Source organism: Acinetobacter sp. FDAARGOS_558 (genome assembly GCF_003937785.1).
Lineage (GTDB): Bacteria > Pseudomonadota > Gammaproteobacteria > Pseudomonadales > Moraxellaceae > Acinetobacter > Acinetobacter baumannii.
In genome coordinates this window covers 1,903,163-1,960,833 of sequence record NZ_RKJH01000001.1, presented here as the reverse complement: position 1 = coordinate 1,960,833, position 57,671 = coordinate 1,903,163, and the positions used below count along the sequence as shown (strand labels likewise).

At 38.8% G+C, this 57,671-nt stretch carries 56 protein-coding genes (2 of these 56 running past the window's edge); 33 read left to right on the top strand and 23 right to left on the bottom strand.

Going from position 1 to position 57,671, the window contains the following annotated elements; genetic code table 11:
* From yccS to EGT34_RS09455, 4 genes are all read right to left on the bottom strand, one after another.
* Positions 1-453: the start of a YccS family putative transporter gene (gene yccS, locus EGT34_RS09470; protein WP_001061810.1), read on the bottom strand. The gene continues 1,698 nt to the left of window position 1, outside the view; the window shows 453 of its 2,151 coding nt (coding positions 1-453); the start codon lies at positions 451-453; its stop codon lies off the left edge, out of view.
* Positions 454-647: 194 nt separating this feature from the next.
* Positions 648-1,223: a superoxide dismutase family protein gene (sodC, locus tag EGT34_RS09465; RefSeq protein ID WP_001143885.1), complete on the bottom strand. Its 576-nt coding sequence runs from the start codon at positions 1,221-1,223 to the stop codon at positions 648-650.
* 115 nt (positions 1,224-1,338) lie between these two features.
* Complete coding sequence (locus EGT34_RS09460) at positions 1,339-2,457, bottom strand: AI-2E family transporter (RefSeq protein ID WP_000553809.1); 1,119 nt, start codon at positions 2,455-2,457, stop codon at positions 1,339-1,341.
* 122 nt (positions 2,458-2,579) lie between these two features.
* A complete protein-coding gene (locus EGT34_RS09455; protein WP_000849145.1) occupies positions 2,580-3,224 on the bottom strand; it encodes a ParA family protein in 645 nt (214 codons plus the stop codon).
* A 158-nt stretch (positions 3,225-3,382) separates the two neighbouring features.
* On the opposite strand from EGT34_RS09455, the gene EGT34_RS09450 reads away from it, so the two are divergent.
* Together EGT34_RS09450 and EGT34_RS09445 are read left to right on the top strand one after the other, a co-directional pair.
* Complete coding sequence (locus EGT34_RS09450; RefSeq protein WP_000118035.1) at positions 3,383-3,850, top strand: Holliday junction resolvase-like protein; 468 nt, start codon at positions 3,383-3,385, stop codon at positions 3,848-3,850.
* A gap of 139 nt (positions 3,851-3,989) precedes the next feature.
* Positions 3,990-4,553, top strand: coding sequence for a hypothetical protein (locus EGT34_RS09445; protein WP_000744750.1), 564 nt, complete (start codon positions 3,990-3,992; stop codon positions 4,551-4,553).
* A gap of 49 nt (positions 4,554-4,602) precedes the next feature.
* Here the strand turns inward: EGT34_RS09445 and EGT34_RS09440 are convergent, their stop codons facing one another.
* Positions 4,603-5,136 carry a hypothetical protein gene (locus EGT34_RS09440; RefSeq protein ID WP_000915011.1) on the bottom strand — a complete coding sequence of 178 codons (534 nt, stop codon included), beginning with the start codon at positions 5,134-5,136 and terminating at the stop codon, positions 4,603-4,605.
* Between the two features lie 15 nt (positions 5,137-5,151).
* Positions 5,152-5,946, bottom strand: coding sequence for a class I SAM-dependent methyltransferase (locus tag EGT34_RS09435; RefSeq protein ID WP_000194461.1), 795 nt, complete (start codon positions 5,944-5,946; stop codon positions 5,152-5,154).
* Positions 5,947-6,073: 127 nt separating this feature from the next.
* On the opposite strand from EGT34_RS09435, the gene EGT34_RS09430 reads away from it, so the two are divergent.
* The 8 genes from EGT34_RS09430 to astE all read left to right on the top strand — a co-directional run bounded on the left by EGT34_RS09430 (position 6,074) and on the right by astE (position 17,731).
* Positions 6,074-7,351 (top strand): hypothetical protein, encoded by a 1,278-nt coding sequence (locus EGT34_RS09430; RefSeq protein ID WP_000360738.1) that lies wholly within the window; start codon positions 6,074-6,076, stop codon positions 7,349-7,351.
* 413 nt (positions 7,352-7,764) lie between these two features.
* Entirely contained in the window at positions 7,765-9,198 is a 1,434-nt protein-coding gene (locus tag EGT34_RS09425; RefSeq protein WP_001191140.1) for an amino acid permease, read from the top strand.
* Between the two features lie 1,035 nt (positions 9,199-10,233).
* Entirely contained in the window at positions 10,234-11,505 is a 1,272-nt protein-coding gene (locus EGT34_RS09420) for a Glu/Leu/Phe/Val family dehydrogenase (protein ID WP_001281781.1), read from the top strand.
* A 144-nt stretch (positions 11,506-11,649) separates the two neighbouring features.
* The gene (locus EGT34_RS09415) at positions 11,650-12,864 is read left to right on the top strand and encodes an aspartate aminotransferase family protein (RefSeq protein WP_000437499.1); all 1,215 of its coding nucleotides are present in this window, start codon (positions 11,650-11,652) and stop codon (positions 12,862-12,864) included.
* A gap of 18 nt (positions 12,865-12,882) precedes the next feature.
* Positions 12,883-13,914: an arginine N-succinyltransferase gene (gene astA / locus EGT34_RS09410; protein WP_000973732.1), complete on the top strand. Its 1,032-nt coding sequence runs from the start codon at positions 12,883-12,885 to the stop codon at positions 13,912-13,914.
* Entirely contained in the window at positions 13,914-15,383 is a 1,470-nt protein-coding gene (gene astD, locus EGT34_RS09405) for a succinylglutamate-semialdehyde dehydrogenase (RefSeq protein ID WP_000071655.1), read from the top strand. The genes astA and astD overlap by 1 nt, the downstream gene beginning before the upstream one ends.
* 17 nt (positions 15,384-15,400) lie before the next feature.
* Positions 15,401-16,744 carry an N-succinylarginine dihydrolase gene (gene astB / locus EGT34_RS09400; protein WP_000679453.1) on the top strand — a complete coding sequence of 448 codons (1,344 nt, stop codon included), beginning with the start codon at positions 15,401-15,403 and terminating at the stop codon, positions 16,742-16,744.
* 12 nt (positions 16,745-16,756) lie between these two features.
* Positions 16,757-17,731, top strand: a complete 975-nt coding sequence (gene astE / locus EGT34_RS09395; protein WP_001150818.1) for a succinylglutamate desuccinylase — start codon at positions 16,757-16,759, stop codon at positions 17,729-17,731.
* Positions 17,732-17,794: 63 nt separating this feature from the next.
* Here the strand turns inward: astE and EGT34_RS09390 are convergent, their stop codons facing one another.
* Positions 17,795-18,556 (bottom strand): hypothetical protein, encoded by a 762-nt coding sequence (locus EGT34_RS09390; RefSeq protein ID WP_000783289.1) that lies wholly within the window; start codon positions 18,554-18,556, stop codon positions 17,795-17,797.
* A gap of 593 nt (positions 18,557-19,149) precedes the next feature.
* Here EGT34_RS09390 and EGT34_RS09385 point away from each other — a divergent pair.
* Positions 19,150-19,458 (top strand): hypothetical protein, encoded by a 309-nt coding sequence (locus EGT34_RS09385; RefSeq protein WP_073392686.1) that lies wholly within the window; start codon positions 19,150-19,152, stop codon positions 19,456-19,458.
* 35 nt (positions 19,459-19,493) lie between these two features.
* Complete coding sequence (locus EGT34_RS09380) at positions 19,494-20,849, top strand: S8 family serine peptidase (protein ID WP_001190935.1); 1,356 nt, start codon at positions 19,494-19,496, stop codon at positions 20,847-20,849.
* A 99-nt stretch (positions 20,850-20,948) separates the two neighbouring features.
* Here the strand turns inward: EGT34_RS09380 and EGT34_RS09375 are convergent, their stop codons facing one another.
* The 3 genes from EGT34_RS09375 to EGT34_RS09365 all read right to left on the bottom strand — a co-directional run bounded on the left by EGT34_RS09375 (position 20,949) and on the right by EGT34_RS09365 (position 22,909).
* Positions 20,949-21,380, bottom strand: a complete 432-nt coding sequence (locus tag EGT34_RS09375; protein ID WP_001088069.1) for a hypothetical protein — start codon at positions 21,378-21,380, stop codon at positions 20,949-20,951.
* 94 nt (positions 21,381-21,474) lie between these two features.
* Positions 21,475-21,894 carry a hypothetical protein gene (locus EGT34_RS09370; protein WP_024437242.1) on the bottom strand — a complete coding sequence of 140 codons (420 nt, stop codon included), beginning with the start codon at positions 21,892-21,894 and terminating at the stop codon, positions 21,475-21,477.
* A gap of 148 nt (positions 21,895-22,042) precedes the next feature.
* Positions 22,043-22,909 (bottom strand): LysR family transcriptional regulator, encoded by an 867-nt coding sequence (locus EGT34_RS09365; protein ID WP_000355649.1) that lies wholly within the window; start codon positions 22,907-22,909, stop codon positions 22,043-22,045.
* Positions 22,910-23,017: 108 nt separating this feature from the next.
* Here EGT34_RS09365 and EGT34_RS09360 point away from each other — a divergent pair, with 108 nt between their 5' ends.
* Together EGT34_RS09360 and EGT34_RS09355 are read left to right on the top strand one after the other, a co-directional pair.
* Positions 23,018-23,920 carry a DMT family transporter gene (locus tag EGT34_RS09360; RefSeq protein WP_001018277.1) on the top strand — a complete coding sequence of 301 codons (903 nt, stop codon included), beginning with the start codon at positions 23,018-23,020 and terminating at the stop codon, positions 23,918-23,920.
* A 35-nt stretch (positions 23,921-23,955) separates the two neighbouring features.
* Complete coding sequence (locus EGT34_RS09355) at positions 23,956-24,240, top strand: YciI family protein (RefSeq protein ID WP_000637637.1); 285 nt, start codon at positions 23,956-23,958, stop codon at positions 24,238-24,240.
* A gap of 51 nt (positions 24,241-24,291) precedes the next feature.
* On the opposite strand, the gene EGT34_RS09350 is transcribed toward EGT34_RS09355, so the two are convergent.
* The 5 genes from EGT34_RS09350 to EGT34_RS09330 form a co-directional block, all read right to left on the bottom strand.
* On the bottom strand, positions 24,292-24,993 hold the full coding sequence (locus EGT34_RS09350) for a DUF3226 domain-containing protein (protein ID WP_001015801.1): 702 nt from the start codon (positions 24,991-24,993) through the stop codon (positions 24,292-24,294).
* A 5-nt stretch (positions 24,994-24,998) separates the two neighbouring features.
* Positions 24,999-26,108, bottom strand: a complete 1,110-nt coding sequence (locus EGT34_RS09345; protein WP_000598970.1) for an AAA family ATPase — start codon at positions 26,106-26,108, stop codon at positions 24,999-25,001.
* A gap of 58 nt (positions 26,109-26,166) precedes the next feature.
* Positions 26,167-28,236, bottom strand: coding sequence for a glycine--tRNA ligase subunit beta (gene glyS / locus EGT34_RS09340; protein ID WP_000033893.1), 2,070 nt, complete (start codon positions 28,234-28,236; stop codon positions 26,167-26,169).
* On the bottom strand, positions 28,236-29,213 hold the full coding sequence (glyQ, locus tag EGT34_RS09335) for a glycine--tRNA ligase subunit alpha (RefSeq protein ID WP_000085212.1): 978 nt from the start codon (positions 29,211-29,213) through the stop codon (positions 28,236-28,238). The genes glyS and glyQ overlap by 1 nt, the downstream gene beginning before the upstream one ends.
* 94 nt (positions 29,214-29,307) lie before the next feature.
* The gene (locus tag EGT34_RS09330) at positions 29,308-29,730 is read right to left on the bottom strand and encodes a hypothetical protein (protein ID WP_002010652.1); all 423 of its coding nucleotides are present in this window, start codon (positions 29,728-29,730) and stop codon (positions 29,308-29,310) included.
* A 29-nt stretch (positions 29,731-29,759) separates the two neighbouring features.
* On the opposite strand from EGT34_RS09330, the gene EGT34_RS09325 reads away from it, so the two are divergent.
* The 4 genes from EGT34_RS09325 to EGT34_RS09310 all read left to right on the top strand — a co-directional run bounded on the left by EGT34_RS09325 (position 29,760) and on the right by EGT34_RS09310 (position 33,581).
* The gene (locus tag EGT34_RS09325) at positions 29,760-30,176 is read left to right on the top strand and encodes a lysozyme inhibitor LprI family protein (RefSeq protein WP_000910994.1); all 417 of its coding nucleotides are present in this window, start codon (positions 29,760-29,762) and stop codon (positions 30,174-30,176) included.
* A 109-nt stretch (positions 30,177-30,285) separates the two neighbouring features.
* Positions 30,286-31,548 carry a putative DNA modification/repair radical SAM protein gene (locus tag EGT34_RS09320; protein WP_001283765.1) on the top strand — a complete coding sequence of 421 codons (1,263 nt, stop codon included), beginning with the start codon at positions 30,286-30,288 and terminating at the stop codon, positions 31,546-31,548.
* A gap of 2 nt (positions 31,549-31,550) precedes the next feature.
* Entirely contained in the window at positions 31,551-32,348 is a 798-nt protein-coding gene (locus EGT34_RS09315; RefSeq protein ID WP_000481313.1) for a TIGR03915 family putative DNA repair protein, read from the top strand.
* Between the two features lie 132 nt (positions 32,349-32,480).
* Positions 32,481-33,581 carry an HPP family protein gene (locus EGT34_RS09310; protein ID WP_000111462.1) on the top strand — a complete coding sequence of 367 codons (1,101 nt, stop codon included), beginning with the start codon at positions 32,481-32,483 and terminating at the stop codon, positions 33,579-33,581.
* 69 nt (positions 33,582-33,650) lie between these two features.
* Here EGT34_RS09310 and EGT34_RS09305 read toward each other — a convergent pair whose 3' ends face one another.
* A complete protein-coding gene (locus tag EGT34_RS09305) occupies positions 33,651-33,905 on the bottom strand; it encodes a PspC domain-containing protein (protein WP_000013717.1) in 255 nt (84 codons plus the stop codon).
* Between the two features lie 254 nt (positions 33,906-34,159).
* Here EGT34_RS09305 and EGT34_RS09300 point away from each other — a divergent pair, with 254 nt between their 5' ends.
* On the top strand, positions 34,160-34,807 hold the full coding sequence (locus EGT34_RS09300; protein ID WP_000054113.1) for a hypothetical protein: 648 nt from the start codon (positions 34,160-34,162) through the stop codon (positions 34,805-34,807).
* Positions 34,808-34,878: 71 nt separating this feature from the next.
* Here the strand turns inward: EGT34_RS09300 and EGT34_RS09295 are convergent, their stop codons facing one another.
* Positions 34,879-36,702: an acyl-CoA dehydrogenase C-terminal domain-containing protein gene (locus EGT34_RS09295; protein ID WP_001112080.1), complete on the bottom strand. Its 1,824-nt coding sequence runs from the start codon at positions 36,700-36,702 to the stop codon at positions 34,879-34,881.
* Positions 36,703-36,959: 257 nt separating this feature from the next.
* On the opposite strand from EGT34_RS09295, the gene EGT34_RS09290 reads away from it, so the two are divergent.
* Complete coding sequence (locus tag EGT34_RS09290; RefSeq protein WP_000550343.1) at positions 36,960-39,263, top strand: hypothetical protein; 2,304 nt, start codon at positions 36,960-36,962, stop codon at positions 39,261-39,263.
* A 45-nt stretch (positions 39,264-39,308) separates the two neighbouring features.
* Here EGT34_RS09290 and aroE read toward each other — a convergent pair whose 3' ends face one another.
* The 3 genes from aroE to ribA all read right to left on the bottom strand — a co-directional run bounded on the left by aroE (position 39,309) and on the right by ribA (position 41,951).
* Positions 39,309-40,097 carry a shikimate dehydrogenase gene (gene aroE / locus EGT34_RS09285; RefSeq protein ID WP_000166009.1) on the bottom strand — a complete coding sequence of 263 codons (789 nt, stop codon included), beginning with the start codon at positions 40,095-40,097 and terminating at the stop codon, positions 39,309-39,311.
* Between the two features lie 173 nt (positions 40,098-40,270).
* Entirely contained in the window at positions 40,271-41,221 is a 951-nt protein-coding gene (gene hemF, locus EGT34_RS09280) for an oxygen-dependent coproporphyrinogen oxidase (RefSeq protein ID WP_001164616.1), read from the bottom strand.
* A gap of 127 nt (positions 41,222-41,348) precedes the next feature.
* On the bottom strand, positions 41,349-41,951 hold the full coding sequence (gene ribA, locus EGT34_RS09275; protein WP_001121174.1) for a GTP cyclohydrolase II: 603 nt from the start codon (positions 41,949-41,951) through the stop codon (positions 41,349-41,351).
* Between the two features lie 303 nt (positions 41,952-42,254).
* Here ribA and dxs point away from each other — a divergent pair, with 303 nt between their 5' ends.
* From dxs to EGT34_RS09230, 9 genes are all read left to right on the top strand, one after another.
* On the top strand, positions 42,255-44,159 hold the full coding sequence (gene dxs, locus EGT34_RS09270; protein WP_000967373.1) for a 1-deoxy-D-xylulose-5-phosphate synthase: 1,905 nt from the start codon (positions 42,255-42,257) through the stop codon (positions 44,157-44,159).
* Positions 44,160-44,281: 122 nt separating this feature from the next.
* Complete coding sequence (locus EGT34_RS09265) at positions 44,282-45,112, top strand: inositol monophosphatase family protein (protein ID WP_000433617.1); 831 nt, start codon at positions 44,282-44,284, stop codon at positions 45,110-45,112.
* Positions 45,113-45,522: 410 nt separating this feature from the next.
* Positions 45,523-47,370 (top strand): DEAD/DEAH box helicase, encoded by a 1,848-nt coding sequence (locus EGT34_RS09260; RefSeq protein WP_000047395.1) that lies wholly within the window; start codon positions 45,523-45,525, stop codon positions 47,368-47,370.
* Positions 47,371-47,461: 91 nt separating this feature from the next.
* A complete protein-coding gene (locus tag EGT34_RS09255; protein WP_000471151.1) occupies positions 47,462-47,647 on the top strand; it encodes a hypothetical protein in 186 nt (61 codons plus the stop codon).
* A gap of 126 nt (positions 47,648-47,773) precedes the next feature.
* Positions 47,774-48,592: an ABC transporter ATP-binding protein gene (locus tag EGT34_RS09250; protein WP_002019647.1), complete on the top strand. Its 819-nt coding sequence runs from the start codon at positions 47,774-47,776 to the stop codon at positions 48,590-48,592.
* Complete coding sequence (gene mlaE, locus EGT34_RS09245; protein ID WP_001091949.1) at positions 48,589-49,365, top strand: lipid asymmetry maintenance ABC transporter permease subunit MlaE; 777 nt, start codon at positions 48,589-48,591, stop codon at positions 49,363-49,365. Before EGT34_RS09250 ends, mlaE begins: the two co-directional genes overlap by 4 nt.
* Positions 49,365-50,045, top strand: coding sequence for an outer membrane lipid asymmetry maintenance protein MlaD (locus EGT34_RS09240; RefSeq protein ID WP_000842362.1), 681 nt, complete (start codon positions 49,365-49,367; stop codon positions 50,043-50,045). The genes mlaE and EGT34_RS09240 overlap by 1 nt, the downstream gene beginning before the upstream one ends.
* Before the next feature lie 26 nt (positions 50,046-50,071).
* On the top strand, positions 50,072-50,713 hold the full coding sequence (locus EGT34_RS09235; RefSeq protein ID WP_001093907.1) for an MlaC/ttg2D family ABC transporter substrate-binding protein: 642 nt from the start codon (positions 50,072-50,074) through the stop codon (positions 50,711-50,713).
* An 11-nt stretch (positions 50,714-50,724) separates the two neighbouring features.
* A complete protein-coding gene (locus EGT34_RS09230) occupies positions 50,725-51,012 on the top strand; it encodes an STAS domain-containing protein (RefSeq protein WP_000250997.1) in 288 nt (95 codons plus the stop codon).
* A gap of 69 nt (positions 51,013-51,081) precedes the next feature.
* Here the strand turns inward: EGT34_RS09230 and EGT34_RS09225 are convergent, their stop codons facing one another.
* Positions 51,082-52,095, bottom strand: a complete 1,014-nt coding sequence (locus EGT34_RS09225) for a CorA family divalent cation transporter (protein WP_000888321.1) — start codon at positions 52,093-52,095, stop codon at positions 51,082-51,084.
* 157 nt (positions 52,096-52,252) lie between these two features.
* Here EGT34_RS09225 and EGT34_RS09220 point away from each other — a divergent pair, with 157 nt between their 5' ends.
* Both EGT34_RS09220 and EGT34_RS09215 read left to right on the top strand, forming a co-directional pair.
* Entirely contained in the window at positions 52,253-52,834 is a 582-nt protein-coding gene (locus EGT34_RS09220) for a TIGR00730 family Rossman fold protein (protein WP_001084311.1), read from the top strand.
* A 14-nt stretch (positions 52,835-52,848) separates the two neighbouring features.
* On the top strand, positions 52,849-53,250 hold the full coding sequence (locus tag EGT34_RS09215; protein WP_000849705.1) for an NUDIX hydrolase: 402 nt from the start codon (positions 52,849-52,851) through the stop codon (positions 53,248-53,250).
* Positions 53,251-53,252: 2 nt separating this feature from the next.
* On the opposite strand, the gene EGT34_RS09210 is transcribed toward EGT34_RS09215, so the two are convergent.
* Both EGT34_RS09210 and recG read right to left on the bottom strand, forming a co-directional pair.
* Positions 53,253-53,888 (bottom strand): ComF family protein, encoded by a 636-nt coding sequence (locus EGT34_RS09210; RefSeq protein ID WP_000472270.1) that lies wholly within the window; start codon positions 53,886-53,888, stop codon positions 53,253-53,255.
* Positions 53,881-55,926 carry an ATP-dependent DNA helicase RecG gene (recG, locus tag EGT34_RS09205; RefSeq protein WP_000204959.1) on the bottom strand — a complete coding sequence of 682 codons (2,046 nt, stop codon included), beginning with the start codon at positions 55,924-55,926 and terminating at the stop codon, positions 53,881-53,883. Before recG ends, EGT34_RS09210 begins: the two co-directional genes overlap by 8 nt.
* 20 nt (positions 55,927-55,946) lie before the next feature.
* Between recG and EGT34_RS09200 the strand changes: the two genes are divergently transcribed.
* Together EGT34_RS09200 and adeT2 are read left to right on the top strand one after the other, a co-directional pair.
* Positions 55,947-56,762: an NAD-dependent epimerase/dehydratase family protein gene (locus EGT34_RS09200; RefSeq protein WP_000547770.1), complete on the top strand. Its 816-nt coding sequence runs from the start codon at positions 55,947-55,949 to the stop codon at positions 56,760-56,762.
* Between the two features lie 79 nt (positions 56,763-56,841).
* Positions 56,842-57,671, top strand: the 5' portion of a protein-coding gene (adeT2, locus tag EGT34_RS09195; protein WP_000712910.1) for a putative multidrug efflux protein AdeT2. The gene runs 157 nt beyond the window's last position; only the first 830 of its 987 coding nucleotides appear in the window; it begins with the start codon at positions 56,842-56,844; its stop codon lies beyond the right edge, outside the window.

Genomic DNA, 57,671 nt, shown 5'->3' with positions numbered 1-57,671 from the left:
CCACAACGCACCATAGACAAAATAAGTAGGCTGTTGGTACCAGTGTGCATATTCTCCTAAACCAAACATACTATAAATTGAGAGTAAAATCGTACCAAAAGAAATGGTAGCGTAGCGTTGCCCTAAAGCGCCCAATAAAATGAAACAGGCACTAGAAATTGAAAGATATAAAATAAATAAAAATTTATAAGGTGCTAAAAAACCAAGAATAGTGCTAACAGTGAAAAAGAGTAGGCAGACATAGAGCAAGTTGCGTAAACGAAGACTTAAGCGATCATCAAAATCAGTAAGGGCAGCGGCAATTGCACCTAAAGTCACAGGAACAATCAGCTCATTATGTCCTAACCAAAGTAAACCTAAAGTTGTGCCTGTGAGTACAATTAAAATTTGCAGGCAATAAATTAAAATTGAATTCGCTTTAAAACGATTGAATAGTTGAGTCAGATTATTCACGGCTTTTTTCTAAATGAGAGGGGGTACGTGACAATTGGTATTTAAATTTTTATTACTTGAAAAATATTATGCGTTTTGTCTAAAAAAGTCAGTTTATTTTTTAAGATTTTATAATAATTAATTAGTCTAAGTTGCTTAATAAAATAGCAAAATTGTGGATATCTTTTTAGATACCCACAATTTGAAAATAGCACTTATTTGATTACACCACATGCGATTCGCGCTCCGCCACCACCTAGAGGCAGAGGAGAATCTGAATAGTTATCACCACCAGCATGGATCATGATAGCGCGACCTTGAATGTCAGCAAGTTTTAAACGTGGTGCAATAACAGCAGTTGTAGCTACACCAGTATTGTCAACGACTAATGCTGGTAAATCGCCTAAATGCCCGGTAGTTGGCGTACCATGATGTGGGGCTTGGTTAGGGTTATAGTGGCTACCAGCAGCTAAAGCAGCGCCTGGTTTTCCATCTTTAACAGCAGGGGCACAAGATGGATTTTCATGGATGTGGAAACCGCGAGTACCACTTGGTAAATCTGCTAAAGCAGGGGTAATGATTAAGCCCTTATCACTATCTTGAAAGCTAATCGTACCAATTTTTTTACCTATACCATTGGCTGTCACTTCATTAACATCCACCACTTTTTTAGTATGCATTGTGGTAAGTGCATGGGCTGTATCAGATACAGTCTTACTTACCGTGCTACAACCAACCGTTAATAAAGCTGTCAGTGCACATACTGCACCAATTTTATTAAATACTGGCATTATAGATATCCTTATAACTATAAATCTGATTTTTTTATTCAAGCAAAGGTGCGTGAACCCTACAAGTTAATTTAAATAGTCACTTTGTATCTTGAAATATTTTTAAATCATTAGCTTAGTTTTTAGATGGTGGTAAATCATCATCTGAATCATAAATCATGGTCGTTTTTGGCATGGGTTCAGGGTCAATTGTCTCGTGAAGCCATTCACGCCAAATTGCTAATAAAACAGCTAAAATAACAGGGCCAATAAATAGACCAACTAAACCAAAACTTGCAATTCCACCCAATACACCGAACATAATCAATAAAAACGGAATTTGAGTCGCACCAGAGATTACAAGTGGACGGATCACGTTGTCTGAACTACTTACAATCAGCACACCCCATAAGATGACGCCAATAGCTTCCATGGTTTGACCTTGAGAGAACAACCATAGTCCAACGCCTAAGTAGGAAACAGGAGTACCAAACGGAATTAGGGCTAATAAGAACGTTGCAATGGTGAGAACCATTGGGTTAGGTACACCAGCGACGAAATAACTTAATCCAGCAAGTACAGCTTGAGCAATTGCAGTTAAACCCACGCCATACACAACGGCACGTGTGGTTTCTGAAATTGTGTCGAGATAATGATGAATACGTGGTCCAATCACCATTTCTAGGGCTTTACTCACTTGGGTTAAGATCGTGTGGCCATCACGATAAAAGAAGAAAAGACTTAAAATCGCAAAACAAAGTTTGACGATATTTTTACTAATTTCATTTAATAACACACGCCCATAACTTAAATGGCTTTGTACCCAAGCTGCAATATTTTGAATAGTACTATTAGGGTCCGTGTTAATTTCGTTGAGTGTGCGAGATATTTCTTTACCAATAAACGGAAGATTACGAATAAAATCGGGAACGCTTAAATGACCTGAAAAGACTTGACGCTGTAAATCAAAATAAAGGTTACGACCTTCATGTTGTAGAATAAAAATAGCACATGTAAATGGCACGCCAACAATTAAAATGACTAAGCTAATCATAACTGTAGCATTTAAATTATTTCGGTTTTCACCAAAAAAATGCTGAATTCTTAAATAAATCGGCCAAGTCATGTAGGCAATAATGGCAGCCCAAAGTACAGGTACAATAAAGTACTTCAGGATGTTAAATCCTAAAAAGATCAGGATAAAAAACAGCCCAAACAATAAAACGCGCTGTAAAGTAGGAGCGTATGGATGCACGAACAAAATTCTCTAATTTTTAAAATAGAATAAGGTCATATTAACTGAAAAATGACCTGAGACAAATTTTAGGCAGGCGTGCTCATTTCTGCATCTTGCCCACCTAAAATAAAGAGATGGTTTTAGAACCACTCAGATTTATCTTCAATCAGTTTATTTAAAAGAGGCTGCCACTGGCTTTGAATTGCAATAAAGTTCTTTTGTGGTTTATCAAATACACTTAAACCTTGCATTGCTAAACTGCCATAAGCACTACGCTCGGCAATCCATGCAATAGGTTCATGTTCGATTTTTTCAAAAAATTGCTGAATATCTTTTGAACTGGCGCTGTTCGGTTTAACTCGGTTTGCAAGTAGTAAAATTTGTACTTTACCTTTACGAATACGCTTAATATCCTGCAAATGCTTGAGAAAACGTCGTGTACTGTCGATATCGAAAAATGAAGGCTGAAGTGGAGTAATAATCGCATGGGCTTCGCTGACTAATTGTTCAGCATGATCACCTGAAAGGGCACCCGGTGCATCAATAATTAAATAGTCTAAATTTTTAGGTGCATCACCAATTGATTTTTCTTGACGCCAGTCGAGGCTTTGAATTACAGCTACATTATCTGGACGTTGTTTTAACCATTGTAAGGAAGATTTCTGGTTGTCAGAATCTGCCAATGCTACTTTATATCCTTTTTGTGCCAAAGCTGTTGCCAACGTAATGGCTGTCATGGTTTTTCCGCATCCGCCCTTTTGATTTGCAATAAGTATCGTTTTCATAAATTCAGTTATATTCAGCAGCACACTTGTTCTACTTATACCTTAGCATCTTTTTATGTGAAGTAGATGACTGCCTTTGACAAAAGTTTAAGCTACTCCCTAATTTTAGATATGATTGCTCATCTATCGCGATGATGTGTATTTGTTAAGGAAAATTTATGTCCGTATGGCTGGCCATGCTTATTGGTGCTGGTATTGGTATTATTATCACGACGCTTATTTTATCAAATACCCGTAATGGCCGAATCAAGGCTGAATACGAGCAATATATTGCCGAGTTGGAGCTTGAGCATCAACAAGCCCTTGCCCAAGCACAAAAGAGAAGTGTAAATACGAGCCGCGCCGTATTAAAAGGAAAAATGGCAGAACAATTTGCGCCAGTCTTGCCGGAATTTCAGTATTTGCCAAGTGATGCCAAGTTTATGGGCGACCCGGTTGATTATATTATTTTCGATGGCTATACCGATTTTCGAGATGGAGACGGGACTGCCGATGATATTCAAATTATTTTGCTGGATGTAAAAAGTGGAGGGGCACGTTTAACAAAAGGGCAGCAAGCGATTGCTCAGGCAATTAAGGAAGGGAAAGTTCGTTTTGAAACTTTAAGAATAGATTTTGAAGATTAATAATCTATTTAATTAGGCACAAAAATAGACGAAATTGATCTGTATTGTTACTAAATTCCGATATTTTTTTCATACCTTAGAGCTACCATAAAACGAAGATCTAATGAATTTGATCTAGCAATATTTGAGGTATAAAGCGATGAAAAAACAACGTTTGATGATAGCTTTGCTGGCGACTTTAGGCATGGGTTCAGCATTTGCATCAACCTCGAGTGAATACAATATTGCCAATGGCTTGCTTCCAGTTGAAAAAGATCAATCAATTTCTGTATTACAACCATTTCAGGGAAATTTTAGGATTTTAGGTTCAAAAATTTATCACAATGATGAGCAAGCCAAATTTTCACCGATTGATTATGCGGTAAGTTGGGGTTTATTTGCTCAACCTGAAATCGCACGACATATTTCAGTGAAACAATATGACCGCTATTTAAACTGGAAAATAGCAAAACTACCTGTACCAGCTGAGCAAGCGATGCAGATGGTATCGAATATGCACATTATTCCTGCAAACCCTGAAATCGCCCAACAAATTAAGCAAGTTAAACGTGGTGATTTGGTTTATTTAAAAGGTGATCTGGTTGAAATCAAAGATAAAGATTTAGTTTGGAAGTCATCTTTGACCCCAACTGATACCGGCGATGGTGCATGTGAACTCTTCCGTGTTCAATCCATTCACTGGGTTGAAAAACAAAATATTTAAATTAAAAAAGCCTTCTTTATAAGAAGGCTTTTTATTGCATGTAGTTAAATTAATGCTGCTGTGAGGCTTTCCAGTATTTTAATTGATTTTGTGCTTGTAAATAGTCGGCAAGTTGTTTGACCTGTTCATCTTTACTTGCCTGCTTATCACTAAAGTTCTTTTCTTGGTTTTCCCAATATTGATAGAGTAAGCCCTGAATATAACGACCTTGTTCAGTTTTTAAATCGAGGTCTTTTAACATGGTCAATGCTGAGCGCACATTATCAAGCGTACGTTTTTGTTCAAATTCTGTGGTGAGCGTACCTGCCTCATGCATTTTTTCTAGCTCAGTTTCCATTTCATCACTCATTTCAGTAAAGCGACGGTCGTAATCTTCTAGTAGCGCAATATCATGAGCGTCATCCGCAGTAGCTGGGAATTTCTTCACTGGTCTTTCATTGAGTTTTTCTAAGACCTGATCGGTAGATGAACTTGTATGAGGTTGCTCAGTCTTTGCTGGCTCATCTGCTTTTTTACAAGCCGTCAATAATAGGCTAGAGCTGAGCAAAGACATTAAGATGATATGAGGCGTTTTTTTTAACATAGCTTTCAACCGAACCTATTCTCTATGATTTGACGACGTACTTTTTTGAAAATGATATGCATATGTAATATATGGAAAATCAATCTGATCTTGTGGGCCTAACCCAGTAAAATCATAAACAATTTTTTCAAACTGAGCTTTGAGCTGTAGTTGATCTTTTTCGGTCATTGCTGCAATAAAACTTGTTGAAAGTAACCGTTTACTCACCACTTGTTCGACAGTACCATGCTGCGATTGCGAAAAAGTATTTAAATTGTCAAAAGTAAATAAATCTTGCTCTTCAAAAACCTTTTTCCACCTTTCACTATGGTAACGAGGTGTATCACCTTCAAGTGGTAGTAGAAAATCCGCTAAGGCTTTTACCCAGTCTATACTTTCATCGCGCTGGTTCCAAACAAGTCCTAAATGTCCTTGAGGTTTTAATACTCGATGGATTTCGGTCAATGTTTCTATGTTGTCAAACCAATGAAAAGATTGGGCACAAATGACAGCATCAATTTGTTGGTCATTTACCGGAATATTGTGGCTAAAGGCTTGTATAGTTTTAATATCAGGATAGGCTTGCTGAAGCTGTTGTAACATCTCGCCAATTGGCTCTACTGCAATAATATTGGCATGTGTCTGTTTTAAGTAAGGTAAGAATTTGCCAGTACCCGATCCAAGATCGATAACAGTAGAATTTTCATGTATTTGGAGCCGATCTTGTAGCCAACTTACTATTTCTACGGGATAATTTGGTCTAACTTGCTGATAAAGCTCAGCAGCAGAGCTGAAGCCTTTTTGAGCGGCAGGATGTAAGGATTGTGTCATATTTTGCGCTTTTTAATCTGACTGGCATCTATAAAATAAGATACTCCGCAATCATAAATTGGCAAAACACCTATTTTGTTTCATTTTTGACGATGTATGTGGGAGTAAATTTTCTTTCGGTGTGAGCATGGATAAGCAAATTATTTTTGAAGACGAACACATTAGAGCCATTTTTTTACAAGGCGATTCTAATACATTAGTTCTCTCTTTTGGCGATTTGATTACCCGGGCGAGTGGCTTATCTATCAATGCTGAAAAGTCTCTAATAAAGTACCAATACAATGTTATTGGAGTGATGCCAAAACAAAAATCATGGTTTCCAAAGGCCAGTATGATTGAGTTGGCAAAAGTCATTTTGCCTATTATTCAGCGTTTTAAAAATATTGTAGGTTATGGCGGCTCAATGGGTGGCTATGCAGCAATTAAATATTCGAATTTATTAAATATGAATCGAATCATTGCATTTGTACCTCAGTATTCAATTGACCCTGAACAAGTTGAAGACCGACGCTATGCTGAGTTCTTCAATGCTGTCGCGAATAAAGACATGCAAATTCAGCCGCAAGATGTAGATGTAAGTCGTGAATACATTATTGTTTATGACCCTTACTTTTCAATTGATCGCGAACATTACTTAAAAATAAAAGAGATCTTGCCAAGTTTACATACAATTCATTTGCCTTTTACAGGACATGAAGCTTTATCTGTATTGGCAAGCTCAAGCCTTTTACATGATTTTATTGAGCATGAATTTGATGAAACATATTTCTATCAACAAGTTCGTAAAATCAAAAAACAAAGCAAGTTCTATTATCGTAATGTTCTTGCAAATGTGCTGACATACCATGACAGCATGTTATTGAAAATATTGCGTCAAAATGACTTTCAGTTAGATGAACGTTATTTAGACAATCCGCTTAAGCAAGCGGTCACACGTAGTCTTATTAAAACAAAGCAAGCTACAGAGCAAGATTTTCAGAAGCTTGGAATTAAAATTCAGTATAGCCAGCAAGCTGAAAACCGTAAAAAAGGTTTGAAAAATCAATTTGATGCAATACTAGTATTTAATTTGATTAATCTAAAGCTTGAAACCTATGCTGTAGATGTAGTGTTGGCAAACCCATCATATTTGATTCCCATTGTGGCAGAACACACTGGGGTTGTTCAGATTGAATTAAATAATGAACTTTATTTGTTAGGGATGAATGACCGAAAAATTATTAAATTGTTTAAACAGGGTGATGCACTCACTTCGGATATGAGTCCGTTTGTTATTAAGCAATATTCTGATTTCTTTGCGTTAAGCTATAAGCAATTAAATTTAAATTGTGATGAACAAGGTGTATGTGATTACGTTGAAAGTTCCATTCAGCCATCTCAACAGTTTGTATTGACCAGTTACTAAGTTATTTCCTCGATTAAATAAAGCTCAAATCTCGAGATTTGAGCTTTATTTTTTGCTTAAAAAATATTTTTTTATCAATTTATTTGTATATAAAATTAAAAATCATTATTTAAATAAATAGTGTGTCTAATTTTTAAATAAAGATAGAGCTAAAAGTAGGTATAGTGAATTAAGTGAAAAATTATTATATTTTAAAAAGTATGATTTTTTAATTTATATAAATTAAAGAAATGATGTAAGATTAATTAAAATACAATAATTATCCTAATAATTATTAATTTTTTGTTTTTTAAATATATTTTATTTGGTTGGCAAAAGATTGCTTAAAATAACTCCACTATTCAAAGATAATTGCATATTTATTTTTTTATCCTAAAATGATTTTTTACTAAATTGTCGTTACAGTTTTTTATATGCAATCATTAAATTATCGGAATAATGATGCATCGCAACATGGAAGTTCTGCACCTTTGAAACGAGCAATGAGTACTCGACATTTGGTGATGATCTCCCTTGGCGGTGCCATAGGTACAGGTCTTTTTCTTGGGTCTGGCGACGTAATCTCTCAAGCAGGTCCAATTGGCGCAATTATCTCTTATTTCTTGGGCGGTTTAATTGCCTATACTGTTATGCTGTGTCTCGGTGAGCTAGCGGTTCATGTCCCTGAGTCTGGCTCTTTTGGTGAATACGCACGGCGTTATATCGGTCCAGGTACGGGGTATATGATTACTTGGCTATATTGGCTGACTTGGACTGCAACTTTGGGGACTGAGTTTACCGCTGCGGCCTTGTTGGTTCAGGAGTGGTTTCCATCTACCTCGGTGTGGGCTTGGACTCTTTTCTTTGGCGCCTTGGTTTTCTTTCTTAATGTAAGTTCAACCCGCTTATTTGCAGAGTCTGAATTTTGGTTGGCGCTTGTAAAAGTAATCACCATTATCTGTTTTATTGGTTTGGGGTTACTGGCGATTTTTGGCTTTATTCCTTATCAGGGGCATGAAACAGCACCATTGTTCAGTAATTTGACTGCTCATGGTTGGTTCCCAAATGGTCTTTTCCCAATTTTTGCCACTATGCTTATCGTTAACTTTGCATTTTCTGGCACAGAATTAATTGGGGTGGCGGCTGGCGAAGCTGAGAATCCAGCAAAAACAGTTCCTAAGGCAATTAATGCGGCTATTTGGCGCTTATTGATTTTCTTTGTTGGTACGATTGTAGTGATTAGCTCACTATTGCCATACCACCTAGCAGGTCTTAGTGCAAATGATGTGAGCAGTAGCCCATTTGTGACTGTATTTAATTACATTGGTATTCCGTATGCAGAGGATATTATCCGTTTCGTAATTATTACGGCTTTACTTTCAGCTGCTAATTCGGGTCTATTTGCTGCATCACGTATGATGTGGTCGCTTTCAGCAAAAAATCAATTACCTAAAATTTTCGCGAAACTCACGCCGTCTGGAACACCTATTATTGCCATTATTGTCACCATGTTTGGTGCTATTCCAGGATTGCTTTCAGAACAATTTGCACCAGAAACAATTTTTAAAAATTTGTTGGGTGTTGCTGCTTTTACAATGGTTGTCGTTTGGATTGCAATTTGTATTTCGCAATTTAACTTCCGTAGACAGTGGTATAAGTCAGGAAAAACAGTAAAAGATCTACGTTTCGCTGCACCACTTTTTCCTCTTACTCCAATTGTAGGCGGGCTATTCTGTATAGTTACTTGTATCAGTATGGTATTTGATCCTTCTATGCAAGTGGGCTTTATCTGCTGCATTATTTTTATCTTGCTATGCTATGTCAGCTATTTCATCTTTTATCGTAAAAAAGATATAGCTCAAAACTAAGTCTTTTGCTTACTTGGTTGTGTTGATTGAAGGCTCCTTATGGGGCCTTTTTTCATGGGCGTAACTTGAGCTTTAAAGTGAGTTTTATATATTTTTTTTGAAAATGTTTTTTTTGTTTTGATAATAAAAGCAAATATTGACACATAAATTAACCACTTGTCGGAATATTATTAATAGCTAATTATTATAAGTTTTTAAATAAGTATATGTTTATCATGGTTATTTAATAAAGAGATTGTTTAAATATTTATATATCTTTGTTTTGAATTAGAGAAACTGAATAAATATTATGAAAATTTATAGAAATTTTAAGAATTTTTTGAAATTTTTTGTTAATTAAGTTGTTGTTATTAAATGGTAATTTTTTAATCATTTTTAATTTTAATATTTTTTTAATTTCCATAAAATAAAATTATTATAGTGTAGTGTTTTTGTAGGTCTGGTTACTTTTTTATTATAAAAAATAGAGAAAATTGATTATTTTTTCTCTGCTTGTTTATTTTAAAATGTTCTAAATTAACTTGCTCTGTGCTATATTTACTTAAAGATTTTATGTCTATATGAAGGCTTGATTAACTCGCTTGAGTAGTGATGTGAAACTTGCAGTATTACTGAACAATTTTTATTTAAAAAGACTAATGGAGGGATCTATCGATTAGTCAAAAATAATTTTAGGGACTTATGGTTTTTTTGTTTCATGAACCCTAGTTCTTTTTAACTCCCAAACGGTTATGTCACCTCTTTTGTACTTATTTCCAGTCGACTTATTTGAGTTGGTTGCGGTGGAACTTTTGCTTTTATAAAGACTTTTTATAAATGGCAGATGAGGCAAAAGAATATTGTAAAAGATATCGATATATAAAAGTAAATCGTACTTTTGATATCACAAGATGGAATTTAAAAGGTCTAAAGCTTTAGAAGAGCTGAAGATTTTATAAATAAATCAAAACATTGTTATTGCAAGGTTTTGGTTGCTGAATAATAAAGACTGCAGATTTATCACATCTGAGTCTGTGTAGGTAGATAGGAAAAAAGATGTCAGATCTTTCATACGTAAACGAACATAGCGATGCATGGCAAACTTACTTGGCTCAAATTGACCGTGTAGCGCCATACTTAGAACATTTAGCTGATTATATCGATACATTAAAACGTCCTAAGCGTGCGCTTATTGTGGACGTGCCAATTGTAATGGACGACGGTTCAATCCAGCACTTTGAAGGCTACCGTGTACAACACAACTTGTCTCGTGGTCCTGGTAAAGGTGGTGTTCGTTACCATCCAAATGTTGACTTAAATGAAGTGATGGCATTGTCTGCATGGATGACAATTAAAACTGCAGTTTTGAACTTGCCATTTGGTGGTGCAAAAGGTGGTATCCGTGTTGACCCACGTAAATTATCAAATCGTGAATTAGAGCGTTTAACTCGCCGTTATACGACTGAAATTGGTCACATTATCGGACCTCAAAAAGACATTCCTGCTCCAGACGTTGGTACAAATGCCAATATTATGGGTTGGATGATGGATACCTACTCTACTAGCCAAGGTCACACAGTGACTGGTGTTGTAACTGGTAAACCAGTTCACTTAGGCGGCTCTTTAGGTCGTGTGAAAGCAACTGGTCGCGGTGTATTCGTTACTGGTCGTGAAGTTGCTGCAAAAATCAACTTACCAATTGAAGGCGCAAAAGTTGCTGTTCAAGGTTTTGGTAATGTAGGTAGTGAAGCTGCTTTCTTATTTGTTGAATCAAAAGCAAAAATCACTCACGTTCAAGACCACACTGGCACAATTTTCAATGCTGATGGTATTGATCTTGTTGCGCTACGTGATCACGTAAATGCAAACCAAGGTGTTGGTGGTTTTGCTGGTGCACAAGCAATTGCAGATGAAGATTTCTGGACTGCAGAAGTAGACATCATTATTCCTGCTGCATTAGAAGGCCAAATTACAGTTGAGCGTGCTGAAAAACTTAAAGCTAAGTTGATTTTAGAAGGCGCGAACGGTCCGACTTATCCTAAAGCTGAAGATGTATTGGTTGAGCGTGGCATTGTTGTAGTTCCTGACGTGGTATGTAACGCCGGCGGTGTAACTGTAAGTTACTTCGAATGGGTTCAAGACATGGCGAGCTATTTCTGGAGCGAAGAAGAAATCAACGAGCGTTTAGACAAGTTGATGGTTCAAGCAATGGATGACGTTTGGAATACAGCGAATAAGAATGCTTGTACTTTACGTACAGCAGCTTACATCTTGGCATGTGAGCGTATCTTAAAAGCTCGTAAAGAACGCGGTATTTTCCCAGGCTAATCTGAGGAAACTACCTTTTAGGAAAGGTGGACCGAGCAAATATAAAGGATGTTATAGGGTTATTTGTTCGGTCCCTTTTTCTAAATGAATTAAATTAAAGACAGTAAGACAGATTAAATAAATTAAATAGATACTGAGGTAAGCATGGAACAGCCAATTTCTGTAACTCGAAGCAACTTTAATGACTGGATGGTTCCAGTATTTGCACCGGCAAATTTCATTCCGGTACGTGGTGAAGGTTCACGTATCTGGGATCAAGAAAATAAAGAATATATCGATTTTGCAGGCGGGATTGCAGTAAATGCATTAGGTCATGCGCATCCAGTGGCAGTCAATGCGTTAACAGAACAAGCAAAAAAACTTTGGCACGTCGGTAATGGCTATACCAATGAACCAGTACTACGCCTTGCTAAACAACTCACTGAAAATACATTTGCCGATAAAGTATTCTTCTGTAACTCAGGTGCAGAAGCGAATGAGGCAGCTTTAAAACTGGCTCGTAAAGTTGGACTCGACAGCGGTGTTGCAGGTAAAAGTGGCATTGTGGCATTTAACAATGCTTTCCACGGCCGTACCTTATTTACCGTTTCAGCGGGTGGCCAACCTAAATATTCACAAGACTTTGCACCACTTCCAAACGGCATTAGCCACGTTGCTTATAATGATTTAGAAGCAGCTAAAGCCGTCATTAATGAACAAACTTGTGCAGTAATTGTAGAGCCTGTACAAGGTGAAGGCGGGGTAATTCCAGCTGATATCGAGTTTTTAAAAGGTTTACGTGAACTGTGTGATCAGTTTGGTGCCTTACTTATTTTTGATGAAGTACAAACTGGTGTAGGTCGTACGGGTGCACTTTATGCCTACATGAACTACGGTGTGGTTCCAGATGTGTTAACAACTGCAAAAGCATTGGGCGGTGGTTTCCCGGTCGGTGCAATGTTAACAACTGATAAATTTGCGCCGCATTTTTCTGTAGGCACACACGGTACGACTTACGGCGGTAACCCGTTAGCAAGTGCAGTTGCAGGTGCAGTTTTTGAGTTTATTAATACACTAGAAGTACTTGAAGGTGTGAAACACCGTCATCAATATTTCCTTGATGCATTAAATACTTTAAATGCTGAATATCAAGTATTTGATGAAATTCGTGGTCAAGGTTTATTGATTGGCTGTGTACTAAAAGCTGAATATGCAGGTAAAGCGAAAGACATTACCACATGGGCAGGCGAAGAAGGATTACTCGCTTTAATCGCAGGACCTAACGTGGTTCGTTTCACTCCTTCTCTAATTATTCCTGAACAAGATATTGATGAAGGGATTGCTCGTTTAAAAAGAGCTTTGGCAAAGTTGGCTAAATAAAAAAAAGGAAAGCTAGCCATGATGATTGTCCGTCATGCCGAGTTTCGAGACCTTGAAGATATTTATAAATTAGCAGGTAAGTCAGGTGTTGGTCTGACTTCCTTGCCACAAAATATGGATACGCTTTCGGCTCGAATTTCACGTACTCGCAATACTTTAAATGGCAATGTTCATAAGAGCGAACAGGGATATTTGTTTGTTCTGGAAGATACCGAAGCTCAACGTGTTATTGGTGTAAGTGCAATTGAGGTTGCTGTAGGTTTAATTGAACCTTGGTACAACTTTCATGTGGGAACACAAGTACACGCTTCAAAAGCATTAAACGTATATAAGTCATTACCGACTTTATTTTTAAGTAATGACAGAACAGGAAGTAGTGAGCTCTGTACATTATTTTTAGATCCGGAACGCCGTGAAAACCAAAACGGTAAATTCTTATCGAAAATCCGTTTTATGTTTATCGCAGCATTTAAGCAATATTTTGAGAAAAAATTAATTGCGGAAATGCGTGGCTACTCTGATGAAAATGGATGTTCACCTTTTTGGGATGCGATTGGGCACCATTTTTTCAATATGGATTTCTCAACTGCAGACTATTTAAGTGGTATTGGCCAAAAAGTTTTTATTGCCGAGCTGATGCCACGTTTTCCAGTCTATGTCGACCTTTTGCCAAAAGATGCGCAAGAAGTGATTGGAAAAATGCATCCACATACTTTGCCTGCTTATCATGTGCTTGAATCAGAAGGTTTACGTTATCAAGGGTATGTCGATATTTTTGATGCGGGTCCAACTATTGAAGCCAATATTGATGAGTTGCGTGCAGTCAAAGAAAGTCAACTCTTAAACGTCAAAATTACCAATGAGGCAACAGTGGGTAAAACACAATACCTTGTTGCCAATGATAATTACCACGACTATCGGGCCATGTTATTGAAGCTTGATCTCGTAGATAACACTTTAAATTTAACGCATGAACAAGCTGAAAAACTCGGTGTACAAGAAGGTCACGCTGTTCGTGTGTTATCACTAAATCCTATGGAAGTATCCTGATGTCAAACTCTTTATTTATAAACGGTGTCTGGTTACAAGGCAGCGGTACAACATTTGTAAAAACAAACCCGGTTGATAACCAAACTGTATGGTCAGGCGCTGAAGCTACGGCTAGTGATGTTGAGAAAGCTTACCAAGCTGCTCGTACAGCATTCCCAGCGTGGGCGCGTTTACCTTTTGCTGAGCGTGTGGCGATTGTAGAAAAGTTTGCAGCTTTGCTTGAAGAAAATAAAAAGCATTTAGCGGAAGTGATTAGCCAAGAAACCAGTAAACCTTTTTGGGAAACATTAACTGAAGTTCAGTCAATGATTGGCAAGGTTGCAATTTCGATTCGTGCTTATCACCAACGTACCGGTGAAAGCTCAACTGAAATGGCAGATGGTGTGGCATCTTTACGTCACCGCCCACATGGCGTACTTGCAGTTTTTGGTCCATATAACTTCCCGGGCCACTTGCCGAACGGACATATTGTTCCTGCGTTACTTGCTGGTAACACAGTTGTATTCAAACCAAGTGAATTAACGCCTTGGACTGCTGAAGAAACTGTAAAACTTTGGCAACAAGCCGGTTTGCCAAATGGTGTAATGAATTTGGTGCAAGGTGGTCGTACCACGGGTGAAGCGCTAGCTGCCTCACATGAAATTGATGGCCTCTTGTTTACTGGAAGTGCAAACACAGGTTATCACCTACACAAACAAATGGCGGGTGCTCCTGAGAAAATTCTTGCGCTTGAAATGGGCGGCAATAATGCATTGATTATCGATGAAATCGAAAATATGGATGCTGTTGTTAACCTCACTATTCAATCTGCATTTGTTTCGGCAGGGCAGCGTTGTACATGTGCGCGCCGTATCTTGGTAAAAAATGGTGTGCAAGGCGATGCATTTATTCAACGTTTTGTTGAGGTTGCTAAAAACTTAAAAGTTGGTCGTTGGAACGATGAGCAACAACCATTTATGGGCGGCGTAATTTCATCGGCTGCTGCAACAAACATGATGAATGCTCAGCAAAAGTTGCTTGAGCTTGGTGCAAAAAGCTTGTTGCCAATGACACGTCCTCAAGAAGACAGCTCATTACTTACTCCAGGCATTATTGACGTAACAGGTGTGGCGGGTATTCCAGATGAAGAATATTTTGGTCCGCTTACCACTATTCAGCGTTATGACAGTTTTGATGAAGCATTAAAAATTGCCAATGCAACTCGTTTTGGCTTGTCGGTTGGTTTGGTTTCTCCAAAACGTGAATTGTTTGATGACTTACTCATTGAAGCGCGTGCCGGAATTGTAAACTGGAACAAACCATTAACAGGAGCATCGAGTGCAGCACCATTTGGTGGTGTAGGAGCTTCAGGTAATCACCGTGCAAGTGCATTTTATGCTGCTGACTACTGTGCTTGGCCAATGGCTTCACTCGAAAGTGAAAGCTTGACGTTGCCAGAAAAATTATCTCCAGGGATTGTGTTGCCTTAACACTAGGGAAAGAAAAAATGAAAGGATATGAAGTAAATTTTGATGGTTTAGTGGGACCAACACATCACTATGCGGGTTTGTCTTTTGGTAATGAAGCATCGACCAAAAACCGTAATAATTTATCTAACCCAAAATTGGCGGCGAAACAAGGCTTATTAAAAATGAAAGCTTTGGCTGACATGGGCATGAAACAAGGAGTACTTGCTCCGCATGAGCGTCCACATGTTCCGATGTTACGCCGTTTAGGTTTTACCGGAGATGACATTAGTGTTGTGGCTCAAGCAATGCGTTATTCACCAGAGCTACTGTCATCTTTAAGCTCAGCTTCTCCAATGTGGACTGCAAATGCTGCGACAGTTTCACCTTCGGCTGATAGCCAAGATGAGCGCGTGCATTTTACAACGGCTAACCTGAACAATAAATTTCACCGTTCAATTGAAGCTGAAACTACAAGCCAAGTTTTACAAGCGATCTTTAAAAATGAACGTCATTTTGTACACCATGAAGCTTTACCGCAAGTGGCTTTGTTCGGTGATGAAGGGGCAGCAAATCACAATCGTTTAGGTGGTGATTATGCTAAACGTGGTGTTCAGGTGTTTGTTTATGGTCAACAACATTTAAATAATGGTTTACCGGGACCAAAACGTTATCCTGCACGTCAGACACGTGAAGCGAGCGAGGCCATTGCACGTTTGCACCGTTTAGATGAAGCACATACCGTTTTTGTTCAGCAAAACCCGGATGTGATTGATCAGGGTGTTTTCCATAATGATGTAATTGCGGTAAGTAACCAGCAGGTTTTATTCCACCATCAACATGCATTTTTAAATCAAGATCAGGCATTTGCCGAAATTCGTCAGAAAATGGCAAGCATCGGTGAAGACTTTATTTCAATTGAAGTGCCTGAAAACCGTGTGACTGTGGACGATGCTGTTGCAACATATTTATTTAATAGTCAGATCCTGACTCGTCCAGATGGTGGAATGACCATTGTTGTGCCAGAAGAGTCTCGCCAAAATGCTGCAGTATGGAGCTATTTGAATGACATGATTCAAATGGGTACACCAATTGATGCAATTCAGGTTTATGACTTGCGTGAAAGTATGCGTAACGGTGGTGGTCCGGCTTGTTTGCGTTTACGTGTAGCATTAAATGAAACCGAATTAAATGCCGTAAATCCAAAAGTTTTCATGAATGATCAATTGTTTATGACGCTTAATCAGTGGGTAGATAAACACTATCGCGATCGTTTAGCACAAGAAGATTTGGCAGATCCGCATTTACTCATGGAAAGCCGAATGGCACTTGATGAACTGACTAAAATTTTAGGTTTAGGTTCGGTTTATCCTTTCCAAAAATAATGAGGAGGTGACATGCAAGATTTTCTAGCATTAACCTTACAAGGTGAGCAACCTGCAACGCGCGAGGGAAAACAAGCAAATTTTTCTTGGCGTTGGTTAGGTGAGGGACTTCTTGAATGTACACCACATGCGCAGTACGACAAAGCTGTCGTACTGTCAGCTGGAGTACATGGGAATGAAACGGCACCAATTGAATTGCTATCTCATCTTTGCACCGATTTATTTGCTGGGCGTTTAAAGCTTGCGGTGAGATTATTGCTTGTATTGGGTAATCCCTATGCGATGCGTCAAGGCAAGCGTTATGTACATGACGATGTAAACCGTATGTTCTGTGGTGGGTATAAAAATCTGCCTGTAACTGAAGAATCTAAGCGTGCTGAGGTTTTAGAGCAGACTGTTGCCACTTTCTTTCAGGAAAGTTCGAGTCAGGCAAAACGTTATCATTATGATTTGCACACAGCAATTCGGGCTTCATTACTGCCAACATTTGCTTTATTTCCATATCAAACGCATGGCTATGATGCTGATTTAACGGCAAGTCTTGAAGCAGCTGATTTGGATGCTTTGGTTTATCATAATGCGGTAGGTAAAACGTTTACCCATTTTACGAGTGAGAATTTTAAGGCGGCGAGTGCAACTTTAGAGTTAGGTAAAGCATTGCCATTTGGACAAAATGACTTGAGTCAATTTGCTTCAATTGATGAAGTCATTCGTAATGTGGTTTCTGAGCAAGCTTTACCAGTGCGTAATAAACCAAAAATTCGTGTGTTTCAGGTATCTGACTCTTTAATAAAAAAAGATGAAGAGTTCCACATGAATTTATCTGCTGAGGCTCCAAACTTTTCAACTTTTACTAAAGGCGAAATCATTGCGACTCAGCCTTCTGGTAACTATGTAGTTGAACAAGATCAGGTCTGGATTTTATTCCCAAACCCGAATGTGAAGATCGGTTTACGTGCAGGCCTGGTTTTAACTGAAACAATCTGAATAGTTAATTTTAGACAAATAAAAAAAGGGCGATGAATCGCCCTTTTTTTATTGCTAACTTAATTAGTTAGTACCGAAAAGACCTTTAATAAAAGATTTCTTTTCGCCTTTTTGTGTAGACGCTTGAGCGCCTGCATTTACGTTTGCATTTGCATTAATACCAGCAACATTAACACCAACGTTTACACCTGTTTGAGCGTTAACTCCATGAGCTGGTTGAGCTGTATTTAATTTTGCTTGAGCATCAGCTTTAGTGTCAGCAACGAATTCTTTTTGCTCAGCTTGATTTTGTGCTACACGAGCTTTAACAGCATCTACACGTGCTTGAGCATCGGCCTGTTTTTCAGCAGTAAATTCTTTTTGGTCAGCTTGTTTTTCTGCTACCTTAGTTTTTACAGCATCAAGATGCGCTTTTGTATCTGCTTTAGCTTCAACTGCTAGGTTTTTAGTGCCAGTTGCAGCCTTAGTCGCTAAATTTTTTGTACCTGTAGCTGCTTCGGTAGCAAAATGTTTAGTACCAGTTACAGCTTCACTTGCTACATGTTTAGTGCCAGTAGCAGCTTTAGAAGAAAGTTCAGTTACTTTACCTGTTGTTTTTTTTGTAGCTTTAACGGTTGTGTCAGCAGCTACGTGACCAGCATGTTTTGCTGTGTTCCCTACAGTATGTGCAGTATTTTTGACTGTATTGGCTACGCCACTAACAAGACCACCTGGTTGTACGTTGACTTGAGCAGATGCACCTGCATTAACGCCCGCACTTTGTGCAAAAATAGAGGCAGAAGCAAGTACACTTGCAGTAACGATAGCTGTTTTCATCATTTTCATTGCGATATCCTTCAAAGAATATACCCTTTTAGTGAGGTATTTCATAAACGCAATCGCATCATAGCTAAGGAAATATGAGCTTGGGAACTCACTTCATCAAAACGTTACAACAGTGTTACATTGAGTAAACAGACTAGGGATAAATTGTGAAGATTAATAAAAATTAATAATAAAGTGAAAAAGAACATTTATTTTTTAGTTATTCTTATTAAGCTGGTCCTATTTTCATCTTACAGCTTTTTAACCTTCGTCTCCTAAATTTTTCTATCGTTGTTCATGTGATACATGCCTATATCTCTAAATGTGATGTGTTTCTCATTATTTATTGGAGGAAACGGCATAATAATTGCTTATTATGAGAATAGAGTGCTTTTTTAGCACTTTTTTGAACCTTATTCTGCCAGAAATATAAACGTAAAGGGCAGAACTGTATTTTTGCTTATTCGAGAAAAGATATTTTAGCTTTTCTCATGTTTATACATTTTACGAAATAGAAATTTCACATGAAATGTAACTCAAGAAATGTCTCTTTATTTCGAATAATCAAAAGTAAATATAGATGTCTATAAACAAAAGAACAGAGATCTTAAATGATGAAAATTATAGCTTCCCTACTTGTAATAGTCGGCTTGATCGCCGTTGTTCTTTATTTTAAACCCACAAGCGGTGCATCTGATGTGTTCAATTCTGCTTTACATGAGACGAATTCACCGCAACCAGATACTTCATCTTCCCTTTCTAAACTTAAGGAGCCTACTCAACTTAAAAACGTATCTTTAAATTCAAACCACTCTCAACCGGTATCAGCAGATGCCGTTCCTTTCTATGACACAAAAAGTGATCCTTCGATTCAACCGATTGATCCAGAAAAAGATCCAGCAAATGAAATAAAAGCGAAATAAGCAAATTGTTAGTTGAAAAACTACGGAGAAAAATAATGCAAAGTAAAACGTTGTTTCTATTAGGTCTATGTACAATTTTCAGTACAACTGCGTCCGCTCTTCCTTTGGACTCCAAAGGGGCCAAACAGCGGTTAAGTCAGGCAGCAAAACAAAAAGTATTCCAAGGTAAAATAGATTTAAATGCCTTGGTTAGTAATGATTCAAACGATTTAATTGTCGAATACAATATTCCTTTATCGAGCGTACCTTCCGGTTTAGAACGGCGAAGTTATATTGCTACAAATAAAAAGAATCTTCAGACAAGGTTTAATCGTGCCGGCGGTGTACAAGTACTTCGGGATTACAATAACCTACCTTTGGCTTTTTATCGGATTAGTAACCGTGAGGCTTTAGTATCTTTATTAAATGATCCGAACGTTAAAGCAGTTTATCCAAACCGTATTAACCGTACTACAACTACTGAAAGTTTGCCTTTGATTAATCAACCACAAGCCAATACCAATGGTTTTACGGGGGAGGGATCTAGTGTTGCTGTGCTGGATACAGGGGTAAATTATCTACATTCAGATTTCGGATGTACCGCTGTGAATACTCCATCAAGTACTTGCCGTGTGGTTTATTCTTTTGATAGTGCACCAGATGATGGCACTTTGGATGATGATGGGCATGGTAGTAACGTTTCCGCTATTGTGTCGAAAGTCGCTACTAAAACTAAAATTATTGGTATTGATGTATTTAGAAAGGTCAGATCGCAAGGTAAGTGGGTAAGCACCGCTTATGATAGTGATATTCTCGCGGGGATTAACTGGGCTGTAAACAATGCACAAACCTATAATATTAAAGCGGTGAATTTGAGCCTTGGTGTGCCGGGAGTCAAATATACCTCTGAGTGTAGCGATAGCAGTTATGGAACAGCATTTGCCAATGCGCGAGCTGCTGGCGTGGTTCCGGTTGTAGCCTCTGGTAATGATGCCTTCCCTGACGGAATTTCATCTCCTGCTTGTGTGGCAGGGGCAGTAAGGGTAGGCGCTGTTTATGATAGTAATATTGGTGGTGTGTCATGGGGTAACCCCGTGAAATGTTCTGACCCTACTACAGCAGCAGATAAGGTAGCCTGCTTTAGTAATGGGGGAAGCCTTGTGACTTTATTGGCGCCGGGTGCAATGATTACCGCAGGTGGCTATACCATGGGCGGTACCTCTCAAGCGACACCACATGTGGCAGGCGCGATTGCTCTATTGAGAGCGAATAGTGTGAGTCCAACTGAAAGTATCGATCAAACCATTAGTCGGTTAAAAGCTACGGGTAAACCTATTACTGACTCAAGAACGGGCTTGGTTTTCCCACGGATTGATTTACTGGCGGCAACCAATGGTTTAACCGTTAACTAAATAGCATATTTATAATTTTTTATTAGGTCCAAAAAATTTAAATGGCTATGGCTCGTTGCAAAAGATAACTTCTGCAACGAGTTTTTTTATGAAAAAGCCTTAATCACACTTTGCTAAGTTGTCTTTACTAAAATTACTTTGAAGTTTTTTGAAATTATTTTGAATTTCGGGATCTTGGATATTAAAAGTGGTAGAGCTTTTGGTTGTCGAATTGGTCGCTTGACTTAATATGCCAGAAGAGTCTGGATATTGTTCTGTAAATGATTGAGCTGAAATCAGACCTTTATTATTAAAAATCCAATGTTCAGTTACTTGTCCACCACCTAAATAACCCGTAAATTCAATCATACAAGCTTGCTTATCGTGTTTAATGAGCTTGGCTACATTGCCTGTGGTGGTTGGATAAGCTTCGATATTGGTATCTTGTTCTAAAACTTGTGCCTGAGGATAAGAAGAAAGAGGTGCGGTAGTTGCACATGCAGTTAATGCTAAGCAGCACAGGGTAGAAAAGAGAAGTTTTTGACTGTTCATAAGGCAGGTTCCTAGCTCTTTGTAGTGGATGTATGTCTTTTTTAAAGTGTGTTTCTTTGGAAGCGCGATATGATCGTGCTACTCTGATTTAATTTTAATTGGCAGTCGTACTAGATTTACTTAGCTCACCTTGTTCGATTGGAATATTTTCACCGTTTCTACTGCTGGTGATATTTTGCTTCGCTTGTTCTATTTTCTGTTCAGTAAATACTTTGGCCGTATCCGCTTTTTGTTGAACAACTTCTGCTTTTTCGGCGGTAAATTCTTTCGTATCTTTCCATTTTTCACTAATTTTATTTGAAGTTTTTTCAGAAGCGCCTTGAATAGAATCTCCTAAATTTTGTATGCCTTTTCCTGTTTTATATAACAGTACGCGGCCTAAGCTTGGATTATCGCCATAAGGCATTATCTTGGAAGTTGCTTCATTCACTTGTTGAGGTTGAGGTGTTTCAGCAAAGAGAGATGATGAAACCAAGATAGAGCTTGTAATACATAAAATTTTTATGGCTTTCATTTTGGATTAATCTCCCCAATGACTATCAAAATATGGATAGCTGATCTTACTGTTAAAAATAAATCTTGTGCAGACATGAGATAAAACCCATACGATTTGATTACGAGAAATCATCATTTGAAGGGAATAGCATCATTACCTAAATGCTTTATAAACAAAACTCAGACTTTATCAATTCTATAAACATGTCTCTCGCTTTATGGTTACTCACATTTTTATGCCAGAAAAAATGATTTTGCATAAAGGCAAGGTATTCAAATTTATAACTTTGAATATGCGCTAAATTTTTATATTGTTCATAAATACTCTTAGGCACTAACGCCACGCCAGAACCCGCACTGACACACCCAATAATGGTGGCATAACTGGTAATACTGGTGATAGGGAGAGAGATATTCTTCAGTTTAAGCCATTCTTCAAGAGCTGCACGGTAAGGACAGCCTTCAGTCCACATAAAAATTTCTTTGCCAATCAGGTCTTCTTGGCAATGAATTTCTCCCAAAGAATGAGATGCAATTAAGACCATGTCTTCTTGATAAATACTGAGTTTATTGAGCATAGGAAACTCAATATTGCCTGCGACAATTGCACCATCAAGTTTGTGCTGAGAAATATCGACTAATAGCTGTTTCCATGTGCCAGTAATAATTTGAATAGAAACCTCTGGAAAACGTTGATGATATTTCGCAAGTAAATTGGGTAGGCGAGTCGTAGCAGAAGATTCAATAGCCCCAATTTTTAATGGACCAGAGGGCGGTGCATCTGGATGAATACTTCGTTTCGCTTCATCGCATAGCGCTAAAATTTTATGGCAATAATCGAGAAAGATTTCTCCTGATGGGGTGAGTTTTAAGCTTTTTCCTTCACGATAAAACAGCGGTGCGCCTAGTTCTTCTTCAAGTTGCTTAATGCGTGCAGTGATATTGGAGGGTACGCAATGTAGTTGTAGTGATGCTTTAGCCATGGTTCCGCATTCAACCACGGTTTGAAACATTTTTAACTGGGTAATATCCATATTTAATCATTCACTTTTAATGAATATTTAACTCAATATAAGTTAATTTTATTCAACTATCTATGCGCATATGATGAAAGAGTTCCATTTCATTAGTGCAGATTTAACATGGCAATTTCTCTTGCTGCCGAAACCCAGCCTCCAGCATTTAAGATTTACTTATGTATTGCTGTAACCGTTTTTTGTTGGGGCTATTCACCTATTGGAGTACATAGTACTTTGCATTCATATACACCGCAGCATATTGCCTTGCTTCGCTTTTTGATTGCATCGTTTTTTTTACTGCTTTTGGTCATGAAAAAAGGCATTCAACCTTTAAATTGGAAAGATGCTCCTGCACTTGCTGTATTAGGGTTTTTTTCTGTAACGCTTCATCATTTGCTTATAAATACAGGGCAGCAATATGTAACCGCGGTCGCATCTAGTATTTTGAGTCAATCTATTCCGCTATTCACTTTTATTATTTCAGCTTTGGTTTTTAAAGAGCATATTCGGTTCAAACAGTGGTTGTGTATTTTGCTAGGGCTTTGTGGTGCCGTGTTGGTGGTCAGTGGAGATCATGGTTTTGGCATGCCGAGTCCTTATAGTTTATTGATTATTCTAGCTGCAATTGCATGGGGGCTTTATTTTAATTTATATAAAAAATTTGCTTTAAATTATGATGCCTTGAGCATGATGTGCTACATCATTTGGTTTGGGACCATTCCTTTACTGTTTTATAGCGCTAATTTAGCCAATGAAGTTTTACATGCTACTTGGAAAGCCAATATGTCGGTTGTCTTATTGGGTATTTTCTCAAGTGCGATGGCGTATGTGCTTTGGGGCTATGTACTTAAAAATATGCCGTTAACGATTGCATCGAATTTTTTGTATTGCTCGCCGATTGTCGCCATGAGTTTGGCGGTTCTTTTCTTAAATGAAAAACCATCAATGATGGTGCTGCTAGGTGGAGTAATTATTGTGGGAAGTTTAGTGTGGATGAATTGGGGGAATCGGCGTACTATCGAATAAGCTATGTCATGCGCTACTTGCTTTAAGAGAATGAGATGATTGTTGTTACCCTCAACTATAAAAAACCATTGACCGAAGTTGACGCTGTACTCAAAGAACATATTGCATTTTTAGATCATTACTATGAGCAAAAGAAATTTCTGGCATCAGGGCGCCGAGAAAATAGAGTAGGTGGGGTAATTTTAGTTCTAAGCTCTTCGATTCAAGAGGCTGAAGAGATTATGAAAAATGATCCGTTTTATATTCATGATGTAGCTGATTATGATTTTATGTGGTTTGAGCCATCGAAAAGTTTAGAAGAAATTAAAGAACTTATTTAACGCAAAAAATAAAGGGATCTATAAAAGATCCCTATAAGTAAACTTTAACTTTTAACCAAAAAACGTAAGAAATTGTCTGAGGTCATTTAACTCTGGTATATCTTTAGAGAAATCAAATTTTTCGGGGTAAAGCGATAAAAATGTATCCCATTGCACATTTTGCTTTGCTTGCTTTCTTTCCTTATGAGATAAGCAATCCATTCTTTTATAAAAATCCATCCATAATTTTCTTAAATCCTTATCCCTCACAATAATTCCTTTAGAGGCAAGACATTGTTTCCAGCCAGTTTCTAGACAATTTGCATGGTGAGAGTTACTAGTATCTGCTATTTCTTTCAAAAGATGTTCGAGTTCCCCTTGACCATTTAAACCACTAAAACAATAAGCTAATTTAAATTCAATATCTTGTTCAGGAATTTCATAAAGCTTAAATTCACTTACTTTTTCTATATCAATAGTTAATTCAAATGCTTCAGAGCAAAGTTCATTTAAAAATTTTATCCTCTCTTCTACTGATGAATCATCTAAATCAATAATGATTCCAATTTTTGTGATTTCTTGTGCTCTTATCAATTCTGAACGAATGTCTTTCAATTTAGTGATTAATTTAGTCCGTTCTAAACCTGCGAGTTCAATCCAGTCTAAACCATCTGTAAAAGTTTCTACATCAGTATTTGATGTACAGAAATTTTTTAAAACATGAGCATATATAGCCTGATCATTAAAACTTTCTACAATAATCTTATGGTTCATAATTGTTACTCACCACGAAAATTTTTTGAATGATTTATTTTATATTCAAGAACTTCAGGTTCAATTATATTACTAATTATTCTATTTTTACGTGTTCTCACAAGTTCTAAATAGCGAAGTTTCGTACCTTCATTTTCTAATGAATATTCATTAAAGCTCTTAATGAATTCAGCACTATGTGTAGTCATAAAGATTTGGATATTTCTTTTAAATGCTAAATTACAAATATGTCTAATAAAGTTAAGTTGTTTAGAGTGATGAATACCATTTTCAACCTCATCAATTAATAGGTATCCCCCTTCATCTACACTAAATAAAGTTAAGATCATATAAAGCGTTGATGTAATAGCATCACCAAAAAGACTAATAGGTAAATATGATACTCGGTCACGGGATAATAAAACTTTATTTTCTACTACTCTAATATCGATAATCGAGTCATCAATAATTTGAATAGTTTCCATTATTTCATTTAAATGTCCCTTATCAACTGAAATATCCAAAAGTTTCGAAAGTTGATTGGGTGTAATTACTTGTTTAGCTGGGCGATATGCTACTTCATTAAATAGATATGTTGGTGTTTCCAACATTGTTAATCTACCTGAATCAGTAAAACTAAAACTTCCCATAAATGAGTTGTTAAGCTCATCATCTGTAATATATAAATCTAATGAATGAATAATATTTTGTTTTTGGGTGAAAAGTTCGAAATCTTTTATAGCCCTTTCTAAACTCTCTTCTTTTGAATTTTTTAATTTTTCATAAAAAGCAACATTATTGAATTGATCATTTTCAGATTTTTTTATTGCTAAACAATATTCATAATTATATCTATCACTTAATGTCTTCAACTTAATCGGTTCTAATTTGTTTGCATTAAAAAATAGATAATCCCAAGTCTTATCAAATGTATTCTTTTTTGTTACGAGTTCATTTCTGTATTTGTTTAATAAAGTTATGGTTTCAAGTTGAGGTGATAATAAAAGTAAAATAGCCTCAAGAAGGGCTGATTTTCCAGAGTTGTTTAAACCGCCAATTAGATTTACGTGCGAGAATTCTTTAAATGTACTTTGGTGAAAACATCTAAAATTTTCAATTGAAATATACTTTATCATAATCTTCTATCAAAAATGGATGCTATACAGCTACTTTAGCATAGCATCCTTGATGAATTTAACCCTGTAACACACTCACATCAGCCACAGCAGTAAACAAATTACGTAACTGAGCCAATAAACGTAAACGGTTTGCTTTCAGGTCAGCATCATCTGCCATTACCATTACACCATCAAAGAATGCATCAATCGGTGCGCGAAGTGCTGCAAGCTTAGAAAGAGCAGCTGTGTAATCTTTTGCTGCAAGTAATGGTTCAACTACAGGTGTAACTGCTTGAAGCTCAGCAAATAATGCTTTTTCAGCATCTTCAACCAAGTTTGCTTCAACTACAGAACCTTCTGGTGCTGCTTCTTTTGCAAGAATATTAGCAACACGTTTATTTGCAGCAGCAAGTGCAGCAGCTTCAGGTAATGTACGGAAGTGGTTAACAGCATTTACGCGCTTGTCAAAATCAAGTGGAGATTTTGGTGCAAGAGCTTGAACTGCTTGAAGGACGTCAACAGCAACGCCTTGGTCTTCATACTTAGCACGGTAACGACCTTCCAAGAATGCAACTGCGTCAGCACGAGTTTTGTCATGGTCTTTAACGATATCGCCATAACCTTGAAGCGCAAGATTCACTAACTCTTCAATCGTTACATCTAATTCATTTTCAATGATTAAACGTAAGATACCAATTGCTGAACGACGAAGTGCAAACGGGTCTTTAGAACCTGTAGGCGCTTGTCCAATACCAAAAATACCAACAAGCGTATCTAAACGGTCAGCAAGGGCAATAGTTGTACCTGTTTTGGTTTTAGGTAAAACATCACCCGCAAATTTTGGTAAGTATTGCTCACCTAAAGCTTCTGAAACTTCAGTGTTTTCACCCTCAATACGTGCGTAGTAAGTACCCGCAATACCTTGAAGCTCTGGGAACTCACCAACAAGCTCAGAGGTTAAGTCACATTTAGCAAGTAATGCAGCTTTTTCAGCATCTGCTGGGTTTGCACCAGTGATTGAAGATAATGCAACTGCAAGTTTTGCAATACGTGTTGATTTGTCCCAAAGCGTACCAAGCTGTGCTTGGAATACCATGTTTGCTAATTTTTCTTTACGAGATGCAAGCGGTTGTTTTTGATCTTGCAAGAAGAAGAACTCAGCATCAGACAAACGAGGGCGAACAACTTTTTCGTTACCTTCAATAATTTGAGTTGGATCTTTAGACTCAATATTTGAAACAGTAATAAAGTAAGGCTGTAATTTACCTTCCACATTGATCAAACAGAAATATTTCTGGTTGTCTTGCATTGTCGTAATAAGAGCTTCTTGAGGAACAGCTAAGTAGCGCTCTTCAAAAGTTGCACGTAAAGCTACAGGCCATTCAACCAGACTTGTTACTTCATCAAGTAAGTCAGCTGGAACAATCGCAGTTGCATTCACTTCATCAGCTAACTTTTTCACTTGTTCTTGAATAGTTGCCTGACGCTTTTCAAAGTTCGCAACAACATACGCTTTTTCTAACGCAGCTAAATAGTCGTTTGCATGCGCTAAAGTCACAGCTTCAGGTGCATGGAAACGGTGACCATAAGTCACATTACCAGCTTTGTGATCTTGAATAGTTGCCTCAATAACTTGGTCATCTTTGAGTAAGACAACCCATTTCACTGGACGTACAAATTCGGTACGGCTTGCAGCAGAACGCATGCGCTTAGCAATTGGTAAATTGTCTAACGCAGTTTGTAAAATCTGTGGAAGTAAAGCATCAAGGCTTTGACCTTTCACATCTTTTAAATAGCAAACTTTTTCAACTTTACCTGCTTGGAATGTAGAAAGCTGATCAACAGTAATGCCTTGACCGCGCATAAAGCCTTCAAGTGCTTTAGTCGGTTTGCCTTCTGCATCGTAAGCTGCTTGAACAGCAGGGCCGTCAAAACGTTTTTGTGTATCCGCTTGAGCAGCATCTACATCTACAATTTTAAGCGCTAAACGACGTGGAGCGGCATAAGCTTCAACAGATGCGAAGTCTAAACCTGCTTCATTTAAGCCTTTTACAGTTTCTGCTTGTAGTGCATCACGTAACGTTTTTAAGCTTTTTGGTGGAAGCTCTTCACAGCCAAGTTCGAATAAAACAGTATGTTTGCTCATTAGTTTTTCTCCGCCTTTGCTGCTTCACTTTCAGCTTGTGCTTTTAGCTGTGCCAATACTTCATCACGTAAGTGTGGTTCTGCCATTGGGAAGCCAAGCTCTGCACGTGCTTGTACATAACTTTGTGCAATAGCGCGCGCCAAAGTACGTACACGTAAAATGTAGCGTTGACGCTCAGTTACAGAAATTGCGCCACGTGCATCAAGCAAGTTAAAGGTATGAGACGCTTTAACGACTTGCTCATAAGCTGGAAGTGGAAGTTTAGCTTCCATTAAACGGTTAGCTTCTGACTCGTAGAAATCAAATAGTTCAAATAGTTTATCAACTGGAGCGTATTCAAAGTTATAAGTCGATTGCTCAACTTCATTTTGATGGAATACGTCGCCGTAAGTCACAGTACCAAATTGGCCTTTGGTCCAAACAAGGTCATAAACCGAGTCTACACCTTGAAGGTACATCGCAAGACGTTCTAAACCGTAAGTGATTTCGCCTGTTACTGGGTAACATTCAACACCACCAACTTGTTGGAAGTAAGTGAACTGAGTTACTTCCATACCGTTAAGCCAAACTTCCCAACCTAAGCCCCAAGCCCCAAGAGTTGGAGATTCCCAGTTGTCTTCTACGAAACGGATATCGTGAGTAAGCGTGTCAATCCCGATTGCTTTTAAAGAATCAAGATAAAGTTGCTGGATGTTGTCTGGGTTTGGCTTAAGTACCACTTGGAACTGGTAGTAGTGTTGCAAACGGTTCGGGTTTTCACCGTAGCGACCATCTTTTGGACGACGTGAAGGTTGAACGTATGCCGCGTTCCAAGTCTCTGGCCCTAAAGCACGTAAGAATGTTGCGGTGTGGAATGTTCCAGCGCCCATTTCCATGTCGTAAGGTTGTAGTACGACGCAGCCTTGTTCGGCCCAATAGTTTTGTAGGGCAAGAATTAAACCCTGAAATGTATCAATGTGCGAGATGGCGCGACTCATGTAGCATCCACGAATTTATGAGAAAAATTGCCCCTAAGTATAAGGATTTTGTAGGGGAGTGGCAAAGGCTTAATCAAGGGAATACATGATTCGGTCATTTGTTTTTCTGGCTTAGCCACTTTAAGCCTAACCAATAGCAAAAGCCTGTAAATAAGATCATCAGATAGAAACTGTAGATCTTATAAATATGCCACCAAGGGGAAGGGAATGATCCGACAAAAATCAAACGTGTAATAGGGCCAATCAAAATCCAGATCGCAGTTGCGCTGATGAAAATACTCATCAGATTTAAACGATTTTTACGGGCGAGAAAATAGGAAATGATATATGCAAAAGGAATAACCAGAAGGCCATAAAAAAGTAAATAAAATAAGAAGTGGGCTAGAAAAATAACTCCAATCGAATAAAGGTTGAACTCAGCATTTAATATTATTACCCCTAAGGCAGATAAACTCAGCAATGGGATGGGTGCAAGCGCAAGTGCGTGAATAATCATTTTTTTGTTATATTGAAGCATATTAAAAATTATAGAACTGAGAAGAAGTTATGTTGAAATTTTGCTGCAAACTTATTGTTTTATCCAGTCTTTTCTGTAGTCCATGGCTTTACGCGCAAACAGAAACTGATGAGCAAGATGAATACAACCAATGTGTAGACCAGACCATTAAAGAAATGAAGCTTGAAAGTATTAACAACATGGTTGTGCATAGCTGTTCTGAACAAGCTAAAAAGACTTATGAAGAAAAAATTGTTGCTCTAATTGATCAAATTCGTACACAAAGCGAAGAATACAAACAACCAGAGCGTTACCAAGATATTCTAAAATCTCAACGACTTTGGAAAGCTTATGTAGATCAGGAATGTAATAATACAGGTTCATACATTGGTTCACCGATGTATTCATATTGCCCAATGCAAGAGTATGAAAAGCGTGTAAAGCAGCTTGAAGAATACGTTAATTAAGCTTGTTCATTTTAAACGTCACTTCATGACGCCGAGCGTACTGCACTGGATTAAATTTAAGAATACAAAATGATATTTTTTAAACGATGCCATAAGTGAGTCGTTTGATATGTCTGATCGCATTCGAGAAAAACTACAGATTCTTGCCGATGCTGCCAAATATGATGTGTCTTGTTCATCAAGTGGCAGTGACCGTAAAAACAAAGATAAAGGTCTAGGAGATGCTAGTCATTCAGGAATTTGCCATAGCTATACTGAAGATGGCCGCTGTGTATCGCTCTTAAAAATTCTATTTAGTAATGTGTGTATTTTTGACTGCGCTTATTGTGTTTCACGCCGTTCTAATGACGTCCAGCGTGCAGCATTTACGGTGCAAGAGGTTGTAGACTTAACCATTAATTTTTACCGTCGTAATTATATTGAAGGCTTATTTTTAAGCTCAGGCATTTTTAAATCGGCAGATCACACGATGGAGCGTATGCTTCAAGTCGTAAAGAAGTTGCGTCTTGAAGAAAACTTTAATGGTTATATTCACCTAAAAACAATTCCGGGTGCATCGCCTGAACTGATCCATGAAGCAGGTTTATATGCTGACCGGATGAGTATTAATTTAGAGATGCCGACTGAGATTGGGTTAAAAACTTTTGCGCCAGAAAAATCACATCAGGAAGTACAAAAAGATTTAGGTTTAGTTCGTGACAGACTCATTCAACTTAAAGATGAGCGACAAATTATTAAGCACGTGCCGAAATATGTACCAGCAGGGCAGACTACGCAAATGGTTGTTGGCGCTCATCAAGAGTCAGATCAAGATGTTTTATTTATGGCTGACAAACACTATAAAGAATTTAAACTCAAACGTGTCTATTTTTCGGGTTATATCCCAATTAATACTGAAAATAATTACTTGCCTGCAGTTGGCTCTGCACCCCCATTATTGAGGGAAAACCGACTCTATCAAAGTGACTGGCTGATGCGTTTTTACGGTTTTGAAGTCAATGAAATCGTCAATGAAAAACACCCAAACTTAGATCTTGATGTAGACCCAAAATTAAGCTGGGCCTTAAGGCATCCTGAACAGTTTCCGGTAGATTTAAACCGCGCAGATTATCAAATGATTTTGCGTGTACCGGGCATTGGTGTGAAATCAGCCAAGAAAATTGTGCAGGCTCGCCGTTTTGGAAAAATCCATATCGATTTACTTAAAAAACTCGGTGTGGCCTACCAACGAGCAAAATTCTTTATTCGCTGTGAAGACAGTCCAAAATTCCAAAAAGAATTGTCTTCAAGTTTTATTCGGCAGCAAATTTTAACGCAAGGCTCATCGAAATATGTACAGCAACTCTCGCCACAATTAAGTCTTGGGTTTTAGTCATGTTTAATGATGAAGTAGCTTACTATTTTGATGGTTCAATGGTTGGGCTGTTGAGCTGTGTTTTTCGTGCATTTCAATTTAAAGAATTACAGGTTAGGCTTTGCTTAAGTGATGCGGCTCAACATGGCTTATTTGCTGATAAAATTGAGGTTTCAAATAACGAGCAACACGCCGAGCGTGTTTGGTCCGCGCTACAAAAAAAGCTTTCATCTTCTTCATTAAAACAATTCTATTTTGCCTCTTTATCTGAATCTTTAGATGCCTATCAACATTTATTTAATTACTGTATTTATGTGTTTAATAGTCATTCTTCTGTAGAAAAAGATTATTCACATCCCAGCGTTTTAGCGATTGCACAGTGGACGAAAAAGGTCGGGCGAGAGAAGCATCGAATGGAGGCTTTTATTCGGTTTAAGAAAACCAAAGATGAGCTTTTTTTAAGTCTGGTTCGTCCTGATTTTAATGTTTTACCACTCATTCAGCCGCATTTTAAACGGCGTTATCAAGATCAGCGTTGGCTCATTTATGATGAGCAACGCAAGTTTGGACTGTATTATGATTTACGGGAAATACATGAAGTTTCACTCGAAGCCTCAGACGTTGACCGTAATTTAAAAAATGGAATGAGCCAAAGTTTTCAGCTTGAGCTAGATGAGCAAGAAGTCTTATATGATCAGCTTTGGAAGGATTATTTTAAAAGCGTTAATATTACGGAACGCCAAAATATTAAGCTTCATGTGCAATATTTGCCAAAAAGATACTGGCGCTATTTAAATGAAAAGTTAATTGAATATTAAAACATTAAAATAGTAAGAGCACATTCAACAGGTTTTCTGATAATTGAAAGATATAATTTAAATGCACTTTATGTGGCTTTGGGCGTATACTTTTGCCCGTTATAAATAACGGCATATCCCCTAAGGTGTACTGTGAGTGTTATACAGCCAGAATGGTTACAGATTTTAAAACCAAATTTTAAGGTTTTACCACTAAAAGAACGGTTGCTTTGTGGCGTTGGAGCGCTATGTGGTTTAGCAATTTCCTCGTTAATTAGCTGGTATGTTTTAGGCGGAATTAATGCTTGGTACATTGCACCAATGGGGGCCTCATCTGTTCTCTTATTTGCTGTACCTACCAGTCCATTGGCTCAGCCTTGGAATGTTATTGTTGGTAATACATTAGCCGGAATTATTGGGGTCGCCTGTGCACAGTGGATTCCGGATTTAACCACGGCTTTTAGCGTGGCTGTGGGTTTTGCCATATTTTTGATGATGACCACCGACTCGTTGCATCCGCCTAGTGGAGCAGTTGCGATTACGGCTGTGTTGGGCGGTGCTGCCATTCATAAATTAGGCTTTTATTTCGTTTTTTATCCGGTTCTGCTCAACTCATTACTTCTACTCGGTTTTGCTGTATTTTTTAATCGATTGATTGGGCGACATTATCCGGTTACTGCACATTTAAATGAGCGTAGTAAAGATCCAACTCCCACTCAAAAAGTATCAATTCAGCCAAAAGATATTGAGTATGCATTAGAACATCATACTGAATTGTTAGATATCAGCCAGTACGACTTAGAAAAAATCATTTTAGAAGCGCAAGAACATGCCAATGAACGTATGGTGAACCAATATACCTGTCAGGATATTATGAGCCGTGATGTGATTAAATTGCATGAAAATGATGATATTCATCAGGCATTAGATAAATTTAAACAAGAAAATCTCATGAGTTTGCCTGTAGTTAATGCAGACAACCATTTAGTAGGTACTTTGGCGCTATATGAAGTTGTGGAATGGTTTAAAGGGGCAACAGATCCAAGAAACTCATGGCAGCATTATGTAAGACAAATTATGAGTCGTCGAGTAGTTACTGTACTGCCAACTCAGCCGATTCAAGACCTTGTACCTTACTTTGTTGAGAAGTCTTTTAACTATATTCCGGTGGTTGAGGAACGAAAACTGATTGGAATCATTAGCCGTGCAGATATGATTGCGGCTTTACAACAGCAGTTAAATCGTAAATTGTAATTTTAAACATAAAAAAAGCTACGGTTGATTAGGGGATGCAACCGTAGCGACCAAAATAAACTAAGTTATTTAATGTATTTGTTCTTCTCGTACAGTGCGAACAGGTTGTTGATAACCTTGCACTTGTTCTGGCTGTTTTTTAGGAATTACCAACCATAAAACTAAGTACACTAAAATTCCTGGAAAAGCCGCGCTCATTATCGAAACTAACACGAAAATAATGCGTAATAAATTTGCATTCCAACCAAATCGTTCAGCAATACCGCCCATTACACCGGCGATCATGCTTTGTCGGTTCGAGCGATATAAACCAGAATTGGCCATCTAAGTCTCCTCAAATATATAAGTTACAAGGAATCATTTATTCACTTGGTTAATTAAGAATATGGAGCCAATCCGAATGAATTAAAGGTTCACTAAACTAAAAATGGTTAAAATATGTAAATGGTTTAAATCAATGAAAGCAACATCTACTAAAATGCACTGTTTCGGGGCTGAAAGTGTTTGTAGCAGCGATGATATCGTTCCTGAACAATAAGGTTGAACTGTAGCATTGCTGTTGTATGTGAATGATGTATATGTCTTTGAAGTCGTCTGGTCTTTTAATGAAACATTTGGGTGTGGCAGCCATCTTGTGTATGGGGTTAAGTGCCTGCGATGTAAATCATGCCGACTCTAAAGATCACTCCGCCGTAGCAACGACTTCTAGACATGAAGATAGTTTGATTAAAAGCACTACGAAGGTTAAAACTTTAGATGATGCAGCGGGACGAACTTTCTTGCCTGAGGGCGTTCCAGATCAAACCTCAAAACTATCCGAAGCAGACCAACAATATGCAGGCCGTTATCACACTCGTATTTCATGTGAAGATAATTTTGCCGATTGTGAAACAGGCGAGGCAGAATATATTTTAAATTTATTACCTGATGGAACTGCGTATTGGAATGTTGTTCATTTTGGTCGTGTTGGTAGTAAAGATGGCTCAAAAAGTGCGGTCATCAATCAATTATGTCCTTCCTTGAAATGGAAGGTTGAGCCCGCCGCTCATGAGTTAACGATTCAATGTCCTTTATCAGATGTTAACTTCTATTTTGATATTGATGCAAAACAAAGATTAGTCGTAAATTTAGAAAAATTATTTTATAGCGATTTTGGTAAAAACCGTGAGTTTTTGGAACAAAATTATTTTGTTCCTACAAAAGCTTATGTACTTGATAAAGAGTAAAGCCAATTTTAGCAAAATAAAAAAGAGCGCAATATCAATTGCGCTCTTTTGATTTTAGAGTCTATACATCATTAGTAGTCGAAACTGAAGTGTTCCGCTGGTAATGAAGTCAGCGTACGAGAAGTCGTTACCATTGATTCTGCATGACCTTGAGCACGTGGTAATAAACGGTCAAAGTAGAAATCTGCAACTTTAATTTTTGCTTTATAGAACTCAGGAGTTTCTTGGCCATTACCTGCTTCTAATTTTTCAGAAGCGACAACTGCTTGTTGTGCCCAGAAATAAGCCATCATCACATAGCCTGAGAACATCAAGAAATCTACAGAAGCAGAAGATACGATGTCACGGTCTTTACGTGCAGCAAGCATGATACGAACAGTTAAAGTGTTCCACTGAGCACAAAGCTTTGTTAAGTCCCAAGCAAAACGACGTAAGTATTTATTACGAGCATGTGCAGCACAGAACTTTAAGATTTCAGCAGTGTATTCACGAACTACTTTACCTTTTGAGCTTAACAACACTTTACGACCAATCAAATCGAGTGCTTGAACACCAGTTGTTCCTTCATACAAAGTAGAAATACGGGCATCACGTACGATTTGCTCCATACCCCATTCTTTGATGTAACCATGGCCGCCGTACACTTGCATACCGTGGTTAGCAGCTTCTAGGCCAAGCTCGGTCAAGAAACCTTTTAAGATTGGTGTATAGAAACCAAGTTTATCGTCATAATCTTCAAATGCAGCTTGGTCACCGCGTGTCAAAGCATCTGTCATTTTGTCAGCAAGCTGTGCTGCGTAGTAGATCATTGAACGACCACCTTCAGCGATTGCTTTTTGAGTTAATAACATGCGGCGTACATCAGCATGGTGAATGATCGCATCAGCAACTTTATCTGGATCTTTTTTACCTGAAAGGGCACGCATAGACATACGTTCTTTGGCATATGGTAGAGCGCCTTGGAAAGATAACTCTGCATGGGCAATACCTTGAACCGCAGTACCGATACGCGCTGTGTTCATAAAGGTAAACATGGCATGTAGGCCTTTGTTTACTTCACCAATGAGGTAACCTGTTGCATTATCGAAGTTCAATACAGCAGTTGCAGAAGCACGGATACCCATTTTGTGTTCGATTGAACCACAGCTTACAGTATTACGTTCACCTACGCCGCCATCCGCAGTTGGGATAAATTTAGGAACGATAAATAATGAAATACCACGAGTACCTGCTGGTGCATCTGGAAGACGTGCAAGCACAATATGAATAATGTTTTCTGTTAAATCATGCTCACCGGCAGAAATAAAGATTTTTGTACCAGAAATCTTATAAGTGCCGTCAGCTTGTGGTTCAGCTTTGGTTTTTACCTGACCTAAGTCTGTACCACATTGAGGTTCGGTTAAGCACATTGTGCCGCTCCATGTACCTTCAACAAGTTTCGGCATATACGTTTGTTTTTGCTCATCTGTACCGAATTGCAAAATAGTATTCATACAGCCTGAGCTTAAACCTGGATACATGGTAAATGACCAGTTCGCAGTACCCATCATCTCTGATTTAATCAGGTTTAAAGACATTGGTAGGCCTTGACCACCAAATTCTTCAGGATAAGAAAGACCTTGCCAGCCACCCATTACAAACTGGTCATAAGCTTCTTTAAAACCTTTTGGCGTTTTAACTTCGCCGTTGTCAAAATGGCAACCTTCTTCATCGCCAGATTGGTTAAGTGGAGACAGTACGTTTTCACAATAATCTGCTGCACCTTCAAGAATCATATCTACTGTATCAGGATCTGCACTTTCACCATTTGATAAAGTTTTGTAGTGAGCAGGATAGTCTAGTACTTCATTCATTAAGAAGCGGATATCGTGTAGCGGAGCTTTATATGCTGGCATGGCTTTAATCCTAATTTTGAATCATTGTGGGATTATCTGAATCGATGATTTGATTATTCACTCGCATGATAAAAATACAATGTTAATCGCACCCGAAAGGAATGTCAGAAAAGCGAATTTTGTCGAAAATAAATACACCTGAAATTATAATTTCTGCTAAAGTCGGGACTTATACTTTTATGTGAAAAAACAACTAATTTTTTTATTTTTAGCAAGTTTTGTTAAAAAGATAAAGCGATAAGGTTTTAAAAAAGGTTATGCATTTAAAATATCTCAGTTTATGTTTATTTAGTTTGGGCTTGACGGCATGTGCACAACACGGCGTGCGTCCACAGGTGGCATCTGCGAGTTTAGAGCAAAAAGCCATTCAAAGTGTTAATGCGATGTATGAATACCCAAGTTATGATTATCGCGGAAACTTTAAAATTACCGTTGACCCTTCACAAATAAAGCAAAATGTAAAAGCTGAGAATACTGCTAAGCTAGATGCTGAATTACAAAAGAAAGTTGATCAATATTTACGTGAACAAAAAGTTGCCTTAAGTAAAGCACAGAAACAAACCTTATATGCGGCGATTGCAAACGAACAAGGTGATTTTGGACTGACTTCCTCAGCACGTTCTGAAAAAATTAATACCGTATTATTTAATTTGTTAAATGATCTTCAGTTTAGTTATGACGGCTCGATACATTATCGTCAAAAAATGGGTTCATTTAATTTAACGGCTAAATATGAAAAACCGACACTTTTAGTTCAGGCAAAATTGCCAATGGTTCTTGATCTTGAGAATTATAAGTTTTACATAAATTATTTTGGTTTGATGCCATATTTGGTCAATAAAGATAATCAAAATAATTTAGCTTATGTTGATTTCTCAAAATATAAAGCCTTCTTTAAAAATGTCGATAAGAAGAAATTTATTGAATACCTTAAAGCTTCAAGTGCTGTTTCATACCGATTAGCTGAACCGCAAAACCTACAACGTGTATCGTTGACTGAGGCTGATCGTAAAGCAGGGGCGGTTGAAAGAATTCGTTTAAAGACGACGGTTGAGCAACTACTTTTAGAAGTAGATTTGTTTGGGCAAGTTAATGAAAAATATCTTCAAAAAAGTGTTTTAGGTCTTGATGAGGAAAAACTTGCTGAAACGCTTGCCGCAGAGATTGCTGCTTCTGATGCGAAAAAAGGCACTGCTGGTAAAGAAGAACAAAAGGTTTCTTCTGATGACGCCGCTGCTGTTAGCCAACAGTTGTACTCCCTTGTTAATGCTCATTTAGGCAATACTTCTACTTCTGAAGATGAGGAAGTAGAGTCTGCTTCTAGTGAAGAGGCGAGTGATGTAGCTGTAGCAGAGGCCGAGCAAACTTCAGAAAATGAAGAAGTAGTTGCCCTGACGGAAGATCAATGTATTGAATTAAAATCACTTAAAAAACCGGTCGCTTTAGGGGATATTAATTATTGCCAAATCTACGGTATTGATGTTCTAGATCAGAGTGATACAAGTATTCAAAAAGCGCAAATCAAGTCTCGTCAGGACGCTTTAAAGCAAACTTTTGAAGCTTATAACCAAAACCAGTTTATTAATGATGAAGCATTCAAAGCTCTTTGGTTAAAACATAAGGATGAAATTGAACAAGCTTTACCGAAGCAAAGAAACCCAATCACAATTGATGTAGCTTTAGATGACAAAGGCCGTGCAGTCAATATGGATTACGATGTTGATTACACGCCAGCTGAGTTTAAGCACCGCTTCAATATTAAAGCAGATATGCAAATTCTGAATTATGGGAAAGCGACTTCAATTGATCAGCAGCAGCTTAAACAAGCTAAATCTGTAGCTGAAGCAAGTAAAGGTTCTATGCTGGAAAACTTTATTAAAGGTTTTAGTGAAAAGCTTGGGCAAAGTGACGTTTCAGAGCACCCTGTAGGCACACATAGTGATGTACAAGATTTAGATGCAAATCTGGCTGTACTTGCAGATAAAACCTATGATGCAACGCATGCTTATGACAAAACTTATAAAGCAGTATTTATTGCCAAATTGACTGCCGAAAAACCGTCATATATTAAGTATTATTCAGTTCAACAGCTACAAGAAATTGCTGAGGTTTATGCTTACTGGTTCTCTGATGAAGATACATATAATCCTCAAGGAAAAGCCTTAGAGCGTATTACCGCTTTACAGAAAAAACATCATCTTGAACAAGATGATCAGTTTGACCACGAGTTAGGACGTGCTGTAGATCATATTGTATTAACGACTATACAAGGTAAAACAGGGCGTGAAGCTTGGCAGAAGCTACAGAAGCAATATAAACAGCCAGCCCAACTTTTCTCAAAACAGTATCAGTTAGAGTTTGAAAAACAAAATGGTGTTTCTGCTGAAGAAAAGCATCTGTTATCAGAAACGGCTGATATTTTAGGGAATGTTTATGTGGCTGCTCGTAAAAAACAGCTTTCGGAAAAAACAATTCAGAACTTAAAACCTGAACATAATGAATTTATCGATTATGAAATTTTCCGAGAAGTTTATAAGCAAATGGTTACCGCTAAAAAATAATGAGTAAGATAAAAAAGAACCTACATATGTAGGTTCTTTTTTGGTTTATAGAAAATCTTTTAATTGTGGTCGTACGCCATTCCAGATATAGAAGGCTTCAATAGCTTGGCCTACTAACATGCCGAAACCTTCTGCGTAAGGCACATTACGTTGTTTCGCTTGATCAAGGAAGCTAGAAGGTTTGCCATAAGCCATTTCATAGGCATATTTGAATTGTAATTTTTCAGGTAGTTGTAAAGCATCGCCTGACAGACTTGTCGAAGTTGCATTAATCACAATATCAAAATCTCCTTCTAAATCATTTAGGGAAATTGCTTGTAATTGGGCTTGTGGAACTGCTGTTTTTAAGTCATCTACAAGTTGTTCTGCACGAGCTAAAGTTCGGTTTGCAATGACGATTTTTTTGGCACCAGCCTGTACAAGGGGATAAATAACACCACGCGTTGCGCCGCCAGCTCCTAAAATTAAAATAGTTGTATTTTCAAGATTCCATTCTAAAGCTTGAATTGCGGCAACTAAGCCTTGGCCGTCGGTATTGTCACCATGCAATTTGCCATTTTCCATCCATAAGGTATTTACAGCTTTAGCAATTTGAGCACGCTCGGTTAACACATCACATAAAGCAAAAGCTTGCTCTTTAAAAGGAACAGTAACGTTCATACCACTGCCGCCTTCTGCAAAGAAACTTCGCATGCTCGATTCAAAACCGTCAAGAGGAGCAAGCCGTTTTTGATAGTTTAGATCAACACCTGTTTTTTCAGCGAAAGCATGATGCAATTCAGGAGAGCGTGATTGTTCGATCGGATTGCCAATTACTGCAAACTGTTTGGTCATTCTTGTATCCAAAATTTTAAAATGGCATGAAGCAGATAGAGCCTGCACTGAATATTCAGCAGGCCTCACTATAAGTCAAAATAGCACAAGAAAAAATATTTGAATGAAGGCAAATAGAAATCAAAAAAGGAGATTCTTTAGGGTGGAAGCCAAAGAATCCCCAAAACAAAAAATTAGGCGACTTTTTCTTCTAAACCTAACCAATCACGAGGTTTTAAATAGTAGTCAGTTAAACGCTTCTCTGGAGAGTCTTCATCCCATTCAGGGCGATAAGACCATGCAGCTAGATTAGGTAAGCTAACTAAAATCGACTCAATACGGCCACCAGTTTGTAATCCAAACAACGTACCGCGGTCATACACCAAGTTATATTCCACATATCTGCCACGCCGGTAAAGCTGGAACTCTCGTTGAGCTTCGGTATAAGGCTGTTCGCGGTGTTTTTCGAAAATTGGCAAGATCGCATTTAAATAGCCATTACCTACGGCTTGAATATATTTAAAGCAGGTTTCGAAATCCCAGCAATTTAAATCATCAAAGAATAAACCGCCCACACCACGTTGTTCATCGCGATGCTTTAAATAGAAATAGTCATCGCACCATTTTTTATGTTCAGCATAAACATTGTCACCAAAAGGCTTACACAGGTCATAAGCGGCTTGGTGCCAATTTAAAACATCTTGATCATCTGGATAAAATGGCGTTAAGTCAAAACCTCCACCAAACCACCAAATCGGATCTTGACCTTCACGCTCTGCAACGAATAAGCGGACATTCGCATGCGAGGTTGGAATATTCGGGTTTTTAGGGTGAATGACTAAAGACACACCTAGCGCTTGAGCTTTTGCCCCTGCAATTTGAGGGTGACGTTCTGTTGCAGAAGCAGGCAGTTTACTAATGTTGATATGTGAAAACATCACGCCGCCTTTTTCAATCACTGTACCATTTTGCAGTACACGTGAACGGCCGCCACCGCCTTCAGGGCGCTCCCAATCATCAATGATAAATTCTGCTGTCCCACCACCAGCTTTTTCTTGTTGTTCTAAACCGGCACAAATACGGGCTTGTAAATCGAGGAGAAATTCGCGGACACGTTGAATATCTGTTGAAGTCGGATGTTGCATAATGACCCTCAAAGATGATCGAAATAGATTAGATACATCAAAACATAAATCCATAAAAAAAGTAAGGGATTTTTTCTAATTCCTGAAAAAATCCCTTAAATATAGTTTTTAAATTTTGGATTTGAAATCAAAAATCATCTTTTTGGTAAAGGTGATCCATTCTTTCACGTTTGGTTTTTAAATATTGTTCATTAAAAGGGTTACGGCCGACAGTTAAAGGTACGCGATCTACCACATTAATACCTTGATCTTTGAGTGCCTGAATTTTCAAAGGATTATTGGTAATTAATTTAACTTCTTTCACTTTTAAGTGGTCGAGCATAATACTGCACATATCGTAACGACGTGCATCGGCGGGTAAATTCAGTAGTAAATTGGCATCTACTGTATCGTGCCCCTGATCTTGCAGGGCATAAGCACGAATTTTATTGGTTAAACCAATACCGCGTCCTTCTTGGCGTAAGTATAAAATTACACCTTGTCCTGCTTCATTGATGAGTTTCTGAGTGGCTTGTAGTTGTGGGCCACAGTCACATTTCAATGATGCAAACGCATCACCCGTTAAGCATTCAGAATGTACGCGGACCAAAACAGGACCCGTTGGCGGATTTTCTAACCCTTTGGAAAGTGCCACATGTTCTTCACCTGTTACGGGATCTTGAAACACAGAAATATTGAATTCACCAAAAGCGGTCGGGAGTTTTGATGTTGCAATGAACTCTATAGGCACAGATTAACTCATCTTTTAACCGAAAACGGTTTAAAGTATAGCGTAATGCTGGGAGATTGGTCGAATTGTCATAATCATTTTGCACACTAAGGTTTTCTTTTTTGTATAAAGAAGACGATAATAGTTGATAAATAGTCAGATTATTCAGGATAATCTGCCAACCATACCCATACTGTATGAGAGACTGCTTTGCATGATCTCGTTCGCAAATGTGGCTGATTGAAGGTGACTTCATTCGATTGTATGATCGACCCATTTTGACCCAGCTTAGGATTTGCCAGGCTTATAAAGGCTTTGCCACATATGTTGTATACCGAAATTCCAACTCAACGCCCTGTTACGCCATTGTTAGATGCGATTGATCATCCTCAACAATTACGTCAGCTCGAGCATAGCCAATTACTACAAGTGGCTGATGAGTTGCGTCAATATATTTTATATGCAGCAGGCCAGAGTGGTGGCCATTTCGGTGCTAACCTCGGCGTGGTTGAGCTGACGGTAGCGCTGCATTATTGCTTTAATACACCAAATGACCGTTTAGTTTGGGATGTGGGACACCAAGCATACCCACATAAAATCCTGACTGGACGCCGTGAACAAATTACGACCATTCGCGCTAAAAATGGATTGGCTGCTTTCCCAGCCAGAGAAGAGTCTGTTTTTGATACCTTTGGGGTAGGGCATTCTTCAACTGCTATTTCAGCTGGTTTGGGTATGTCTTTGGCACGTCGCTATCAGAAAGACCCATGTGAAGTCGTTTGTATTGTGGGTGATGGTGCAATGACTGCGGGCATGGCATTTGAAGCAATGAATGATGCTGTTGCTCATGATGCAGATTTAATTGTTGTACTCAATGACAACGATATGTCGATTTCTTGCAGTACAGGTGGCTTTGCCAAACATTTAGCTGCAATTTGGGAAAAAGGTCATTTAGTTAATGTCAATGAACATGGCGAAGCTTATATCCAGCCACATCCAAAATGGACATATAACTCTCGATTACACCAATCAGCAACCGATGCGGCAGATAATTTATTTAAAGCAATTGGTTTTGATTATTTCGGGCCTTTTGACGGACACGATGTCACTCAGTTGGTTCAGGTGTTCAACGCGCTCAAAAAACGCAAAGGTCCACGTTTAGTTCACGTTTATACCAAGAAAGGTAAAGGCTTTGCTCCTGCTGAAGCAGACCCGATTACTTACCATGCGATTGGCAAAATTAATGCTGCTTCGGGCGGGAAAACACCACCAAAATACTCTGATGTGTTTGGTGAGTGGTTATGTGATGAAGCTGCACAAGATGAGCGTTTGCTTGCGATCACGCCTGCAATGTGTGAAGGCTCGGGCATGGTTAAATTTGCGAAGCAATTTCCTCAGCGTTTCTTCGATGTCGCGATTGCAGAGCAGCATGCTGTAACACTTGCAGCAGGAATGGCATGCGAAGGGCTAAAACCTGTTGTCGCCATTTATTCAACATTCCTGCAGCGTGGTTACGATCAGCTTATTCATGATGTCGCATTGCAAAATCTTGACGTGACTTTTGGTATTGACCGTGCAGGCTTGGTTGGTGAAGATGGTCCAACGCATGCAGGTGCATATGACTATGCCTATATGCGTACTGTGCCTAATATGGTGATCATGGCACCGAAAGATGAAAATGAATGCCGTCAAATGCTTCATACGGCCTATGCCTATAATGGCCCGGCTGCGGTACGCTATCCGCGTGGTGCAGGTGTGGGCGTCGAAATCCAAAAAGAGATGACTGTTCTTGAATTGGGTAAAGCTGAAATTGTTGCAGAAATTAAAGCAAACAGTGATGAGCAGATTACGGTTTTAGCATTTGGTAGTCGTGTCATGGTTGCTCTGGAAGCAGCTGAGCAATTTGCTCAAAAACATGACATCAGTGTGTGTGTTGTAAATATGCGCTTCGTAAAACCGCTTGATGAACAAATGATTCGAGACTTGGCTGAGCATACTCATTTATTCGTGACAGTTGAAGAACACGCGATTATGGGTGGTGCGGGTAGTGCAGTGAATGAGTTTATGGCTCAAGAACAAATTGTTAAACCTATCATTAATTTAGGTCTACCAGACTCGTTCTTGCATCAGGCGACACATAATCAAATGCTACAAGATTGTGGTTTAGATGCTAAGGGTATTTTGAACTCGATTGAGCGAGCATGGCTTAAGGTAAATCAGGTGGTTTAATACCTCAATAAAATTTTTCGAAACATTTTTTCCCAAAAAGCGTATTCATTTGCTAAAATGGATACGCTTTTATGCATTATTCTTTGTCAAAATCTTCAAATTTGTATTGTAGTGGGTGTTCAATGGAACCTATGGTGGTGATGGCTGCGCGTGCGGCTCAAACAGTTGGTCAAGAGCTTTTAAAAGCGCATCAAAATCGTCATAAGCTCGATTTGCAAGTTGAAGAGAAAGGCATTGATGGTCCTGTAACACGTGTAGATCGTTATTTAGAACAATTGACGATTGATACATTACGTAAAAGTTATAAAAACCATAGCTTCTTAGGTGAAGAGTTCGGTTTGCAAGAGGGCAAAGGCCACGATGCAGACTGGTGCTGGGTGATCGACCCTCTTGATGGCACGCAAAACTTTATTAATGGTTTCCCTCATTTCTGTATTTCTATTGCTGTTCAGCACAAAGGTGTTACTCAGCACGGCGTAATTTACGATCCGGTACGTGACGAATTGTTCTCTGCAAGTCGTGGTCGTGGTGCAGTGATGAACCAGCGTCGTATTCGCGTAAATGTAAAAGATAGTCTAGAAAACACATTCTTGGCAGTAGGTCACCCTTACCGTGCTAAACGTGCTGGTGAAATTGTGTCTTATGCAGAACAGCACTTTGCTTCATTATTAGCTGTGACTCAAGCGGGTGCTCAAATCCGCCGTGGTGGTTCAGCTGCTCTCGACTTAGCTTATGTTGCTGCTGGTCGTTTCGATGGTTTCTTTGAACTTGGTTTAAAGCCATGGGATATCGCTGCTGGTGAGCTTATTATCAAGGAAGCTGGTGGTGTTGTGGTTGACGCACGTGGTGGTAATGATTCACTTGAAAATGGTCAAGTGATTGCATGCTCACTGAAAATGTTAAAGCCATTAATGCAAACTGTAGTTCCTGCTTGGGACAAAGCTGCAAAATAATTTAAAAAAATTATTTCTGAGTAAGACCCTCTTTTTATAGAGGGTTTTACTTTTTAATGGTCGGTAAAATACAAATAACAGTAGAAATACCGAGAAAGTTGATTAAAACACATGACTTTTAAATTCTTTCTGCTATAATCCGCCCACGCACTTAAATTTCCGTTCATTACCTGAACATTCTGTTCTATTCATTGTAAGCGCACGCTGTCCATAGAGAGGACCATTTCTTGCGCCCCAATCGCTCAGCGATTCTTCAGGTTGCGGCCGTAATCAAGCGTGCGTTTAGTCCACATCGTCGTTACTCGGATTGCTGCTGAATAATAAGATTCAGCTAATATTTGCTTTGCCGCTTTTGCCGATGTCTATTTGTATTTATTAAAAATGGAGCACCCTTTGGGGTGGAACTCTCTATGAGCAAAACTTTTGCCGAATTTTCTTTGCACGAAACCTTACAACAAGCTCTTGAAGGTTTAGGTTTTACTAACCCAACTCCTGTGCAAGAACAATCTATTCCTGCTGCTTTAGAAGGTAAAGACCTTCTTGTTTCTAGCCAGACTGGTTCTGGTAAAACTGCTGCATTCTTATTACCGACATTACATAATTTGGCAGGTCAAGATACTTTCGTTCCGTTCAAAGAACGTATGAAAGCAGTGACTCAGCCTAGCATTTTAGTTTTATGCCCAACACGTGAATTGGCTCAACAAGTTAGCCAAGACGCAATTGCTTTTGTACGTCACATGAAAGGTGTTCGTATTGCTGCAATTATGGGTGGTATGCCTTTTGGTAAACAAATTCAACAGCTTAAAGGTGCTCAAGTTGTAGTTGCGACTCCAGGTCGTTTATTAGACTTAGTTAACCGTCGTCAATTAAAGCTAGACAAAGTTGATGCTTTAATCGTGGACGAAGCTGACCGTATGTTAGACCTTGGTTTCTCTGAAGACTTAGAAGCGATCAGTGACTTGGCTGCGAATCGTGGTCAAACGTTAATGTTCTCTGCAACTTTTGCTGACCGTATTATTCGTCTTGCTGAGCGCATGATGAATGAACCTGAGCGTATTGCAATTGAAACTGGTCACAGCACCAATACTGACATCACCCAAACTTTACACTGGACAGATGGTTTTGAACATAAGAAGAAACTTCTGACTCACTGGTTGGCTGATGAAACGCTTGACCAAGCTGTTGTATTCGCGAGCACACAAGAAGATACAGATATGTTGGCTGAAGAACTTGCAGAAGCAGGTCATTCAGTTGTTGCACTTCACGGTGCAATGCCGCAAACAGTTCGTAACCGTCGTTTACGTAGTATCCGTGAAGGCCGTGCGAAAATCTTAGTTGCTACTGACGTTGCTGCACGTGGTCTTGACGTTCCAACAATTTCACACGTTATTAACTTCGGCTTACCAATGAAGCATGAAGATTATGTACACCGTATTGGTCGTACAGGTCGTGCTGGTCGTACAGGTCAAGCGATTACTTTAGCGACTTATCGTGAACGCGGTAAAATCCGTGCGCTTGAAGACTACTTAGAAGCTCGTTTAAATGTTTCTGAAATTGAAGGTTTAGAGCCATCTCCACCTCCAGCCCGTCCACGTCGTGAAGGCGGTCGTGGTGGTAACGGTGGCCGTGATGGTCGTCGTGGTGGCGGTTTCGGCGGTGGTCGTCGTTTCGAGGGTGAAGGCAACTTCAAACGTCGTGAAGGTGGTCGTGATGATCGTCCACGTCGTAGCTTTGATGATAAGCCTCGTGGTGAGCGTCCTGCTTTCGGTGGCGAAGATCGTCCACGTCGCGAGTTCAACTCAGACCGTCCACGTCGTGAAGGTGGTTTTGAAGACCGTCCAAAACGTAGCTTCGGTGGTGAAGATCGTCCACGTCGCGAGTTCAACTCAGACCGTCCACGTCGTGAAGGTGGTTTTGAAGACCGTCCAAAACGTAGCTTCGGTGGTGAAGATCGTCCGCGTCGCGAGTTCAACTCAGATCGTCCACGCCGTGAAGGTGGTTTTAACGATAAGCCTCGTTTTGATTCAAATGATGACAATCGTGGTAACCGCGTAGACTATAAACCACGTCGTGAAAACGGTTTCGGTGACCGTCCACAACGTAGCTTTGGTGGTGAAGATCGTCCACGTCGTGAAGGTGGTTTTGGTGATCGTCCAAAACGTAGCTTTGGTGGTGAAGACCGTCCACGTCGCGCAGTTCGCGAAGAACACTTTAATCAAGAATCTCGTGGTGAGCGCCGTCGTAAATTCGACCGTTAATCTTTAAGAGATTTAAAAAAAGGCCAGTTTACATACTGGCCTTTTTTATTTTTTAGTTTTGTTATAAAATAACAAAGTGTGAAACAGTTCAATGTTTATTGTAATAATGCGTAAAAGTAAGCGAAAAGAGTCGCCTTTGGCATGGTTGAGTAAATTCTTATTTCAACGTGGTTTGCCATATCTTTTTATTGCACTTGCTTTGTGCAATGGAATTTACTTTGCCTATGCTTTATTAACTGGCCATTTCGTAGACCAGTTTCAAGTTCTCGATCAATAAATTTCTTTTCAAAATCTAGCTCATATTCCTATATTAGCTTGTTTTGCTTTTGTCAAAATTACAACAAGATTCCCAAAATTCAGTGTTATAGTATGCGGGCATAAAAGTGCAGGAATGATTGCCATTATGAATAATAAAACTCCTCTCTCGACTCAATCACTGATTGAAGTGAAAAACTTGAGTTTTAACCGAGGGGAACGCGTCATTTATGACAATATTAGTTTAAATATACGTCGAGGCCAGATCACGGCCATTATGGGACCATCTGGTACAGGTAAAACGACTTTATTACGCTTGATTGGTGGGCAGCTTGTTCCCGATCAGGGCGAAGTTTTGCTTGATGGCAAAGATATTGCTCAAATGTCACGCCAGGAATTATTTGCAGCACGTGCGCGTATGGGAATGCTGTTCCAGAGTGGAGCTTTATTTACCGATATGTCGGTTTATGAAAATGTCGCTTTTCCAATTCGTGCGCATACTAAGCTTTCTGAAAATCTCATTGCAGAACTGGTCGCTTTAAAACTTGAATCGGTGGGCTTGCGTGGAACAGAACAGCTTATGCCTACTGAGTTGTCAGGTGGTATGAACCGACGGGTCGCTTTAGCTCGTGCAATTGCGCTTGATCCCGATTTAATTATGTATGACGAACCTTTTGCGGGGCAAGACCCGATTGTGAAGGGTGTTTTAACACGTCTCATTCGTTCATTGCGAGAAGCTTTAGATCTAACTACGATTATTGTTTCGCATGATGTTCCTGAAACCCTCTCTATTGCTGACTACATTTATGTTGTAGCGGAAGGGAAGATTCAAGGGGAAGGAACGCCAGAAGAATTACAAGCTTATGCTTCTCCATTTGTAAAACAGTTCTTAACCGGCTCGGCAGAAGGTCCGGTTGAATACCAGTTTAGCCACCAAGCTTATTTAGATAACGAGGTTCGTCCATGAATACGATAGCCTGGTTAGGTAGACTCGTTATTGAGCGGATTCGAGGGATTGGTGTTGCGGCACTGATGCTCTTACAGATTATTTTTTCATTACCTTCAGCGGGCGGTTTCGGACGTTTCGTCTATCAAATGCATCGTGTAGGGGTAATGTCTTTACTCATTATCACGGTATCAGGCTTATTTATTGGTCTGGTACTCGGATTGCAAGGCTACTCAATATTAGTCAATGTTGGTAGTGAATCAATGCTAGGCACAATGGTGTCTTTAACTTTACTGCGTGAGCTTGCACCGGTTGTTGCAGCTTTGCTCTTCGCTGGACGAGCAGGTTCTGCATTGACTGCTGAAATTGGTTCGATGAAACAAAGTGAACAGCTTGCCAGTATGGAAATGATTGGTGTTGATCCTTTAAAGCAAATCGTATCACCACGTCTTTGGGCTGGTATAGTCAGTTTGCCAATGTTAACCGTTATTTTTGCTGCGATTGGTATTGTTGGCGGTAAATTGGTTGGAGTTGACTTTCTTGGCGTTGATGAAGGCTCCTTTTGGAGTGGTATGCAAAATAATGTTCAATTTGGCCACGATGTCGTAAATGGCATTATTAAGAGCATTGTATTTGCTTTGCTGTGTACATGGATTGCTGTTTTCCAAGGGTATGCATGTGATCCGACACCTGAAGGCATTGCAACGGCAATGACCCGCACGGTTGTATATTCTTCATTATGTGTTTTAGGTTTTGATTTCGTGTTGACTGCGGTCATGTTCGGAGGGATTTAATGAAATCACGTACTAGTGAGCTGGCCGTAGGTATCTTTGTCATTATCTTCGGTATTGCTTTATTCTTTTTAGCAATGAAAGTGAGTGGTTTAGTGGGCACGAACTTGAGCGATGGCTACACCATGAAAGCTCAGTTTGATAACGTTAATGGTTTAAAGCCTCGTGCTAAAGTGACGATGAGCGGTGTAACAATTGGCCGCGTTGATTCAATCACGCTTGATCCGGTTACACGTTTGGCTACGGTTACTTTTGATCTTGATGGAAAACTGACAAGCTTTAATGCTGAACAGTTAAAAGAAGTTCAAAAAAATGCTTTAGACGAATTACGTTATAGTTCTGATTATACGCAAGCGACTCCAGCGCAACAAAAAACAATGGAACAGCAACTGATCAGTAACATGAACTCCATCACAAGTATTGATGAAGATGCTTATATAATGGTTGCAACCAATGGTTTATTGGGTGAGAAATATTTAAAAATCGTACCGGGTGGTGGTCTAAACTACCTTAAACGTGGCGATACTATTTCTAATACCCAAGGAACGATGGATCTAGAAGATCTTATTAGTAAATTTATTACTGGTGGTGGCGCAGGTAAGGTTGCCGCTGGTTCATCCTCAGCAGAAGAAAAAGCTCCTGCAAGTACTGACAGCAGTGCACAGCCGTCATTTGTTGAGTAAGAGATTATTTGAAGGAGTGGTTCCAGGTGAATACGTTGTTTAAACAAACCCTTACAGCAAGTATTTTGTCTACTATGATTGCTGGTACAGCTTTTGCTGCACCTTCAGAAGCACCACCTGACTTTATTAAGCGTGTTGCTGATGGCTTGATTTCTCGTTTAAAAGCCGATCATGCTAAATTGCAAAATAACCCAGCATTAGTAAAAACAATTGTACGCCAAAACTTAGACCCGTATGTTGATTCACAAGCGTTTACTCGTATTGTGATGGGTACTTATGCAACAAACCAATATAGTACTGCTGCACAGCGTGCTCAGTTTGAAACGAACTTCCGTAATACGTTAATTGAGAATTACGGTAGTGCATTTGCTAAGTATACAAACCAAACTTACACGATGCGTCCATACAAGGCGACAGCTGGTAAAAACCCTGTTGTGACTTTAGATTTTAATCACAATGGTGAAAAAATTCCTGTGTCGTTCCAGTTGGCAGACAAAGGTTCGCAATGGAAAATCCGTAACATCAATGTTTCTGGTATTGATTTAGGATTGCAGTTCCGTAACCAATTTGCTGCAACTGTGAAACGTAATGGCGGTGATTTGAATAAAGCAATTGCTACGTTCCAACCTGATGCAGATGCTGCTGTTAATCAGAATAAACAAAAATAAGTAGGTGAAGAGTGGTTCAGTATCTTAACCAAGAGTTAGTTGTTTCAGGCAAAATTGATTTTGAAAATGCTGAACAACAATACCAAGCTGGATTGGCAATTATTAAAAAGCAAACAAGCTTTCCTTTAATTGTTGATTTAAAGCAGCTTGAACATGGTAATACGTTAGCCTTGGCTGTTTTAGTGCAATGGCTACGTCAAACTCCACAAAAGTCTGGATTACATTTTAAAAATGTACCGGAAAAGATGCTGAAAATCATTCAAGCCTGCCATTTGCAAGAAGACCTACATTTGGTTTGATGAGCAAAGATAAAAAAGCACCTAAATTTAGGTGCTTTTTTATATACAAAATTTGCGGGGGTAATCTCTTTAAATCCATTTTTTCCAGCGGAAATAAATGATAGGCCCAATAAAGAAACCAATAATAATTAATAAAACGATAATAAAGCTGGTTGTGCCGTGTGCGAAAGGAAGTACATCCGTGTTCATACCATAGATACTGGCGATTAACATAGGTGGTGCCAACATACTTGGTAATATCGAGAATCGACGGATCGTATCGTTTTGTTCAGTGTTAATAAATCCTGACGTTGTATCAAGCAAGAATCGTACTTTTTGGAATAAGAAAGCGTCATGTTCGACAAGCGAGCGAACATCTTCGCTAAGTTCTCGAATATCTGCATCATAGATATGACTGCCTAAAGCACGTGGACGAGACAAAAACGTTAAAACACGGCGCAAATCAATTAAACAGAGCTGTGCTTTCCCAAGCATGTCTTCTTGTTGTGCCAAGCGGGTAATCATGTCATCAAGATCTAAAATCTGTTCACGTTGATGGTTATTGAGAACCTCGGTTGAGTATTTTTCTAGATCCTTGTGGATATCTTCCAAGATATCCGCAAGCTCATCTAGCTTTGCTTCAAGTAAGCCCAATAAAATCCATGTTGGATCTTTATAATCCATTTCATAGTCATTACGACGAGCTCGAGCACGAAAAGCACGAAAGGCAACTAACTTTTCACCACGTAAAGTAAATAAGCGGTCTTTATGTAAGATGAATGCAACAGTCTGCACCATGGCAAGCATATGGGAAGAATCTTCGGCATCCCCATCAACCTGATAATTTTTATTTTTCGTTAAAAAATAGGTGCTGATATGCAAAATACCGTCATCATCACGGTAGAATCGAGCAGAAGATGAAATGTCTTCTAACGACTTTAGTGTAGGTAAGTTCTGATTGTAAGCATCTAAGACCCATTGTTGTTCTTCTTGAGAGGGTGCAATAAGATCAAGCCATACTAATTCGGGATGTAGATCAAATCCACCATTGATGGTGGCATCTTCCAGACTTCCGCGTTCTGTGGCATAAAAGGCTTCAAGCATGTGTCTTTTTTCCTTACGCAGTCTGATGGAAATTGATGGGTGTATTTTAGACAAGGATTTGCCGAAAAACACTTGCCAATACGCTATTTTGCAAAAAAAAACTCTGTCGATAGTCTAGTTTGTCAGCATGACAGTTCAATAAAACGGTTTTTATACTATGAATTCAATTTGTATTTTCTGTGGTTCATCTCTTGGTTCAAACCCAATCTTTCAACAAATTGCTCAATTAACCGGTGAAGCTATTGCTAAACAAGGTAAAACACTCGTTTATGGCGGTGGCCGTTCTGGTTTAATGGGTGTTGTTGCTGATAGTGCTTTGCAAGCCGGCGGGCAGGTCATTGGGGTAATTCCTCGTGCTTTAGTTGATCGCGAGTTAGCTCATCCTGGACTGACAAAATTATATGTCGTCGAAAATATGCATGAGCGTAAAACCAAAATGGCAGATCTGTCGGACGGTTTTATTGCTTTACCAGGTGGGGCAGGTACATTGGAAGAAATCTTTGAACAATGGACATGGGCACAATTAGGTATTCATCAAAAGCCGTGTGCTTTTCTAAATGTAGCTGGCTTTTATGAAGATTTGCTTAAAATGATTCAGGGAACTGTAGATAACGGATTTAGCCAAGCACGGTTTGTTGATAAATTGATTACCTCAGACAAAATTGAAGATATTCTTCAACAATTTGAGCAATATCAGGCTCCTGCTCCGAAATGGACAAATGCTGACGTTCAACCATAAATGAGGTTAAATAGGTGAAAACTATTACGGTCGCCGCTGCGGTGATCTTAAATGAACAAAATGAATTATTGCTTGTCAGAAAGCGTAATACACAAGCTTTTATGCAGGTAGGCGGTAAATTGGAGCCGAATGAAGCTCCGGAAACTGCTATACAGCGTGAAATCTTGGAAGAAATAGGCAGCCCGTGTGTAATAGAACAGTTTATAGGGCGTTTTGAGACAGCAGCTGCCAATGAACCGGATCATACGCTTATTAGCCATTTATATTTGGTTCGATTAAAACAGTCCCCACAAATTGCAGCTGAAATTGCTGAAATGAAGTGGGTGAAATTTAATGATTCCGAGACAAAACTCGCACCATTAACCAAAGAAATTGTAATTCCGTGGTGTGAGCAGAACTTATCTATAACTCTATAATTTTAATATGATGTAGATGAAGCAGCAGCTAGGCAACTGGCATGAATAGATGTACACCCTAGCTGTTTTAGCGCCTGACATAAAGCGTGAATTGAACTTCCTGTTGTGATTACATCATCAATAATCAGTACACGACGATAACGCCGTTTTTCTTGAGTGAGCGCAACAAATTGCTGTTCAATATTTTCAAATCTTTCGAGTCGAGATAACCCCTTTTGAGAATGCTCATTTAAGCGTTGTACAGGCTGCCAAACTGGTATTTTTAATTGCTTACTCAAAAGATTGGCAAGTAATAAGGATTGATTAAAACCTCGTTCAGTTAAACGTTGTTTAGAAATAGGCATGGGTACAATCGCTTGTACCTTAGGAAATTTTAATTGCTGTAAAACTTCAGCGAGTAAGGTTTGGTAATGTAATTTTTGTTCATATTTAAACTGCTGAATAATCCGGTTAATTGGATAGGCGTAGTGACAGGCCACAAGAACAGACTGATCATTGCGCTGAATGGTTTGCTTAAGCCACGGTAGCTGTTCCCAGCATTCTTTACAAAGAGAATATTTTTCCCGTGTTCCTATTTCGCAAAGTAGGCAAGGGGACAGCAACTGAAAAAGATACTGTGGGTTTAAAAACTTAAACATATGCATATCGAGGAGCTTCGGGAAGCCAGCGCTTCAATAAGGCATCAGCTTGCTCAGGGTAATCTTTTAGAACTTGTTGTGCAACGTAGTGTGCTTGACTCAATAAATGATCATCTCGCTCTAAACGTGCGACACGGAAACCCATATCACCTGTTTGTTTTGTTCCTAATAACTCACCCGGGCCTCTTAGCTCAAGATCTTTTTCAGCAATAACAAAGCCATCATTACTTTCTCTTAAAATTGAAAGTCTTTCTTGCCCATTTTGTGAAAGTGGTGGTTTATAGAGAAGAACACAAAAACTGGCTTTTGCACCTCGTCCTACACGCCCTCGTAATTGGTGTAGCTGTGAAAGTCCTAATCGTTCAGCATTCTCAATGACCATAATTGACGCATTGGGTACATCTACACCAACCTCAATAACGGTTGTGGCAATTAGCAGCTGTAGCTCATTGTTTTTAAATGCTTGCATGACGGCCTGTTTTTCATCGGCTTTCATTTTGCCATGAACCAAACCAATATTAAGTTCAGGAAAGCGCTCTTTCATTTCTTGATAGGTGGCTTCGGCGGCTTGAGCATCTAAAGTTTCGGACTGTTCGACCAGAGTACATACCCAGTAGGCCTGTTTGCCTTCTCGGCAGTTTGAAGCAATTCGATGCAGTACTTCTTCACGACGATCTAGCGGAATCGTGACGGTCTGAATTGGAGTTCGGCCTGGCGGTAATTCATCAATAATTGATGTATCTAAATCGCCATAAGCACTCATTGCCAGTGTTCTAGGAATTGGCGTTGCAGTCATGACCAGTTGATGTGGGGTGAGCTGTTCGGCGCCTTTATTGCGTAAGGCTAATCGTTGATCGACCCCGAATCGGTGCTGTTCATCAATAATCACGAGTCCTAGTTTTGCAAATTCAACGTTATCTTGAAATAAGGCATGAGTACCCACAATTAGTTTAGCATGGCCTTCTTTAATTTGTTGCTCAGCGTGTGCCCGCGCTTTCCCTTTTTGTTTACCCGACAACCAAGCTACCTTAATACCTAAAGGTTCAAACCAGCGTTTAAAATTTAAATAATGCTGCTCTGCTAAAATTTCGGTGGGTGCCATTAACGCAACTTGCCAATCTGCTTCCAATGCATGACATGCTGCAACCGCTGCAACTAAAGTTTTTCCAGCCCCTACATCACCTTGTACCAAACGCAGCATAGGTTGATGTTGTTTTAAGTCGCTTAAAATTTCTTTTGATACACGTTTTTGTGCGTTGGTCATTTGAAAAGGTAAAGCTTCTAGCAGTTTTTTTGCAAGTACTTTACTACTCGGAAAAGCAGGTGAAGCAATTTGGCGAATATAAGCACGTCGAGTGAGAAGACTAATTTGATGTGCGACCAGCTCTTCAAAAATAAGACGTTGCTGCGCAGGATGAGAGCCTTGAGCCAATTGGATCATATTGGCATCAACTGGTGGCTCATGAATGTAATGTAAAGCTTCTTTGAGTGCATACCCATTTGTATATTGTTTAGGGAGTAACTCGGGTAAGGCATCACTATGATGTTTCAACGCTTGTTTAACATATTCGCGTAATTTAGCTTGTGTTAGTCCATCGGTACTTGGATAAATTGCTGTGAGCTGCGTTTTTGGAAGGGGGGTATGTTCATTAATAAGTTGAATTTCTGGATGATAAAGCTCAAGTCCTCGTGCACCTACACGAACTTCACCAAAAATACGTAAACGGTTACCAGGTTTTATTTTGTCGGTTAAATTTTTATAAATATGATAAAAGCGTAAAGTCACCTTACCAAATTCATCTTGTATTAATGCGGCCATAGATTTACGTTTACCTGGAGGGAAATCAACAGATTTGACTTCACCCTCGAGTAAATAACTACGACCAACCACCAATTGATTCATAGGAATAATGGTACTGCGATCTTCATAATCACGGGGCAGATGAAACAGCAAATCATCTGTGGTAAAAATATTTAGTTTTTCGAGTAGGGCTGCTGAAGCCGATCCAACGCCTTGTAACTGATGGACTGAAGTCATGTCCCCTCAACGAGTTCTCTATGCATATATTATTTATCGGTTATGGTAAAACATCTCAGCGTGTTGCTAAACAACTATTTGAGAAAGGACATCAAATTACCACAATTAGCCGTAGTGAAAAGACAGATCCTTATGGGACACATCTCATACAGGATATTTTTACGCTCGATTTAAGCGAAATTGCACCTGTAGATGTAGTGTATATTTTACTTTCTCCAGACGATAGTACTGTTGAAGGTTATCAGCATACTTATGTGGATAGTATTGAGCCTATTCGTCAGGCTTTAAAATCGCATCCGGTTAAAAGATTAATTGTGGTGTCATCTACGCGGGTATATGGTGAAAATTCTGGTGAAACAATTGATGACCATAGTGAGATTCACCCAAACGATGCCCAAGGGCATATCTTGCACAATATGGAATTGCTATGGCAAAAGTATTTTCCGTCACAGTGCGTGATTGTGCGTCCTACAGGGATTTATGGGGCTTCTATTGATCGCCTAAAACGAATGGCTGAGCACACGCAAACCTATCCAAATATTCACTATAGTAACCGTATTCATATTGATGATTTAGCAAGATTTTTGGCATTTTTAGCTGATTTTGAAAAACCCCATAAAAGCTATCTTGTTGCTAATAATGCACCTGTACCTTTGCATGAAGTCTTACTGTGGTTTCAAAGTCAGTTAGATTTACCGCTACTTACCTTAGATTCAGCTCATGTTTCAGGCAAAAAAATTTATGCGAAACATTTGTTTGAGACGGGTTTTCAACTTGAGCATCCAATTTGCTTTAATGACTATTTATTATGTTTAAATGCTCATGGTACAAATTAAAATTTAGACTAAACTTTAAATAACAACAGAAATACCTGATGAGGCAGTTAAATTGCCAATAAAGATAAAAAGGTTAAAAGTGAAAAAATTTTGTTTAGCTCTCTTTTTGAGTGTAACGTCAGTTACGAGTTGGGCTGGGGATCAGGTGTGGTGTGCATATGATCCAGCGGGTACCCAAGGGGATATTACGCGTCGACTAAATGACATTCGTTTATATGCTCAGCAATATCAAGTCAAATTCAAAGTCGTTAGTTATCAAAAAGAGCAGCAAGCCATTCAAGCCTTTGATGAGGGTAAATGCTCAGGCTTAGCAGCCAGTAACTTTAATACTTATCAGTATAATCATTTTATGGGTAGTACCTCAGGTATTGGTCTTATACCTAATAACCGGACTGCACGAAATCTATTGCAGCTTTTAAATCATCCTACAATTGAGAAAAGATTAATTAATAAAGACTATGAAGCAGTCGGTATGATTCCGGTTGGAACTGCAAATATGGTCATGAAAACCAAAAAAATATCAAAAGTGGCACAGCTTAGAGGTCAAAGAATTGGAGTTCTGGCCAATAACCCGCCACAACAAGCTTTGGTGAGAAGTGTAGGTGCGCAGCCAGTATATGTTGATTTATCGAATGCGATTGCGCAATTTCGACAAAATAAAATCGATATTATGCCAGCGCCTGTTTATGGTCTTTTGCCTTATAACCTACAGAAAGATTTTGGGCCAGATACTCAGGTGATTAATTTTCCTTTGGCGTATTTCGGGGTAAATATAATTATTAAGCCCCAAGCTTATCCAGCCAACTTTGGACGAAAAATTCGGGCTTGGTTTGTCCAAAATAGTCAATTATTAACAAATCGAGCTATACAATGGGAAAATCATTTACCAGCCTATTATTGGGTTGACGT

Coding starts and splice junctions, on each gene's coding strand:
- sodC (WP_001143885.1), bottom strand. CDS start 1,223: ATGCCAGTATTTAATAAAATTGGTGCAGTATGTGCACTGACAGCTTTA.
- EGT34_RS09455 (WP_000849145.1), bottom strand. CDS start 3,224: ATGAAAACGATACTTATTGCAAATCAAAAGGGCGGATGCGGAAAAACC.
- EGT34_RS09450 (WP_000118035.1), top strand. CDS start 3,383: ATGTCCGTATGGCTGGCCATGCTTATTGGTGCTGGTATTGGTATTATT.
- EGT34_RS09445 (WP_000744750.1), top strand. CDS start 3,990: ATGAAAAAACAACGTTTGATGATAGCTTTGCTGGCGACTTTAGGCATG.
- EGT34_RS09440 (WP_000915011.1), bottom strand. CDS start 5,136: ATGTTAAAAAAAACGCCTCATATCATCTTAATGTCTTTGCTCAGCTCT.
- EGT34_RS09435 (WP_000194461.1), bottom strand. CDS start 5,946: ATGACACAATCCTTACATCCTGCCGCTCAAAAAGGCTTCAGCTCTGCT.
- EGT34_RS09430 (WP_000360738.1), top strand. CDS start 6,074: ATGGATAAGCAAATTATTTTTGAAGACGAACACATTAGAGCCATTTTT.
- EGT34_RS09425 (WP_001191140.1), top strand. CDS start 7,765: ATGCAATCATTAAATTATCGGAATAATGATGCATCGCAACATGGAAGT.
- EGT34_RS09420 (WP_001281781.1), top strand. CDS start 10,234: ATGTCAGATCTTTCATACGTAAACGAACATAGCGATGCATGGCAAACT.
- EGT34_RS09415 (WP_000437499.1), top strand. CDS start 11,650: ATGGAACAGCCAATTTCTGTAACTCGAAGCAACTTTAATGACTGGATG.
- astA (WP_000973732.1), top strand. CDS start 12,883: ATGATGATTGTCCGTCATGCCGAGTTTCGAGACCTTGAAGATATTTAT.
- astD (WP_000071655.1), top strand. CDS start 13,914: ATGTCAAACTCTTTATTTATAAACGGTGTCTGGTTACAAGGCAGCGGT.
- astB (WP_000679453.1), top strand. CDS start 15,401: ATGAAAGGATATGAAGTAAATTTTGATGGTTTAGTGGGACCAACACAT.
- astE (WP_001150818.1), top strand. CDS start 16,757: ATGCAAGATTTTCTAGCATTAACCTTACAAGGTGAGCAACCTGCAACG.
- EGT34_RS09390 (WP_000783289.1), bottom strand. CDS start 18,556: ATGAAAATGATGAAAACAGCTATCGTTACTGCAAGTGTACTTGCTTCT.
- EGT34_RS09385 (WP_073392686.1), top strand. CDS start 19,150: ATGAAAATTATAGCTTCCCTACTTGTAATAGTCGGCTTGATCGCCGTT.
- EGT34_RS09380 (WP_001190935.1), top strand. CDS start 19,494: ATGCAAAGTAAAACGTTGTTTCTATTAGGTCTATGTACAATTTTCAGT.
- EGT34_RS09375 (WP_001088069.1), bottom strand. CDS start 21,380: ATGAACAGTCAAAAACTTCTCTTTTCTACCCTGTGCTGCTTAGCATTA.
- EGT34_RS09370 (WP_024437242.1), bottom strand. CDS start 21,894: ATGAAAGCCATAAAAATTTTATGTATTACAAGCTCTATCTTGGTTTCA.
- EGT34_RS09365 (WP_000355649.1), bottom strand. CDS start 22,909: ATGGATATTACCCAGTTAAAAATGTTTCAAACCGTGGTTGAATGCGGA.
- EGT34_RS09360 (WP_001018277.1), top strand. CDS start 23,018: ATGGCAATTTCTCTTGCTGCCGAAACCCAGCCTCCAGCATTTAAGATT.
- EGT34_RS09355 (WP_000637637.1), top strand. CDS start 23,956: ATGATTGTTGTTACCCTCAACTATAAAAAACCATTGACCGAAGTTGAC.
- EGT34_RS09350 (WP_001015801.1), bottom strand. CDS start 24,993: ATGAACCATAAGATTATTGTAGAAAGTTTTAATGATCAGGCTATATAT.
- EGT34_RS09345 (WP_000598970.1), bottom strand. CDS start 26,108: ATGATAAAGTATATTTCAATTGAAAATTTTAGATGTTTTCACCAAAGT.
- glyS (WP_000033893.1), bottom strand. CDS start 28,236: ATGAGCAAACATACTGTTTTATTCGAACTTGGCTGTGAAGAGCTTCCA.
- glyQ (WP_000085212.1), bottom strand. CDS start 29,213: ATGAGTCGCGCCATCTCGCACATTGATACATTTCAGGGTTTAATTCTT.
- EGT34_RS09330 (WP_002010652.1), bottom strand. CDS start 29,730: ATGCTTCAATATAACAAAAAAATGATTATTCACGCACTTGCGCTTGCA.
- EGT34_RS09325 (WP_000910994.1), top strand. CDS start 29,760: ATGTTGAAATTTTGCTGCAAACTTATTGTTTTATCCAGTCTTTTCTGT.
- EGT34_RS09320 (WP_001283765.1), top strand. CDS start 30,286: ATGTCTGATCGCATTCGAGAAAAACTACAGATTCTTGCCGATGCTGCC.
- EGT34_RS09315 (WP_000481313.1), top strand. CDS start 31,551: ATGTTTAATGATGAAGTAGCTTACTATTTTGATGGTTCAATGGTTGGG.
- EGT34_RS09305 (WP_000013717.1), bottom strand. CDS start 33,905: ATGGCCAATTCTGGTTTATATCGCTCGAACCGACAAAGCATGATCGCC.
- EGT34_RS09300 (WP_000054113.1), top strand. CDS start 34,160: ATGTCTTTGAAGTCGTCTGGTCTTTTAATGAAACATTTGGGTGTGGCA.
- EGT34_RS09295 (WP_001112080.1), bottom strand. CDS start 36,702: ATGCCAGCATATAAAGCTCCGCTACACGATATCCGCTTCTTAATGAAT.
- EGT34_RS09290 (WP_000550343.1), top strand. CDS start 36,960: ATGCATTTAAAATATCTCAGTTTATGTTTATTTAGTTTGGGCTTGACG.
- aroE (WP_000166009.1), bottom strand. CDS start 40,097: ATGACCAAACAGTTTGCAGTAATTGGCAATCCGATCGAACAATCACGC.
- hemF (WP_001164616.1), bottom strand. CDS start 41,221: ATGCAACATCCGACTTCAACAGATATTCAACGTGTCCGCGAATTTCTC.
- dxs (WP_000967373.1), top strand. CDS start 42,255: ATGTTGTATACCGAAATTCCAACTCAACGCCCTGTTACGCCATTGTTA.
- EGT34_RS09265 (WP_000433617.1), top strand. CDS start 44,282: ATGGAACCTATGGTGGTGATGGCTGCGCGTGCGGCTCAAACAGTTGGT.
- EGT34_RS09260 (WP_000047395.1), top strand. CDS start 45,523: ATGAGCAAAACTTTTGCCGAATTTTCTTTGCACGAAACCTTACAACAA.
- EGT34_RS09255 (WP_000471151.1), top strand. CDS start 47,462: ATGTTTATTGTAATAATGCGTAAAAGTAAGCGAAAAGAGTCGCCTTTG.
- EGT34_RS09250 (WP_002019647.1), top strand. CDS start 47,774: ATGAATAATAAAACTCCTCTCTCGACTCAATCACTGATTGAAGTGAAA.
- mlaE (WP_001091949.1), top strand. CDS start 48,589: ATGAATACGATAGCCTGGTTAGGTAGACTCGTTATTGAGCGGATTCGA.
- EGT34_RS09240 (WP_000842362.1), top strand. CDS start 49,365: ATGAAATCACGTACTAGTGAGCTGGCCGTAGGTATCTTTGTCATTATC.
- EGT34_RS09225 (WP_000888321.1), bottom strand. CDS start 52,095: ATGCTTGAAGCCTTTTATGCCACAGAACGCGGAAGTCTGGAAGATGCC.
- EGT34_RS09220 (WP_001084311.1), top strand. CDS start 52,253: ATGAATTCAATTTGTATTTTCTGTGGTTCATCTCTTGGTTCAAACCCA.
- EGT34_RS09210 (WP_000472270.1), bottom strand. CDS start 53,888: ATGTTTAAGTTTTTAAACCCACAGTATCTTTTTCAGTTGCTGTCCCCT.
- recG (WP_000204959.1), bottom strand. CDS start 55,926: ATGACTTCAGTCCATCAGTTACAAGGCGTTGGATCGGCTTCAGCAGCC.
- EGT34_RS09200 (WP_000547770.1), top strand. CDS start 55,947: ATGCATATATTATTTATCGGTTATGGTAAAACATCTCAGCGTGTTGCT.